This window comes from Algoriphagus litoralis (assembly GCF_003259255.1).
Classification (GTDB): domain Bacteria; phylum Bacteroidota; class Bacteroidia; order Cytophagales; family Cyclobacteriaceae; genus Algoriphagus; species Algoriphagus litoralis.
The window spans coordinates 1-57,671 of the sequence record NZ_QGOL01000021.1 but is presented as its reverse complement, the minus strand read 5'-3'; the positions used below and the strand labels follow the sequence as shown (position 1 = coordinate 57,671).

General features: G+C 43.0%; 50 protein-coding genes (1 of these 50 running past the window's edge). 22 read left to right on the top strand and 28 right to left on the bottom strand.

Annotated elements, in window-relative coordinates:
* From DK188_RS19850 to DK188_RS19840, 3 genes are all read right to left on the bottom strand, one after another.
* Nucleotides 1-243, bottom strand: the 5' portion of a protein-coding gene (locus tag DK188_RS19850) for a dipeptidase (RefSeq protein WP_111672598.1). It extends 921 nt beyond the left edge of the window; only the first 243 of its 1,164 coding nucleotides appear in the window; it begins with the start codon at nucleotides 241-243; its stop codon lies beyond the left edge, outside the window.
* A gap of 59 nt (nucleotides 244-302) precedes the next feature.
* Entirely contained in the window at nucleotides 303-701 is a 399-nt protein-coding gene (locus tag DK188_RS19845) for a DUF779 domain-containing protein (RefSeq protein WP_111672597.1), read from the bottom strand.
* Nucleotides 702-874: 173 nt separating this feature from the next.
* Nucleotides 875-2,401 carry an aldehyde dehydrogenase family protein gene (locus DK188_RS19840; protein ID WP_111672596.1) on the bottom strand — a complete coding sequence of 509 codons (1,527 nt, stop codon included), beginning with the start codon at nucleotides 2,399-2,401 and terminating at the stop codon, nucleotides 875-877.
* 172 nt (nucleotides 2,402-2,573) lie between these two features.
* Between DK188_RS19840 and DK188_RS19835 the strand changes: the two genes are divergently transcribed.
* Nucleotides 2,574-3,491, top strand: a complete 918-nt coding sequence (locus tag DK188_RS19835) for an AraC family transcriptional regulator (RefSeq protein WP_111672595.1) — start codon at nucleotides 2,574-2,576, stop codon at nucleotides 3,489-3,491.
* A 414-nt stretch (nucleotides 3,492-3,905) separates the two neighbouring features.
* Here the strand turns inward: DK188_RS19835 and DK188_RS19830 are convergent, their stop codons facing one another.
* The gene (locus DK188_RS19830; protein ID WP_111672594.1) at nucleotides 3,906-4,553 is read right to left on the bottom strand and encodes a peroxiredoxin; all 648 of its coding nucleotides are present in this window, start codon (nucleotides 4,551-4,553) and stop codon (nucleotides 3,906-3,908) included.
* Between the two features lie 91 nt (nucleotides 4,554-4,644).
* Here DK188_RS19830 and DK188_RS19825 point away from each other — a divergent pair, with 91 nt between their 5' ends.
* Complete coding sequence (locus DK188_RS19825; RefSeq protein WP_111672593.1) at nucleotides 4,645-5,088, top strand: cyclic nucleotide-binding domain-containing protein; 444 nt, start codon at nucleotides 4,645-4,647, stop codon at nucleotides 5,086-5,088.
* Nucleotides 5,089-5,592: 504 nt separating this feature from the next.
* On the top strand, nucleotides 5,593-8,511 hold the full coding sequence (locus DK188_RS19820; protein WP_198673055.1) for a PKD domain-containing protein: 2,919 nt from the start codon (nucleotides 5,593-5,595) through the stop codon (nucleotides 8,509-8,511).
* Between the two features lies 1 nt (nucleotide 8,512).
* Here the strand turns inward: DK188_RS19820 and DK188_RS19815 are convergent, their stop codons facing one another.
* The 12 genes from DK188_RS19815 to DK188_RS19765 form a co-directional block, all read right to left on the bottom strand.
* A complete protein-coding gene (locus DK188_RS19815) occupies nucleotides 8,513-9,352 on the bottom strand; it encodes an FkbM family methyltransferase (RefSeq protein WP_111672591.1) in 840 nt (279 codons plus the stop codon).
* Nucleotide 9,353: 1 nt separating this feature from the next.
* Nucleotides 9,354-10,403, bottom strand: a complete 1,050-nt coding sequence (locus DK188_RS19810; RefSeq protein ID WP_111672590.1) for a glycosyltransferase family 4 protein — start codon at nucleotides 10,401-10,403, stop codon at nucleotides 9,354-9,356.
* A gap of 222 nt (nucleotides 10,404-10,625) precedes the next feature.
* Nucleotides 10,626-11,468, bottom strand: coding sequence for a maleylpyruvate isomerase N-terminal domain-containing protein (locus tag DK188_RS19805; protein ID WP_111672589.1), 843 nt, complete (start codon nucleotides 11,466-11,468; stop codon nucleotides 10,626-10,628).
* Between the two features lie 18 nt (nucleotides 11,469-11,486).
* Nucleotides 11,487-11,822 carry a HopJ type III effector protein gene (locus DK188_RS19800; RefSeq protein WP_111672588.1) on the bottom strand — a complete coding sequence of 112 codons (336 nt, stop codon included), beginning with the start codon at nucleotides 11,820-11,822 and terminating at the stop codon, nucleotides 11,487-11,489.
* 150 nt (nucleotides 11,823-11,972) lie between these two features.
* A complete protein-coding gene (locus tag DK188_RS19795; protein ID WP_111672587.1) occupies nucleotides 11,973-12,602 on the bottom strand; it encodes a YdeI/OmpD-associated family protein in 630 nt (209 codons plus the stop codon).
* A 238-nt stretch (nucleotides 12,603-12,840) separates the two neighbouring features.
* Nucleotides 12,841-13,056 (bottom strand): helix-turn-helix domain-containing protein, encoded by a 216-nt coding sequence (locus DK188_RS19790; RefSeq protein ID WP_111672586.1) that lies wholly within the window; start codon nucleotides 13,054-13,056, stop codon nucleotides 12,841-12,843.
* Nucleotides 13,057-13,059: 3 nt separating this feature from the next.
* Nucleotides 13,060-13,815: a DUF2975 domain-containing protein gene (locus DK188_RS19785; RefSeq protein ID WP_157963293.1), complete on the bottom strand. Its 756-nt coding sequence runs from the start codon at nucleotides 13,813-13,815 to the stop codon at nucleotides 13,060-13,062.
* A 29-nt stretch (nucleotides 13,816-13,844) separates the two neighbouring features.
* Complete coding sequence (locus DK188_RS19780) at nucleotides 13,845-14,381, bottom strand: DUF2975 domain-containing protein (RefSeq protein ID WP_111672584.1); 537 nt, start codon at nucleotides 14,379-14,381, stop codon at nucleotides 13,845-13,847.
* An 11-nt stretch (nucleotides 14,382-14,392) separates the two neighbouring features.
* Nucleotides 14,393-14,956, bottom strand: a complete 564-nt coding sequence (locus DK188_RS19775) for a DUF2975 domain-containing protein (protein ID WP_111672583.1) — start codon at nucleotides 14,954-14,956, stop codon at nucleotides 14,393-14,395.
* Between the two features lie 255 nt (nucleotides 14,957-15,211).
* Nucleotides 15,212-15,370, bottom strand: a complete 159-nt coding sequence (locus DK188_RS21850; protein WP_394335858.1) for a nucleoside hydrolase-like domain-containing protein — start codon at nucleotides 15,368-15,370, stop codon at nucleotides 15,212-15,214.
* 157 nt (nucleotides 15,371-15,527) lie between these two features.
* Nucleotides 15,528-16,640, bottom strand: coding sequence for an FG-GAP repeat domain-containing protein (locus DK188_RS19770; RefSeq protein ID WP_111672582.1), 1,113 nt, complete (start codon nucleotides 16,638-16,640; stop codon nucleotides 15,528-15,530).
* Nucleotides 16,641-16,876: 236 nt separating this feature from the next.
* Nucleotides 16,877-20,032, bottom strand: a complete 3,156-nt coding sequence (locus DK188_RS19765) for a PVC-type heme-binding CxxCH protein (protein ID WP_111672581.1) — start codon at nucleotides 20,030-20,032, stop codon at nucleotides 16,877-16,879.
* 394 nt (nucleotides 20,033-20,426) lie between these two features.
* On the opposite strand from DK188_RS19765, the gene DK188_RS19760 reads away from it, so the two are divergent.
* The 12 genes from DK188_RS19760 (at nucleotide 20,427) to DK188_RS19705 (ending at nucleotide 36,818) form a co-directional block, all read left to right on the top strand.
* Complete coding sequence (locus DK188_RS19760; protein WP_232825781.1) at nucleotides 20,427-23,465, top strand: SusC/RagA family TonB-linked outer membrane protein; 3,039 nt, start codon at nucleotides 20,427-20,429, stop codon at nucleotides 23,463-23,465.
* A gap of 45 nt (nucleotides 23,466-23,510) precedes the next feature.
* The gene (locus DK188_RS19755) at nucleotides 23,511-25,022 is read left to right on the top strand and encodes a RagB/SusD family nutrient uptake outer membrane protein (RefSeq protein ID WP_111672579.1); all 1,512 of its coding nucleotides are present in this window, start codon (nucleotides 23,511-23,513) and stop codon (nucleotides 25,020-25,022) included.
* 216 nt (nucleotides 25,023-25,238) lie between these two features.
* Nucleotides 25,239-27,923: a c-type cytochrome gene (locus tag DK188_RS19750; RefSeq protein ID WP_111672578.1), complete on the top strand. Its 2,685-nt coding sequence runs from the start codon at nucleotides 25,239-25,241 to the stop codon at nucleotides 27,921-27,923.
* Nucleotides 27,920-28,681: a 3-keto-disaccharide hydrolase gene (locus DK188_RS19745; RefSeq protein ID WP_111672577.1), complete on the top strand. Its 762-nt coding sequence runs from the start codon at nucleotides 27,920-27,922 to the stop codon at nucleotides 28,679-28,681. The genes DK188_RS19750 and DK188_RS19745 overlap by 4 nt, the downstream gene beginning before the upstream one ends.
* Nucleotides 28,682-28,906: 225 nt before the next feature.
* Complete coding sequence (locus DK188_RS19740) at nucleotides 28,907-29,965, top strand: aldose 1-epimerase family protein (RefSeq protein ID WP_111672576.1); 1,059 nt, start codon at nucleotides 28,907-28,909, stop codon at nucleotides 29,963-29,965.
* Nucleotides 29,966-30,142: 177 nt separating this feature from the next.
* Nucleotides 30,143-31,351, top strand: a complete 1,209-nt coding sequence (locus tag DK188_RS19735; RefSeq protein ID WP_111672575.1) for a hypothetical protein — start codon at nucleotides 30,143-30,145, stop codon at nucleotides 31,349-31,351.
* A gap of 127 nt (nucleotides 31,352-31,478) precedes the next feature.
* Nucleotides 31,479-32,501, top strand: coding sequence for a sugar phosphate isomerase/epimerase family protein (locus DK188_RS19730; RefSeq protein WP_394335857.1), 1,023 nt, complete (start codon nucleotides 31,479-31,481; stop codon nucleotides 32,499-32,501).
* Between the two features lie 93 nt (nucleotides 32,502-32,594).
* Nucleotides 32,595-33,758, top strand: a complete 1,164-nt coding sequence (locus DK188_RS19725; protein WP_394335856.1) for a Gfo/Idh/MocA family protein — start codon at nucleotides 32,595-32,597, stop codon at nucleotides 33,756-33,758.
* A 139-nt stretch (nucleotides 33,759-33,897) separates the two neighbouring features.
* Nucleotides 33,898-34,158 carry a hypothetical protein gene (locus tag DK188_RS19720; RefSeq protein ID WP_157963291.1) on the top strand — a complete coding sequence of 87 codons (261 nt, stop codon included), beginning with the start codon at nucleotides 33,898-33,900 and terminating at the stop codon, nucleotides 34,156-34,158.
* Nucleotides 34,159-34,315: 157 nt separating this feature from the next.
* Nucleotides 34,316-35,344, top strand: a complete 1,029-nt coding sequence (locus DK188_RS19715; protein ID WP_111672571.1) for a proline iminopeptidase-family hydrolase — start codon at nucleotides 34,316-34,318, stop codon at nucleotides 35,342-35,344.
* A 219-nt stretch (nucleotides 35,345-35,563) separates the two neighbouring features.
* Entirely contained in the window at nucleotides 35,564-35,812 is a 249-nt protein-coding gene (locus DK188_RS19710; RefSeq protein ID WP_111672570.1) for a DUF7218 family protein, read from the top strand.
* 469 nt (nucleotides 35,813-36,281) lie between these two features.
* Nucleotides 36,282-36,818 (top strand): pyridoxamine 5'-phosphate oxidase family protein, encoded by a 537-nt coding sequence (locus DK188_RS19705; protein ID WP_111672569.1) that lies wholly within the window; start codon nucleotides 36,282-36,284, stop codon nucleotides 36,816-36,818.
* A gap of 114 nt (nucleotides 36,819-36,932) precedes the next feature.
* On the opposite strand, the gene DK188_RS19700 is transcribed toward DK188_RS19705, so the two are convergent.
* The 5 genes from DK188_RS19700 to DK188_RS19680 form a co-directional block, all read right to left on the bottom strand.
* Nucleotides 36,933-38,036, bottom strand: a complete 1,104-nt coding sequence (locus tag DK188_RS19700) for an acyltransferase family protein (protein ID WP_111672568.1) — start codon at nucleotides 38,034-38,036, stop codon at nucleotides 36,933-36,935.
* Between the two features lie 134 nt (nucleotides 38,037-38,170).
* The gene (gene trhA, locus DK188_RS19695; protein WP_111672567.1) at nucleotides 38,171-38,827 is read right to left on the bottom strand and encodes a PAQR family membrane homeostasis protein TrhA; all 657 of its coding nucleotides are present in this window, start codon (nucleotides 38,825-38,827) and stop codon (nucleotides 38,171-38,173) included.
* On the bottom strand, nucleotides 38,824-39,666 hold the full coding sequence (locus DK188_RS19690) for a sulfurtransferase (protein WP_111672619.1): 843 nt from the start codon (nucleotides 39,664-39,666) through the stop codon (nucleotides 38,824-38,826). The genes trhA and DK188_RS19690 overlap by 4 nt, the downstream gene beginning before the upstream one ends.
* A gap of 121 nt (nucleotides 39,667-39,787) precedes the next feature.
* Entirely contained in the window at nucleotides 39,788-40,384 is a 597-nt protein-coding gene (locus DK188_RS19685) for a DUF2911 domain-containing protein (protein WP_111672566.1), read from the bottom strand.
* A gap of 120 nt (nucleotides 40,385-40,504) precedes the next feature.
* On the bottom strand, nucleotides 40,505-41,332 hold the full coding sequence (locus DK188_RS19680) for a sugar phosphate isomerase/epimerase family protein (protein ID WP_111672565.1): 828 nt from the start codon (nucleotides 41,330-41,332) through the stop codon (nucleotides 40,505-40,507).
* Nucleotides 41,333-41,481: 149 nt separating this feature from the next.
* On the opposite strand from DK188_RS19680, the gene DK188_RS19675 reads away from it, so the two are divergent.
* From DK188_RS19675 to DK188_RS19665, 3 genes are all read left to right on the top strand, one after another.
* Nucleotides 41,482-42,522 carry a 6-bladed beta-propeller gene (locus tag DK188_RS19675; protein WP_111672618.1) on the top strand — a complete coding sequence of 347 codons (1,041 nt, stop codon included), beginning with the start codon at nucleotides 41,482-41,484 and terminating at the stop codon, nucleotides 42,520-42,522.
* 113 nt (nucleotides 42,523-42,635) lie between these two features.
* Nucleotides 42,636-43,016: a VOC family protein gene (locus tag DK188_RS19670; protein WP_111672617.1), complete on the top strand. Its 381-nt coding sequence runs from the start codon at nucleotides 42,636-42,638 to the stop codon at nucleotides 43,014-43,016.
* Nucleotides 43,017-43,120: 104 nt separating this feature from the next.
* Nucleotides 43,121-44,419: a sensor histidine kinase gene (locus DK188_RS19665; protein WP_111672564.1), complete on the top strand. Its 1,299-nt coding sequence runs from the start codon at nucleotides 43,121-43,123 to the stop codon at nucleotides 44,417-44,419.
* Here the strand turns inward: DK188_RS19665 and DK188_RS19660 are convergent.
* The 6 genes from DK188_RS19660 to DK188_RS19635 all read right to left on the bottom strand — a co-directional run bounded on the left by DK188_RS19660 (nucleotide 44,416) and on the right by DK188_RS19635 (nucleotide 51,776).
* Nucleotides 44,416-44,976, bottom strand: a complete 561-nt coding sequence (locus tag DK188_RS19660) for a LutC/YkgG family protein (protein ID WP_111672616.1) — start codon at nucleotides 44,974-44,976, stop codon at nucleotides 44,416-44,418. The two genes, DK188_RS19665 and DK188_RS19660, sit on opposite strands and share 4 nt — an antisense overlap.
* Nucleotides 44,973-46,331: a lactate utilization protein B gene (locus DK188_RS19655; RefSeq protein ID WP_111672563.1), complete on the bottom strand. Its 1,359-nt coding sequence runs from the start codon at nucleotides 46,329-46,331 to the stop codon at nucleotides 44,973-44,975. Before DK188_RS19655 ends, DK188_RS19660 begins: the two co-directional genes overlap by 4 nt.
* Nucleotides 46,328-47,086 carry a (Fe-S)-binding protein gene (locus tag DK188_RS19650; RefSeq protein ID WP_111672562.1) on the bottom strand — a complete coding sequence of 253 codons (759 nt, stop codon included), beginning with the start codon at nucleotides 47,084-47,086 and terminating at the stop codon, nucleotides 46,328-46,330. The genes DK188_RS19655 and DK188_RS19650 overlap by 4 nt, the downstream gene beginning before the upstream one ends.
* A 16-nt stretch (nucleotides 47,087-47,102) precedes the next feature.
* Nucleotides 47,103-48,431 carry an FGGY-family carbohydrate kinase gene (locus DK188_RS19645; protein ID WP_111672561.1) on the bottom strand — a complete coding sequence of 443 codons (1,329 nt, stop codon included), beginning with the start codon at nucleotides 48,429-48,431 and terminating at the stop codon, nucleotides 47,103-47,105.
* 137 nt (nucleotides 48,432-48,568) lie between these two features.
* Nucleotides 48,569-49,606, bottom strand: coding sequence for a GntR family transcriptional regulator (locus tag DK188_RS19640; RefSeq protein WP_111672560.1), 1,038 nt, complete (start codon nucleotides 49,604-49,606; stop codon nucleotides 48,569-48,571).
* Between the two features lie 49 nt (nucleotides 49,607-49,655).
* Nucleotides 49,656-51,776: a bifunctional aldolase/short-chain dehydrogenase gene (locus DK188_RS19635; protein WP_111672559.1), complete on the bottom strand. Its 2,121-nt coding sequence runs from the start codon at nucleotides 51,774-51,776 to the stop codon at nucleotides 49,656-49,658.
* 263 nt (nucleotides 51,777-52,039) lie between these two features.
* On the opposite strand from DK188_RS19635, the gene DK188_RS19630 reads away from it, so the two are divergent.
* The 4 genes from DK188_RS19630 (at nucleotide 52,040) to DK188_RS19615 (ending at nucleotide 56,112) form a co-directional block, all read left to right on the top strand.
* A complete protein-coding gene (locus DK188_RS19630) occupies nucleotides 52,040-53,443 on the top strand; it encodes a purine-cytosine permease family protein (RefSeq protein ID WP_111672558.1) in 1,404 nt (467 codons plus the stop codon).
* Entirely contained in the window at nucleotides 53,440-53,643 is a 204-nt protein-coding gene (locus DK188_RS19625) for a hypothetical protein (protein ID WP_111672557.1), read from the top strand. Before DK188_RS19630 ends, DK188_RS19625 begins: the two co-directional genes overlap by 4 nt.
* An 83-nt stretch (nucleotides 53,644-53,726) precedes the next feature.
* Entirely contained in the window at nucleotides 53,727-54,968 is a 1,242-nt protein-coding gene (locus DK188_RS19620; protein WP_111672556.1) for a TIM barrel protein, read from the top strand.
* Between the two features lie 76 nt (nucleotides 54,969-55,044).
* Nucleotides 55,045-56,112 carry an SMP-30/gluconolactonase/LRE family protein gene (locus tag DK188_RS19615; protein WP_198673054.1) on the top strand — a complete coding sequence of 356 codons (1,068 nt, stop codon included), beginning with the start codon at nucleotides 55,045-55,047 and terminating at the stop codon, nucleotides 56,110-56,112.
* A gap of 976 nt (nucleotides 56,113-57,088) precedes the next feature.
* Here DK188_RS19615 and DK188_RS19605 read toward each other — a convergent pair.
* Nucleotides 57,089-57,553 carry a hypothetical protein gene (locus DK188_RS19605; protein WP_111672554.1) on the bottom strand — a complete coding sequence of 155 codons (465 nt, stop codon included), beginning with the start codon at nucleotides 57,551-57,553 and terminating at the stop codon, nucleotides 57,089-57,091.
* Nucleotides 57,554-57,671: the final 118 nt, after the last annotated feature.

Here is a 57,671-nt window from a genome sequence, read left to right as displayed (position 1 = left end):
AGGGAAATCCACATGCCCCTGATTTCCTCGTTTGGTCAGGTTTCTGCCCCACAAGAGTGCATCGCAATGTAGATCAGAGATGAAGTCAAGCCGATCGTATAGTTGTTGCGCTTCTGGAGAAACCTGATAAGGAGCTTGGGTTTTGACCGGATTTCGCTGGGCTTCGATGTAAGAGGGGATGGTGTAGACTCCTATGAGGTAGATGACAAAAAGTACTAGAAAGAAAAGAATTAGTTTTTTCATCAGGCGTGGTTTTGCTGATGAAGATAGCTAAAAAAGGGAGGAATAAGCGTTGATTTTTCTCAGCTTTCCGACAAAAGTTCTTCTCCTGTTTTCACCGGTGGCAGGGATTCAAATTCCTCCAGGGTAAAAAGTCTGGAGCGAATCATAAATCGGATGCCCATCGGAATCTCGATAGAAAAGCTACTTCCACGTCCGGGTGTCACATCCAAGGTCAGCTCGGTGTGTTTCCAGTAGTCAAACTGATCCGCACTCATGAAAAAATCACAACCGTAGACCTCACCCATCCAGATGTCCTGACTTCCTACTTTGAAATCCCCTTTTTCGAAACACATCGGTGAGGAACCGTCGCAGCATCCGCCGCTTTGATGAAACATCAGTTCACTGCCAAACCGCTTTCTCAGGGTGTCAATGACTTCTTTTGCTGCTTGGGTGATCAGGACTCTTTTTGAGGATGACATAGGTATTTGTTTTGATAAAAATAAAAAAGAAAAGGCTGTCTCATAGCTGATGTTTGTCACATTGAGCGAAGTCGAAATGTGGCTTAACTCAAGGTAAATAGCCTTCGACTCCGCTCAGGCTGACACAACCAGTCATTTTGAGACAACCTCCTCATTTACAATAAACCCTGTTTTTAGAAAAATCCCAACTTCTTCTTGTCGTAAGAGATGAGCATATTTTTGGTCTGACGGTAGTGATCCAGCATCATGAGGTGGTTTTCTCTTCCGAAGCCAGACTTCTTATAACCTCCAAATGGTGCATGCGCAGGATAAGCATGATAGCAATTGACCCAAACTCGTCCAGCCTGAATTGCTCTCGGCACTTGATAGAGTTCGTGCGCATCTCTGGACCAGAATCCCGCACCCAGGCCGTACATCGTCTCGTTGGCGATTGCAATGGCTTCTTCGGTAGTTTTGAAGGTGGTCACAGAAAGGACCGGACCGAAGATTTCCTCTTGGAAAATTCGCATTTTGTTGTGTCCCTTGAAGATCGTTGGCTGAATGTAGTAGCCATTTTCAAGCCCTGAATTCAAAGAAGCTTTGTCGCCACCACAGAGTACTTCCGCACCTTCTTGCTTGCCAATATCCATGTAGGAAAGAATCTTTTCAAACTGGTCATTGGAAGCCTGGGCGCCCATCATGGTGTCTTCTGCGAGTGGATGGCCCATTTTTATGGCTTTGGTGCGCTCAATGACCCGCTCGATGAATTTCTCATAAATATCCTCGTGAACGAGCATCCTTGAAGGACAGGTACAGATTTCGCCCTGGTTCAAGGCAAACATTACTGCGCCTTCGACACATTTGTCAAAAAACTCATCATCTGCATCTGCGATGGATTTCATGAAGATATTTGGGGATTTTCCGCCCAGTTCCATGGTTACAGGGATCAGGTTTTCGGAAGCGTATTGCATGATCAATCGACCTGTAGTGGTCTCTCCGGTAAACGAAACCTTGGCGATTCGCGGGGAGGATGCGAGTGGCTTACCTGCTTCAGGACCAAATCCAGTGACCACGTTTAGTACGCCCGGAGGCAAGATGTCTCCGATCAATTCCATCAAGACCATGATGCTAGTAGGCGTCTGCTCGGCAGGCTTCACCACGGCACAGCAGCCTGCAGCCAAAGCAGGGGCGATTTTCCATGTGGCCATTAGTAGTGGGAAATTCCAAGGAATAATCTGACCCACCACACCAAGCGGCTCATGAAGCGCAATGCTCACGGTGTGCTCGTCATGCTCGGAGATGGTGCTTTCATCTGCTCTAATTACTGCGGCAAAATATCTAAAGTGATCGATGACAAGTGGTAAATCTGCAGCTCTGGTTTCCCTGAGGGCTTTTCCATTGTCTATCGTCTCGATTCGAGCGAGCATTTCCAGATTTGCCTCGATCACGTCAGCGATCTTGTTCAATAATTTGCTTCGGTGGGTTGCCGATGTTTTGGACCAGCTAGGGAATGCTGCATGAGCTGCATCAAGGGCTAGATCAATGTCTGCTTTGTTTCCTCGGGCAGCTTTGGAAAAGACTTTTCCGTCGATGGGGGAAGTGTTGTCAAAATACTCTCCAGAAGAAGGGGCTACCCATTTTCCACCGATAAAGTGGTCGTATTTGTCTTTGATGGTGGGTCGATCGACTGGCTTACTTTGGGATAATGTTAATGTTTCCATGGTTATCAGGTTATTTTATTTCCCAAAGTTTTTGATTTAATACCAGAAAAAATTCCACCAGAGTCGCATTCAATCCACCTGGATTGCTTTTCTCATTTTTTGATAAAGCTGAAAACCTGTTAAATAATCCCTTTGGTTTTTTTTAAATATTAAATAATTGGTATTTTTCTGTATGACCCAAAATAATTTCAGTTCCAATTTACCTTGGAGAAAAAGCGCAGACCTCAAAACCCTAGTAGAAAACAGGACCACATATACTTTAGATAATTGCGAGCTGAATATTTTTGAGACGCATCAGCAGGCGAAGGACATCAATTTGGTCTTTGGTGATCTGGTGCTGACGACAATGCTGAAGGGCAAAAAAGTCATGCATCTCTTTGACAAGCCCGGATTTGACTATTTGCCCGGTGAGTCGGTAATCGTGCCACCCAACGAGCTGATGAAGATAGACTTTCCTGAGGCAGAATTGGATAATCCGACGCAATGCATTGCGCTGTCGATCTCCAAGGAAATGATCGAAAACACATTCAATCTGCTCAATGAGACATTTTCAGACAAGGTACTGACACAAGAATGGGGCCTTGACCTCACTTACTTTCACTTGATAAATACACAAGACCTTTCGGAGATCATCAATCGATTTATCCGCATAGGAATTAAAGAGCGCTCCCGTGAGAAGGATTTGATTGCTTCGCTGGCGCTGAAAGAACTGCTGATTAGGTTGAGTCAAACCCAGGCGAGAGACATGCTGGAAAAGACCTATAAAGAACTTTCTGGCGGCAATAGGCTTGCGAGAGTGGTGCAGTATATCAAAGAAAACATTCGGGAAAATCTTCAACTGGAAGATCTAGCCGGTGAGGCTTGTCTTAGTAAGGCTCATTTTTTAAGAACATTCAAGCAGGAACTAGGGCTGACACCCATGGAGTATGTACTTAAGGAAAGACTTAAGCTTGCAAGCAAGTATTTGCAACAGGGGGATTTCCAGATTCAGGAAGTGAGTGCAATGTCGGGCTTCAATAACAACACGTACTTTATCCGTGCCTTCAAGCAAGAGTTTGGTTGTACGCCAAAGGTGTTTTCCAAAAGCTAAGCACATTCGACCTAGAAAAATATTTCAAAAATTTTCATCTGAAATTTTGATTGTTTGTTTGGTTTTAATACGTTTAAGAAACTTTAGCAAACAGAATAATTGCTCAACCCAGTGCTTTGCCAAAGTTTATATGGTTTTAATCCATTGACAATAAACCCTGATAGGGAGCCAATTTTCAAAAAGGCTCCCTTATTTTTTGCCTGTCGTATTTTGATTTTTGTCAAAAGTTGAAAAACTGGTTTAAAAAAGTTGTCTTTTTGTTAATAATTGTGTGAAAAATGGAAAAACAGGTTTCAAAGCTCAAATGAAATCGATTTCCAAAAGATTCTGAATTTGAGGTCAAAAACAAAAAAACCTTCCCGAAAATTTCGAAAAGGCTTTCCCATCTAATTAGCCCTTAATCCAAAATTTTTACTAAACGAGCTCTTTTTTAGCTAAATAGAAGTCAACCATCTCATAATCGCTGGCTTCGCGCGCGAGCATTTCTTCTACAGTTTTTGGTGGAGGCACGATCACTTTCTCTCCCGGTTTCCAGTTTAGCGGCATGGCCACTTTGTATTTATCGGCAGTTTGTAGTGCCAGCAATGCACGTTTGATTTCTTCCATATTCCGCCCCACATTCAGCGGGTAGTACATGATCAGTCTGATTTTGCCAGCCGGGTCGATGAAGAATACCGCACGCACAGCGGCAGTTTCACTTTCTCCAGGCTGCAGCATCCCGTACAGCTTGGATACTTTCATGTCGATGTCAGCGATGATCGGAAACTCAAACAGTACTCCAGTGTTTTTCTTCACATTATTCACCCAAGCGATGTGAGAGTGGATAGAGTCGATACTCAAGCCCACCAATTTGGTGTCATGTGCATCGAAGAAACTCTGATCTAAAGCAAAGCCACTCATCTCCGTAGTACACACTGGCGTAAAGTCCGCAGGGTGTGAAAAGAGAATTGTCCATTTCCCCTTGATGTATTCGGAAAACTGCATTTTTCCGGTGGTCGTCATTGCTGCAAAGTCAGGAGCCATGTCTCCGATTCTTGGCAATGGTACGTGTTGCTCTTCCATGCTATAGTTATTTATCTTTTTTGCAATCTGATAAACCAAAACTACCTACAGAAAAATCATTCACTGGTGACTTAACTCACATCCTAAGCTAATGTGCAGATTTAACCAATCTGAAGCCTCTGGCAACTCAAAAATCAAAGCCCAGCAAAAATCAAAAGTAATTATTGTTCCTATTTTGATCCTTGACCTATGGATTCCGAAGTATAAAGTTCGGTATAGCTTTGAAAAGGATACCCATCAAGTTCGATTCGAGGAATTGCTTAAAGTGGTGGACGGCATCGCTTTTCACCGGATGGATGAGCGAGTGATTGAATATCTGGAGAAAAATGCAGCAGTCAGCCACATCGCCATCGTGCACAAAACCCATCTGCAGATCGCTCAGGAGCTTAATTCGAGCCGGGAAGTGATCACCCAAATGCTCAAAAAACTAGAACATCAAATTGATCGCCTAAGCCAGCGCAAGCGCCGCCAGCAATTTTATTTTTCGCTGCTCAAAATTGAATTCGTGCTGGATTCTCAGCGAAGCAGCTGCTGAAAATTCACGGAATTTGGAAAGGTTAAAGCCCTGAATCATCACTTCTAAGTCCTTGATTTCTTTACGGCCCAAAATCAATCCTGTACTTTCAATGATTTCCGGGATGGCTCCGACAGCAGAACCAATTGGGATACAGCCGCTGGCATGGCTTCTCCAAGCGCATTTGGAAATCCCTCCGAAGTGAAAAGTTGGAGGTAGAATTGATAGGAGTTGTAAAGTGCAAGAAGGTTTTATTTATTTAACCATGGATTTTAAAACTAAAAAATTTAAACATAACCCTCTGTTAATGAGGGTTTTGAAAACTATCAAATAAATTTAAAAGGTTGAAAGCATTTTTTACTGACCAGATTGCGTGTGGTTCCACATTAAATAATAGCATATATAGTGACAAAAAAGATTTTTTAATATTACTACTTTTTTCTTGGATAAGTTTGATATTTGAAGAAGTTTAAGAGTGTGCTTATTATGACTTTGAATCCATACTATTTTTGCATTTCGAGGGCAATGCAACTTATTTTTTGCCTTCTGATTTTCTTTTTTTTCTCATCTGACCTTCTGGGTCAGGTTCGTGTTCCTTTTGTAGAACGAGCCTCTCAAAATAATCCCACCAGGAAAACTTATGATATTCAGGGTGATTTTGCATTGATTGGAAACACTAACCTAACTCTGGAGAATTATTCAGATTTTCTCATGAATGATAATATGCTCATCTATGTAGATGTAGATGGAGATCCAAATACCATCAATTCCTCATCCGCAACTTTGAATTTTTCTAAGGAAAATGGAGCTGATCCGAATTGTTCTCAAATTTTATTTGCTGGGTTATATTGGTCGGGAAGAGGGCCAGTTAGTGATGAGTTTGAGGTAACAACTAATGGTTTTACTAATAAAAAATTAAATAGGAAACAAGTTTTGTTGAAGGGACCATCAGGATCTTCCCAAGTTTTTACAGCAAATGAAAATGCAATTCGATACACTTACGGTTTAGATTTGCCCAATGATCTGGGCTTATTTGTTGGGTTTGTTGAAGTTACAGATTTTGTTAAAAATAATGGGCAGGGAGAATATACTGTTGCGGATCTGGCAGCAATAGAAGGAACAAACTATCATTATGGAGGCTGGTCAATGGTGGTCGTATATGAAAATCCAGCTATGCAGAATAGAAGTATAACTGTTTTTGATGGATACGCATTTGTAAGAGGAAGTGTTGTTGCAGACTATACTATCCCAATTTCAGGATTTGCTACAGTTGACTCGGGTCCAGTGAGGATGAAGTTGGGATTTTCAGCAGGAGAAGGGGATGTTGGAGCAACCGGAGATTATTTTGAGATCGAAAAGGGTGTTGGTTCTGGTGAGTTTGTTAGACTTTCTCACTTAAACAATTCAGAGGATAATTTTTTTAATTCTAGTATCTCCACAGGAGGAAATTCGAGAAACCCTGAGTTAAAAAATAATACAGGGATGGATATTTCGGTGTTTGATATTCCAAATGCCAACAACGAAATCTTAAAGAATGATCAAACAAGTACTTTGTTTAGATATGGTACAGATGGTGATGCCTATGTTATATATACTATTGTAACTGCAGTCGAAACAAATAGACCATTAGTTGAAGGTTTTCATTTTCCAGTCACTGATTCAGGTGCAGATCTTTCTGAAATTGAACCACTGGAAGAAATTGATTTGGTGGTTGAAATTCGAAACAAAGGTGATATTCCTATTGAAAATGCAATTCTTAAATTGGATATTCCAGATGGGCTGGAATTTATAAGTGAAGAAAGTGAATATTTTTTTTCTAACCCTAACGGACGAGCTCCAGTTTTCAATAATGGAATTTTAAGTTGGGAATTAGGAGATTTGCCCATTCCATCTTCAATTGATGAAGTCCTGGCCAAGATCACTTATAAAGTAAGAGTGACTGGCCAATGCGATATCTTGTTGTTTTCCTGTGGTGGTTCTTTTGTCCTGAATGGAAGTATTACAGGATTTAATAGTATATCAGGAAGCCCATTAACTACAGCTTCTTTGAAAATTGGAGAAAATGAAGGAGGGAATTGTTTAGATTCCCCAATTTTTGGACCGTTGGAATTATTGGTTTCAGCAGGTGAATATTTAAAGCAAGAATGTGGATACGATGAAACTAGTTCGCTACTAACTCTTTGTCACTTTGAACCCAATACAAATGTGGGGATCTCTGAACTTAATAATTGGTTTCCATCTGAAACTCGTTTTTTTAATAGTTTTCCAATTACTGAATCAACAATTGAGTATTTAGATGAACTTCCATATAGTCCAAACTTGTTATATTTTGCTATCCAACCTAATTACCCAAATTGTCCAAAGGAATTTAGACTTCAATCAGCAAATATTGAAATCAATGTGGAGGTTGAAGAGGCAGAATGTGGAACTGATTCTGGTCTACGATTGGTGAAATTTAATGCAATCGACCAAGGTGTTCAATTAAGTTTTGATTATTTGGATGGGAATGGCTTTGTTCAAGAATCAAGTCGAGAGTTTGCTGTTGGAAAGCATAAAGTAATTGTACTTAATGAACTTGGGTGTCAAAGAGAATTGGAATTTGAAGTTAACCCTTCGACGACTTTTAACATTGAAGTACAGAAAATGGGAGACGGAAGTAACTGTCTGCCTGTTTCTGATTTTAGTCTTTCCATTTTAATTGAATCCGATCTTGATGACACTTTCAGTCTTATCATCGAAGGAACAACTGCTGATGGGTTGTCGTTCAATTTGACTAAACAAGGCCTAGCCGCCGGACTATTTGAATTTGACGAGGTTGGTGCAGGAGAATATCAAGTTAGTGTCCAAAATAATTCCGGCTGTATTCAGACCTCGGATTTAACAATTGATTCCTCAGAGTTATCCTTTTTGGAGGGAAAATTTGATTGGGAGAGTACCTCGACTCCATTTGGCGAACCCGTTTTAATTGGAGAGCTAATTAGTTTTAAAAATTTTTCAAAAGGAAGCGGATTGTTGGATTTTGTTTGGGATTTTGGAGACGGCGGAGTTAGTTCCGAGTTTGAACCACAATACGTCTACGATAAACCAGGCACCTATGTTGTTTTACTTACCGTTAGTTCCAGCGACGGTTGTATTCAGGAATATAGACATACTATTGAAGTAGGAGGGGCTGCTTTGAGAGTTCCTGATGCATTTACACCTGACCAAAATGGAGAGAACGATTATTTTTTTCCAGTTTTAAGACAGGTGGATTCCCTTAGGTTTTGGATTTTTGATCGCTGGGGAGAGTTGGTGTATTATACGGATTCTCCATCGGATCAAGGTTGGGATGGTAGTTATAGAGGAATTAAAGCATCTGGAGGAACTTATATATATCGAGTTGAGTACTGGACAAGCCCAACTCAATCAGTAGTTGAAACTGGCTCTTTCATATTGTTTAGGTAATTTAAATTTTCACTGCTAAAATATTACAAAACTCAGGTAAATGGGTAATGGGACTTAGTTTACCTCTGAGCCCAATTTTATAAAAAGTATAACCAAACTGAGTAAGAAAGTTTAGAATATCCTCAGCTTCATACCCTCCAGATTTACATGCATCCTTATTTATTTCTATAAGTAATTTTGGCTTGAATTTTTTTAAAGTTTCTTCGCCACCTTTAAGAACTTGGAGTTCCGCACCCTCCACATCAATTTTCATCATATTGAGTTTTTGGATGCCAAGATGATTCACTTGAGAATCTAGGGTTTCTAATTTTATTTTTCCAAGGGGAATTGTGAATTCATCTGAGCCGAAAATTGTATTGGTACCTTCATTTAGCCCAGGTTTTGTGTAGAGAACTAATTCTCCTGATTCATTACTAAGGCCGATTTGAACAGGAGTAAATACTTTTTTAAGATTCTGGTTTAAATCAAAATTTTCTTTGAGTTGAGTGAATAAATCTTTCATCGGTTCAAAGGAAATGACCCTTCCTGAATTTCCAACTTTTCTTCCTGCCCAAAGGGAGTATTCACCTTGATTAGCTCCTACATCAATGAAAGTGTCTCCAGATTTAAGGTTCTTTTCCAATGTGAAAATTGGTGCCCAATCATGCGCCCCTCTCCAATAAATCGCCTTACCCATTTGTTTAGAAATATCCACCTTCATTCTGATTCCACGGAAGGTAATTGTTCTCCAGGGGTCTATATTGGAGTTTGATGGAAAAAAAATTCGGAGAAATTTGGAGATGAAATACCCGCCGGGTACGATATATAAATTCCGAGAAATTCGGCTTAAAAACTTTTCCATGTCAGAGGAGATTCGATATTACTGAAATCAAGTGCTTCTCTCTGATTTCTAAACTATAATTATTAATAATTTGGGTTCTAGCTTTTTTAGCCAAAATTTGTTTTTGCTCAATCAATAGCAAGCTTTTAAGGAGAGAAGTAGCCAAGTTTATGTCTTTTTTTTGCAATATAAACCCAGAATCTCCAATTATTGACGGGATGTGATTGGATGAAGATCCTATTGGGATACAGCCGCAAAGCATAGCTTCTGCCAAAGCACATCCAAAGCCTTCAAAACTTGATAGTTGGAAATAAAATTCTGATTGTTGGTATTTTTCAAGAAGCTGCTTTGGATTTAGCTTTCCTAAAAAATGAACATTTGGTGGGACACTTTCTTCAACATCGATGGAATTAATTCCAGCAAAATAAAACTGGCAAAATGGAAATATTCTTGCAAGATCAACAATTAAATCCCCTCCCTTTAATTTAAATTGTGATTCTGACATTACGCTGAGGAAGCTGTTTTTTTCTTTCTCTATTGAATTGGAATCTTTCCAGAAATTTTCATCTAGACCGTTATAAATTACCTTGAATGAAGAATTTAAATTAGGGTAATGTTCCTTAATTCCTTGTTTGGAATTGATGATTTCGGGATCAAATTTTAATTCGATTTTGATTAGGGAATCGCTTACCGGAAGGATTAAATCGGTTTTGGAATAGGCCCATCCGCAGATTTTTTTTAAAGTAGGAATTCTCAAACTCCCATAATTTATTTCAGGGATAGCAGCGCAATCCGTTCCATGAACGATAATTGCAGATTTTTTTTGGAAAAGTTTAGCAAAGAAAATTGGCCAAAATGCCCAATAACCCCCAAAATTAACAATTACAAAGTTGGATTTGTAGACTTTAGGAAGGAGTGTCAAGAATTGTAAAATAAAAAAAAGAGGAGCTAAACTCTTATGTTGCCAAGGGTAATGGTTTAATTTCAATTCGAAATACTTTTGCAAAATATTCAAATCAGTTTTCACAAATGATTGAAAAGATGGTGTGATATACAAAAGCTTTTTTTTCATCTTGAATATTAATGATCTATAATTATTATAAATTCAGTTTTTTTCCTACTTATTTTAAAAATCTAAGCTTGCGTATAATCTGAAAAGGGGTCTGAGATAGAAATTATTTTTCAAGAATGAAAGATATAAGTCAGAAAATCTCCGTAAAGAAATACAATCCGCTTCATTATATTTTTCTAATTTTATATAGGTTGTTTTCAAATATTTAAGTTTTTTCAAGTATTAGTTCAAAACCATAAAACTGGTGATTTCAAGGACCTTCATGCCTAGGTTCGGATCTCCTGAAATGGTTATCAAATTCTTGACATCTTCTGGTTTCCAACTTTTGGAGATGAGCTTCCAAGCTGTATTTGGATCCATGCTCACCTTCGCCGAGGGATTAGAACTTGGATTTTTGATCAGTTTCCAAGAATCTTCAGCTTGAATAATGCTCCAAATTCCTCCGATTTCTGTGGTAATTTCAAGGGAAACTACGGTTCCATTTTTAGCTTCCATTTTTTGGAAAGTGTAAGGAAAAGCCTGGATAACTACTTCCATAAATGTACCGAAGAGCTCAGATGTCATGATTCCGGGTTTATTTACTGCATCCCGGATCTGTTGTTGATGTAGAAATTTCTCGGTGTATTCTCTAGCGATGTGAAACCAGTTGGGAGAGGTCTGCTGACCCGCCCAGGCTACTGAAAAGAGCGCATTTTCAAAAGGAGGTAATGTTTCAAGATGTGAAATGTATTCCTTTCCGCTGGATTCCAAAAGATCAATTAGTACTGTTGGGCTTACTCGCTTCATGGCCTGAACCCAACTTCGATTGAGCTCATTGAGATAGCAAATTAGGTCATCATAGGATTGTACGTTATCGGCTTTTTCACCAAAATACCGATCACGAGACATGGAGAGCGTTCTGAGGTTTCCATCCAGCAGATGTGCCGCCACATCTTTTACCTTCCAAAGTTTTGCCACAGTCTGCGATTCCCATTCGGCTGGACTTAAGGATTTTAGCAATTCCAAAAGTTTTTGATCCAAAACCTGAAAAAGGTGAAGCGTGGGAATTGGGATGGGAGCATTCATATGGAATGGATAGTAAATTTATTTCCTGCTCAAGGCCGAACCTTCAAAAACTATTCCTGCCCGACCCGACTGCATAAAGTTGCGGATATTCTGATGGTCAGATCCGGTAGGATTACCGAGCACATCGACTCGATAATAGTCGCCAAATAGCGCCAAGGTTTGGTTTTCATTAAGATTATTAAGTTGCGCAAAAGCGAAAATTTTGCAGCTGCCATTGTTCTGTCCGGCTTCGTTGACCGCAGCTCCATTGACAAATCGGGTAGGAGTGAAGTCGAAATTCGCATCGATATAGGCAATGACTTCCGAGAAGGAAATTGATTCGGGAGACTGGTGGATTTTATCCAAAAGGGTCATGTTTCTTTAAATTTTGTGCAAGATAGAACAGTAGTAATGATCAATGGTCAAACTCAATTATCAATTTTCAAGGATACCCATCAAAGACCTTTGTCCATTGCTCATTGTCCATTGTAAATTGGTCATTGTCCATTGATAATTGGTTATTGATCAGTCCATTATCCCTTTCCCTACCATAATTTTCGCTACGCATTTTTCAATTCTACTTAGTCGGGTGGCTGCTTGCTTGGCTCCGGTGAAATGGATCAGGTATCCACGCTGCCTGCCGGGGGTGAGGGTGAAAAATGCTTTTTCAAGACCTTCATGCTCTTCAAATTTTTGGGTAAGTTCTTCGGGTATTTCCATTCCACCCCGTATCGGAACTTCCGATTTTTTACCGGATTTTTCGATTTCTATCGCTTCTTGGATATACTGAGGGAGGAGTGCTTCCACCTTTTCCAGATCCTCTATTTTCGTAAATCGAATAATCCTTCCCTCATGGGAATTAGGTCCGGGAAGCTCAAGAATACCTTCCGGGTCTTTCATCAGACTTCCTTTGATAAAACTCATCACGCAGGAATCGTTGAAGACACCCAGTAGGATTACATTTTTTCCTGAAAGGGTGTATACGGGCACTCCCCACTTACGATCTTCTGCCAGGTTGGACCTTAGGAGGTGCTGCCTTAGCTTTTCCAGAATCGCAGTCCATCGGTGGACCTTGCAGTCTGGGGTGGCTCCTTTGGAACAACGCATGCATCCTTCGAGGAGAAATCGGTCGACTTGGGGATTGGTTGGGTTCATTATTCGAAATTCGATGTTTAATCTTCTGAGTTAAAAAGTTAAGGGTTAATGATCAACTAGTTAAAGGTTTAGTCTTACTTTCTTCATTATTCGATGTTCGACATTCGAAATTTAATAATGTCGAATATCGAACGCCGAATGTTGAATATCGAAGTTCGCGATAGGGGAGCTGCATGTCAGCCTGAGCACTGGAGCTACGAGAGTAGCGTATATCGAAAGCGTTTGGCTTCGACGCCGCTCAGCCTGACACCTCCTCCCTAAACTCCAAAATATCCCCCGGCTGACAATCCAAAGCTTTGCAGATGGATTCCAGCGTGCTAAACCTCATCGCTTTTGCTTTTCCAGTCTTCAGGATAGATAGATTGGAAAGCGTGATGTCCACCTTCTCGGAGAGTTCATTGAGGGACATTTTCCGCTTGGCCATCATGACATCTAAATTGACTATTATGGGCATGATTTAGATGGTTAAGGATTGTTCCTCTTTTAGTTTTATACCTTCAGAAAAGGCCTGGATGATTAATAATAAAAAAAGAGAAGCGATTAGGTACGTCCAATTGAAGTCCAAGGCAGAGTCAATATTGATTGGAAATTCGCTAAAGCTATTGTTTAATCTTTTAAAGACTAGCCATTGAGCTGCATAGTCGATTAGGCTGAATCCAATAGCGAGATAAGCTATGATTCTGATATAGGTGACATTAGCTTTGACAAAGAACATTCCTTTATCGCAGTTTTGCAGAAATCTGATTGTTATAAAAAATGCTAATACTATAGTTAATACTGCCAAAAAGATGTAAATCTTTCCAATTGTTAGTGCTGCCTTGATACTTGAATAGGGAATTGAAAAATACCAATAACTGTCTGCGTCTGGTATTTTATAAAGATTACCTGCTACCAAAACCGGATAATCTTCATCCCTCTCCGAGACGCCGACTAATTCTGAATCAGTTAGGAATTTCTTCTGAATTTTTAAAAAATAGCTGTCTACCAATAATTCACCTTCTTTGATTCGAAAATAGTATTCTACATTTAGGTTCATAGGTAGTTCAAACTTACTCGTTGTACTTTTAGAAACTACACCTTCTAGATTTTGGCTCTCGTCTTCTTGTGAAGGGAATCCCGTTCGAGAAAAAAATGCGCCTAAAATGCCTAAGGCAATGATTGTTAAACCAAAACTGAGGTAAGTAATCCAAAGCAATATCTTTGTAGTTTTCATCATTATTATTTTATAAATGCAGCGATTGATTAGACTGTTAGATCATTCTCAGACTGTATCTCCAAACCTTTTTTGAAAACCTGAGCGATCACAAAAATGACTGCAGCCATCATCAGAAATGCAGCATAATCATTCCAATATTCCCAGGTGTTTTCTACAGGATAGCCCTGTTTAGCCAATTCCTTATTAATTCCATTTGCGATCGCCCCTAGGATACCGATAGCAAAAATGTAGAGGCTGATCTTGGAAATCAGGTTGGAAATCTCCTCACTGAAGGGCTTGTGTAAGTTCAAATACTCAAAAATCTTAGTGATTAAATAGAAGGAGTAGGCTTTCAAGGCAGTCAATCCAATGGCTAAGCTGAATAAGAGGCCAAAGAGAAACTCATTTTGAACAAAAAGCTCGGAAAGATCCAAAATCAGGTACAGGTTTTCTACCGGAAACACACGAAACTGCATGAAAGCATAGTTGAACATCAAAGCCCCTGCTTGATAGCACAGTGCGATAAAGATGATCCAAGTAATGACATGGAGGAAATTGAGGACGAGTTTGGTTTTAGGAGACATGGGCAGGAAGATTATACCGTCAATTCACTTTCAGCTTGCAATTCTACTCCTCTCTTGAAGACTTGGCTGATTGCCACCAGTATGGCTGCCATCAGGAGATACTCTGATCCACCGCCCATCAGGCTGTAAATTTGGTCCAGATCGTATTCTCTTTTTTCCATCCACCTAAACCAAGCAGTAGCGAAAATAATCCCAACCCCTACTTGGAATGCAGTAAAGCTGATTGCTGAGATTAGTTTGGAGATCTCTTGGCTGAATGGATGCACCAAATTGATTTTGAGAAAAATCCGGATCATCAGGTAAAAAAGATAGATTTCCATACCTAGGATATATAAAACCGCAGAAATCACCCCACAATAGTACCAAGTGTTTTGCTCACGCAATGCAGAGAGATTGAGTCCTTCGAAGAGATCCTGGGATACAATTGGATTAAATAAGCTGTAGATAAACGTGAATAATAGCGCGCCTGCCTGGATGCAGAGACCAATAAAGATTGCCCAGATGACTATAGTAATCAGCATGAGTGCGGGTTGATTTACCCATTTTTCTTTCCAATGAGATTTCAAAATATTCATAGTGTTTGAATTTGATGTCTCAAACCTCGGTAAATATTTATTGAAAAACAATAAAAAAGTATTGAAAAAAAATATTTGAATTTTTTTCTTTCCCTGAAATTGGACTGTCTAGCAACTTGGGTAACCCAAAGTCATTTATTCCAAATGGAAGAAGTCTTTAATCGGTATTGAAAAAATGTGTTTCTGGGTTCTTTCCAAACCCTCGAATTCCAAAAAATCAATCTTCCGCAAAATCTCAGCGGTACTTCCGCTTCCCTAGGAAGGGGCGGAAATCCATCCCTCGATGTCAAACCAATCGCTGAACATCAGCAGATGCGCCATACCCTGATTGTCATCTGGATCAGTGCCTCCGATGTCGGTGCTGATGAGGATGCGGGGTTTGTAAGGATAATATTGCTGGGTGGACCCAATCAAGGGAACAATTAGAATTTAAAGAAAACCTATGGCTTGAAAAATCACATTCAATTAGTATAAGCATGAATTAAGCCTTTAAATTAATAATGTCCATCCTGCAGGCTGTGGGTTTGAATGGCAAAGGCGCCACTCCTATCCCAGAATTATAATTATCAGCTTACTTCTGATAAAATACCGCCAAGCCATCTTTCCCTGCAACCGCGATATCGATTTTGCCATCTCCATTTAAATCTCCCGTGGAAAAATAGAGACCTGTTCCCTTACCCTCTCCAAAAGGTCCATAGCTGATGACATTTTTCACAAAGGATTCTCCGTCCCACTCGAAATAATATAATCCGATTTCATCATTCCCTCCGGGGTCTTTGCCGTTGTGTGCACGGTAGCGCTTGCCTGTGATCAGTTCATTTTTGCCATCTCCGTCGAGGTCTATCCACTCCAGCACATGGTATTGGGCTTGGTAGGGGTCGATATTGTGCTTCAAAAAAGTGATTTTACCATCGACATCGCGATGCTGCTCCATCCAAAAGAGACCATAACCATGACCATTACCGACAATGAGGTCATTCATTTCGTCCCCGTTCAAATCTGTGACGATAATCGGAATACTCACGTCGCCCAATTCGAACGTCGGGTGAAAAATCCACTCTCCATAGCGCAAATCCGGTGGTGCCTCGTACCAGCCAAAGGAACTGATCAAGTCACCCCAGCCATCGCCATTGATATCCCCAAAGCCCAAACCATGACCTTGGGTTTCAAAAACCTCATACTTTTCAAATTGATTTGGGGCTACCCATTTGTAGAAAGCCAAGGGTTTTCTCGGGTTATTGGGGACGATTTCCAAGGTTCCATCTCCATCGATGTCCCAGGCTCGGATGGTTTCGATATTGCCTGTTTCGGCGATGCTATGCGAAGTCCATTCCTTGCCATTTCCCGGATTTTCTTTCCAAATAAGCTGTCCTTCAAACCAACCCCCAGTGATGAAATCCATTTTTCCATCTCCATTCACATCCATGGGGATAGTTGCAAAATCCTCAAAATACTCCCCATAACGCTTCACTTGACCGATCAAAAACCTATCGAGGAATTTGGGTCCTTTGTACCAATAGCTGCCTGAGACCAAATCCGGGATTCCGTCTTTGTCTACATCCATGATTCCCACCGATTCATAGCTTTCGTAGGCAATTAGCTGCTTTTCGAAGTTGATGTTTTTCGATTGAGAAAAGGAAATCGCAGGAAAGGCAAATGCTAGGAAAAAAAGGGGGAATTTCATTTGGATTCTTTAATTACGAAGTACGATTTACGAATTACGAGGTCGAAATGAACCTCAATCATGTGAACAAGGAGTAAGCTTTTTTTAAGCTGATTACGCTGCAAACAAATGACCTAACATCCAAATCTGAACGGTGAACATGAGTTTTCCTTGCGCTCCCTTACCATTAACTTAATAACCAATAACTTTTTAATATCGAACATCGAATGATGAAGTTTCCGTAAAATCCGACATCGTCACTTCTCCATCGGATGCGCCTTCAATAATTCCTCAGGACTCCAGAAACCGGTTTTGTCTTTTACCTCTTCTCGCACTTGTCTGACCAATTCAGGAGAAATGGGACTTGCCTGGTTGCCAAATGAATTTCTAACATAAGTCAGGACGGCAGCAATTTCGGAATCGTTGAGCATTCCTTCGTAAGGAGTCATTGGAACCTGTCCGGGATATTCACGTCCGGCTACTTCGATTGGCCCCATGATTCCTTTCAGCACAATTTTGATCAGCCGCTCTGGACTTCCAGTCACCCAGGGAGTTCCTCGAAGTGGAGGGAATTGGGAAGCAGTCAATCCTCCCCCGTCTGCCTGATGACACGTGCTACAGAATCCTTCCCGTGCATAAATTTCCTTACCCAAGACAAAAAGCTCCCGGTCCGAACCGGTGAGTGATGATTTGATGTCCTCTTCTTTTTTCTGCGTGACAGATAGTCCATTCAAGTGGGCAACTGCAGTTTCCAGAGTTCCAGGGAGCCATGTCTTGTCCATAGGCTGCTTTTCAGCTTCGGCTAAAATAGGAAGTCCGATTTCTCTTGGTAGCCAGGACGCAGCAGCAATGGCTTCCATTCGTACTCTTCCATGAGGATCTTTGGCAGCGGCCATCAGTAAGTCTGACTGATCGGTGACTTGATGGCCGGTATAGCGTAATACACGCGTGGCGGCCGCTCGAACGCGATAATCAGCGGATTTTAAAAGTTCTTTGAGTAGAGATTGATTGACCTGATTGGCTCCCCAGGTTACCCAAAGTGCTTCTAATCGGTGATGCTCGTAGTTTGGGTCATTCTTATCTAAGGTAGAAATCCAATTTTCTACCGCTGCGGTTACTTCTTTGCTATCACGACCTCTCAGTTCCCGACGTGTTCTGTATCTGCTCCGGTACTCGGGGAGCTTCAGGTTTTCCAATAATTCTGTGATGCCAGCTCCATCTATTTTGGCAGGCGTGACCAAAGGTCGAGAAGGGTAGGTCACTCGATACACTCTACCGTGCACATGATCACGAAGTGGATCTCGGGCATTGTGCTGCATGTGGCCGATGAGAATGTTGTGCCAATCCACGATATATAGTGATCCATCCGGCGCAATCTCCATGTCTACCGGGCGGAAGTTTCTGTCTGTAGATACGACCAGATCCTGTCTCCATTTGGTAACAAAACCCACAGTGTCCTCTATCACTTGGTGTTGCTTGGTTCCCAGAAATCCGATGGTATTGTTGATGATCAGATCTCCCTGAACATCTCCAGGGAAATGACGGCTGGAGATGAATTCCAAACCAGAAGTTGGACGCACCATATGGGCTTTTTCAATCAGGTTTGGACCTTTGAAATTCCCATTTCCATAGCGTGGAAGGGTAGATCCGGGAAGCATCCAGTTTACATTTGGACCGGACGTTTCAGCATAGAAATTTTGTCCCCAATCGTCAAAGGCAATGCCCCAAGGGTTGGGAATATTCACTTGGTTCACCCGCTCCAGCTTGTGACGCTTGGGTTCGAAGCGGTAAAAGCCTCCGTTCGAAGCTCTGACCGGACCATAGGAAGTTTCCACATTGGTGTGCAAAAATACTCCCTCAGCCATATAGATGGCACCGGATTCGTCAGTAGTGAATGCCGAAATAGCATGGTGTGTGTCATGATCATCAAATCCACTGAGCAGGATTTCCTTTCGGTCCGCTCTATCATCGCCATTGTCATCGATCAATAAAACCAAGTTGTTTCCTTGGGAGACATATACTCCTTCAGGGGCGATTTCAAATCCTACCGGGATATGAAGATTATCCGAAAATGTGGTCTGTTTGTCTGCCTTTCCATCATTATCTGTATCCTCTAGAATAATCAGCTTGTCCTGTGGCCGTGGATCTCCGGGCTTGTAGTGCGGATAGCTCGGCATAGTAGCTACCCATAGTCGTCCTTTGTTGTCAAAAGAAAGTTGTACTGGATTGGCTAAGTCAGGAAACTGATCTTCTGAGGCAAAAAGCTCAATTTTGTATCCATCAGGTACCTTGATCGTTTTCAATGCCTCTTCATTATACTTGTATTCCAGGCTGCCGTTTGCTTGCGGATTGTAGTTGGTCTCTACCTCTGGCAAGGCTCTCGTTTTCGCGTCAGCTGCCATCAGATCTTTGATTTTTCCAGTGGTGGCTTCCCAGATTGCTGTATCCCTGATCGCAGTCATCTGGCGGATTTTTTCCAGTTCAAAAGGATAATTATCCGGCCCGAAAGGATCATATCTCCGACCAAAAACATGGACTCCATTTGGGATTTTATAATCGTTGGTCCAAAGCCAGTTTTTTTCCATGACAGCTTGGTGAATCAGGTCGTAATTGCCTGCTGCTTTTCTCGACTCTTCCCCAAAAAGTTTATCAGCCAAAAGAACGGCAAGTTTGGAGTAGCCTGCCTCATTCAGTTGAGATCCATCAATGGTCAGTGGCTCATCAGATTGCTCATACCAGCGCTGGCTTTCTGTAAATGCATCCACAAATACAAGTTCATGCTTTGCTGCGGTTTCCCTGATTGCGTCTGTGTAGCGTTTAAGGTTCTCATTTTCTTTTTTTCCGTTGGGAACATCTTTGATAGCGGTGATGTCTTCAAAGGCGATTGGGGAAACTAGGGCGATTTGTGGAGCAGACTTACCGTTGTATTGTTGGCTTTTGCTATGTCGAATCCAGGCATCTAGTTCAGCTTTGAAATTTTCCAGACCTTCGGGTCCTTGGAAGGACTCATTGAATCCAAAAAATCCAATGACGATGTCTGCTTGCAGTCTACTGAGCCATTGATCGGGTTTTTCGAGAAATCCTTCACTTCCTGACTTGGTGGCGTATTCGGTCTGAAATTCCTCCGCGCCTGGGAATGCCCAAGGATCGTTGGTGCCGGATCTGGGGCGAAATCCAGGGGTGTCTCCAGGGTCACTGAGATTTCGGATAAATAGCGTACTATCCGGGTAGCGGAGGTGCAATTCTGTCTCGAACAATCCGTAGTCCATCATCCTCGAGCCAAGGTTATTTCCGACTAAGGTTATGTGAGCGTTTTTTCTTAGCTCAAGCGTTTTTTCTTTGGTACAGGCTGAAAATATGAACAGCGAAACAATAAAAAATGAGAGATAATGGCGAGTTTGGAATAGGGTCATAGGATGGGTTGCATTTTGGAATAAGTATAGGGAGAAAGCAGGAGTAATTCAATACTTGTATATATTCTATGGGACTGTTTAATTAAATATGACAATTTTATATTGAATTTTATTTCATTACAAAACACTATCCTGTAGTATCCTTTTTTTTAATTGTTTTACACGAATGGGGTATTTAACCATTTTAATAACGTGTGATTTTCTACAGGACTATCCTGCTCTATCCTGCAATAAATGCCTGATTTAGAGAACTTTTTACAGGATTGGGCAGGATAGGGTCTTTTATGAATATGGTGTAATTGGATGGAATTATTTTCAATACAATAAAACCCGTCTTATGAATAACTACTATCTATCTAAAATGAAAATTCGGCTTTTCGGATTTTTGTTGCTTATGTTTTGCATAAGCGTAACGAGTTATGGGCAGTCCCAATCTGTCCAGGGTGTGGTCACATCCGAAGGTGAGCCTATACCGGGAGCACTGGTATTGGTGAAAGGCACCCAGCGCGGTACAGTCACTGATATTGATGGGTCTTTTTCCATAGAAGCAGCAGCCGGTGAAACGTTGGTTGTAAGTTTTGTGGGCTATACCACCACCGAAGTTGCCGTGGTAGGAGGCAAGACTACCTACGATATAACTTTGGCTCTATCTACTTCTGATCTTTCTGAAGTGGTGGTGGTGGGCTATGGTAGTCAGATCAAAAAAGAAGTAACAGGATCTATCCAATCAGTGAATGGAAAAGAATTGGCTGACCTGCCTGTTTCGTCAGTGGCACAAAAGCTTCAAGGTAGACTCGCTGGAGTTCAGATCAATCAGACTACTGGCCGTCCGGGTCAGGGGATGAATGTGCGGATCCGAGGTCAACTGTCTGTTTCCGGTGGTAGCCAGCCACTTTACGTGGTGGATGGATTCCCCATTACTGGCGATATCAACTCCATCAACCCAGACGAAATTGAAGATATATCAGTTCTAAAAGATGCTGCATCGACTTCACTTTATGGATCTCGAGCTGCAAATGGAGTTGTGTTGATTACTACTAAGAAAGGTAAGGCGGGAGTGACAAATGTGAACCTCAATGTATTTACAGGTTTTCAACAAGTGCCTGAGCAGGGAAGGTTGGAAATGATGAATGCTGAGGAATTTGCGCAGTTTAAGAAAGAGTACTATGAAGATGCCGGTCAGGTCGTGCCTGAGGTATTTCAGAATCCCGCTCAGTACAGAGGTGAAACCAATGATTGGTATGGAGCCATGCTGGAGACTGCACCGATTACCAGCTATAACTTAACAGTTACTTCAAACAAGGAAAAAGTCAATACGGCAGTGATTGCCGGGGTGTTTGATCAGAAAGGTGTCGTTAGAAATACAGATTACCAGCGATTCTCCCTTAGAATGAATACCGATTATGCGGTTTCCGACAAAGTAAACATTGGGGTCAATGTGGCACCAAACTATGTGAAAGACAATACCCCCCGAACCGATGGTTCTAGAGGTACTGGGATTTTGTTCAATGCACTGCATACTTGGCCGGTGATGCCCATCTATGATGAGGACGGAGAGTTGACGTTTTTCAACCGCTTTCCTGCAAATACAGGTAATATCTTTGCCTATCCAAACTGGCTGAGATCGGCGGATGAAATTATCAATGAGACTCTGGTAGTCAGTGTTTTGGCAAATACTTATGCGGAATGGAAGCCAATTAAGGGTTTATCGGTAAAGTCTACATTTAATGCCGAAATCCGGAATTCACGATTTTTCTCTTTCAATCCATCCACAGCGACTTCATCCATCAACGTTGCAATTCCTACAGTAGCAGCTTCAATTCGGGATGATAACGAAGATTTTTCATGGTTGAATGAAAATATTGTGACCTACGATAAAGGATTTGGGGATCATAACTTCCAAATATTGGGAGGATTTTCCAATCAGCAATTCAGAAGAGACCGGACTAGAGTTCAGGCCGACACTTACGCTGACGATCGACTCCCTACTATCCAGGGCGCACTTAATATCAACCGTGGTGGTACCATAAGTGGGGTGGAAGAATGGACTTTGACTTCTGTGTTTTCCCGATTGACTTACAATTACAAAGGGAAATACCTCTTTACTGCTTCTGTCAGAGGTGATGGATCATCCAGATTTGGTGCAGATAATAGATGGGGTGTCTTTCCTTCTGCCTCAGCAGGATGGGTCCTGTCCGATGAAGGATTCCTGTCAGACAATTCCGCGATTTCATTTACCAAAATAAGAGCCAGCTACGGGATAACCGGTAACAACAACATCGGTAACTATACCTCTTACGCGTTGGTTAACAATACGATAAATGCAGCTTTTGGAAATACCCTAGTGCCGGGAGCAGGTGTTACCTCACTTCAAAACAATAACTTGGGCTGGGAGACAACAGCTCAGTTTGATATTGGGTTGGACTTGGGGCTTTGGGATGATCGTGTCTCACTTGTCTATGATTTTTACACCAAAAACACCACAAACCTACTCTACGCAGTTCAGATTCCACAGGAATCGGGCTTTACTAATTTCAATGACAACATTGGAGAGATAAAGTTTTGGGGTCATGAATTTGCCGTCAATGCAATAGCTGTGAATACCGCAAACTTCCGTTGGAACATCAATGCCAACATTTCATTCAATAGAAATGAGGTGCTCGAATTGGCAGATGGAATTGACAGAGTCTATGGTCAGTTTCATATCACTCAAGTCGGTCAGCCTTTCGGTCAGTTTTATGGGTTGAATAAATTAGGAAATTATGCCAATGCCGAGGATTTAGCCAATTCTCCAAAGATTCCAGGAAGGTCTACTGTTGGAAGTATCAAATTGGAAGATGTGAATGGGGATGGGGTGATCACTTTTGGAGGAGATAACGATGATCGAACAATTATCGGTAATCCTTTCCCCGATTTTGTATACGGAATTGTCAATAATTTCACCTTTAAAAATTGGGACGCAAGTATCACCGCTTCGGGCTCAGAGGGAAATGAACTTTACATGCGGCATCTCTTCAGTACAGCAAATTTGGATGGAGTATTCAACATGGTCAGAAGAGCTAAAGACCGATTCAGATCTCCAGAGAATCCGGGTGAAGGTATTTTTGGCACCACCGTGGGTGGAGGTAATGTCACTGGGGTAGAGCGCGATTGGCCAAACAGTAATTTTGTGTGGGATGCCTCCTACTTTACCATTCGAAATATAACCATTGGTTATACCTTCAAAAAACTCCCTAAATCAGTAAAGTCTGCCCGAATTTATGCTTCTGGACAAAATCTTTGGGTATTCACCCCCTATTGGGGAGGATCCAATCCTGAAGTGAGTATGCAGGATAATGGACAGGGTGATGGAGGAAACTTAAGCCCTGGTATCGACCTGGCAGGATATCCAGTTCCACGCACGATCACTTTCGGTGTGAATGTGAACTTTTAATCTCCTGATACCAGACAGTTTACTTTAACTTCAAAAGACATCAACATGAAAAAATATATCATAGGATTACTTTCGGCCAGTTTATTCCTGACCAGCTGTGAAGACTTTCTGACTGTAGTGCCTGAGACGCAATTGAGCTCAGCCACCTTCTTTAAAAATCAGAATGACTTTGAGCAGGCTGTCAATGCGGCCTATGCCCCTTTGCGGACGATTACCAACGACCGCTCTTGGCTATTGTCAGAGATGCATTCTGACAACACCTACTATGCGCGAAATGTGCTCTTCGGGGCAGTAGACAACCAGGAGGATTTGGCGGATTTTTCCGTGCCAGAGTCAAACGGGACTACTGCAAACGTCCACGTACTGAATCAATGGCGTCAGGATTACCTGATCATTGCCAGGACGAATCAAATTTTGGCTCTGATCGATGACGTCGATTTTGATGCGACCGTCAAGGGTAATTTGAAAGGTCAGGCCCTATTTCTTAGAGCCTATGCCTACTTTGAACTCGCCCGTTATTTCGGAAGTGTTCCTCTTCACCTAAAGCCGGTCGCAGTGAGAGCGGAGGCTGCCTTGGAATTATCTCCAGAGGCTGAAGTCTATGCTCAAATTGAATCTGATCTTGTGGCTGCGATTCCACTCCTACTGGATAAGGCGACACAACAGCCTGGACGTGTCACTTCCGGAGCTGCGCGTACTCTATTGGCAAATGTGTATATCAATCAAAAAAAATGGTCTGAAGCTGAGCAAGTGCTAGCGCCGATAATTTCAGGCGGGCAGTATATGCTGATGCCTTCCTATGACATGGCCTTCTCAGAAAACGTGGCAAATAAAAACAATGCGGAATCTGTGTTTGAGGTTCAGTTTATTGAAGGAGCCGCAGGCCTACAGGGCAATTTTATGTACCAATTCATGCCAAGACCAATATCAGCAGCCGAACTTCAGCCCATTATGGGTACCAGCAATCCTCAGCCGATTGATGGTGAAGGAAATAATATTCCTACTCCGGATATCATCGAGGCTTATGAAGAAGGCGATCTGCGAGAAGACGTATCCATTGGGTATGTCTTTCTGTCCGGAGCTTTCCAAGACCCAAAAACTTTACCGTATATCAAGAAGTTTGAAAGTCCACATTCCCAACACAACAATCACGGGATGAACTTTCCGATCTACAGGTATGCTGAAGTTTTGTTGTTCATGGCCGAGGTATTAAATGAGCAGGGAAAAACAGCAGAGGCTATTCCACTTCTCAATCAAGTCAGAAGCAGAGCAGGATTGGCTGCAACGACGGCATCTGGTCAAGCTGATGTTCGAGAAGCGATTTTCAAAGAAAGAAGGGTAGAATTAGCCTTTGAAAACAAACGATGGTTTGATATTCAGCGAACAGACCGCATCCAGGAAATCATAGTACCTTTTGGACAGCGGGTAGTAGCTAACCCCAGAGCTTATTATTATCCGCCTATTGCAGGAGCGGTACCTAGAAACAACGTTTTTACAAATCTCAATAAGTTCTATGCTTATCCAGCAGCTGAATCTGATTTGAGTCCTTATTTCTAAGTTGGTTTTCTTCAATTCAAATAGCCCGACAACCGGTAAGATTTCCAAAGTCTGAAAGTTGTTGGGTTATTTTCTTCCTACCCCGAGATGGCAGGACAGTTTATTACTTGACAGAAAGTAAATAGCCTTCATGAATGGTTTTCTCCCGTAGAAAATAATCCTGAACTTGAATTGTAAGAAATTTCCGTAACCTGAAATCCAATAATCCCAAAAAATATGTTCCACAAAAGCACACTTAATTACCTTTTCCTAGTTGTCGGGGTAGTGGCAATTTCTTTTGCCTGCTCTAAAAAGGAAGAAACAGGCCGGCAGCTTACCGGCAATCCTAAAATAGATAAACTCAAGCTTCCCGACGGTTTCGTAGCGGAATTGATCTATAGTCCCGGAGTCAATGATCAAGGCTCTTGGGTAGCGATGACCTTCGATGACAAAGGGCGGATGATTACCTCCGATCAATACGGCTTCTTGTATCGCTTGGAGCTGCCACCAGTCGGTTCGGACAGCTCCGTCAAGCCAAAAGTGGAAAAACTTATTGTCGGAAATGTGGCAGAGCCCCAGGTGGGAATGGGCTATGCTCAAGGCTTACTTTACGCCTTTAACTCCCTCTATGTGATGGTCAATCACAACCCCAATGAGACTTTTAGCCAGCCCACGGGACTTTATCGAATTCAGGATCTAGACGGGGACGATCAGTTTGAGACAGTGACCCAGATCCGTGAATTGAAGGGACAGCAGGGTGAGCATGGTCCTCACAGTATGAAAGTGACGCCTGATGGCAAAGGCATTTACCTGATTGCCGGAAACCATGTGGATGTACCTGAAATGAATGCATACCGACTTCCGAATGTCTGGCAGGAGGACAATCTGTTTCCCCTGATCAAGGATCCAAGAGGACATGCCAATAGCAGAATGGCTCCAGGTGGGTGGATTGCCAGAATCGACCCTGAGGGAAAAGATTGGGAATTGATCGGAGCAGGTTTTAGAAACGCATTTGATTTCGATTACAATGAAGTGGGTGACATCTTTGCCTATGACGCAGATATGGAGTGGGATTTTGGCATGCCTTGGTATCGGCCTACTCGAATCAACCATGTGACCAGTGGATCGGAATTTGGATGGAGAACCGGAAACTCCAAGTGGTCTCCAAACTACCCTGACAATCTGCCTGCAGTGCTAAATATCGGACAGGGGTCTCCCACCAATGCCATGTTTGGCTTTGGCGCCAATTTCCCAAGTAAATACAAGAAAGCACTATATGCTTTTGACTGGAGTTTCGGCATCATCTATGCCATTCACCTCACTCCCAATGGTGCTACATACGATGCTACCGCTGAGGAATTTATTTCAGGTTCGCCGCTTCCATTGACGGATGGAATCATTGGTCCTGATGGCGCTTTTTATTTTGCTACTGGGGGTAGAAGACTGGACTCAGATCTATATCGTGTGACTTATACGGGTGAGTTGGATACCTATTCGCCTCTGACCGAAGCGGATCTGCCTCAGGAGGCAAAAACGAGAAGAGACTTAGAGCAATATCATAAAGCGGGTGCACCGGCAGATGGCTTGGACAAAGCATGGGCACAATTGGGACACGAGGATCGCTATGTCCAATATGCAGCAAGGATCGTTCTGGAGCATCAGCCGGTATCCTCTTGGAAGGATAAGGCGCTCGCTGAGTCAGATCCTACCAAGAAGATTCAGGCAATCTTGGCTATGGCTCACCACGCGACCGATGCGGATGCAGCACCAATGCTGAACAGTCTGATGCAAATCGATTACAATGGACTAAGCGCAAAGGATAAACAAGATTTGCTGAGGACCATTGAGGTTATTCTATATCGCTATGATGCTGGATCTCAATCTGTCAAGTCACAATTGATTGCGTACTTAGATCCTCACTTTCCGGCCAATGACAACCACCTAGACCGATCTCTGAGTATCCTAATGACGCATCTGGATGCTCCAAATGCCGTAGAAAAAACTTTGGCACTGTTGAAAAATGCGAAGGATGATCCTGACTACCAAAAGACTTTCACAGCATCTTCAGACCTGATCTTCAGAAATCCTCAGTACGGTATGGATATCGCCAATATGTTGGCTAATGTTCCTCCAGCTCAGGCAACCTTTTATGCCACAGTCTTGGGCGGTGCAGATAAAGGCTGGACTGAGGCCCAGCGAGACGAGTATTTCTCCTGGATAAATAATGCGCTTACTGCCTATAAAGGTGGTAGAAGCTATGTAGGCTTCATTGATAGGGCTCGAAAAATGGCTTTAGCAAGTGTAGATAAAGCTGATTTTGAAAAGTATGATGAGATGTCTGGAGGTAAGCTCTTGACAGAAAGCGGTAATGATATCGTCAATACCGGAGTGCAGCCAGAGGGGCCTGGCAGAAGATGGACAGTCGAAGAAGCTGAGCCCCTTGTGGCCAATCTTTCAGGTAGAGATTTGGTAAAAGGCAAAGCCATGTATGCTGCCGTGCTATGTCAATCTTGTCACACCATGCAAGGTGAGGGCGGAGCCATTGGTCCTGACCTGACTCAACTCGGAACCAGATTTTCTCCTAAGGATATTCTCGTAGCTACGATCAATCCAAGTGAGACGATTTCAGATCAATACCATGCTACTGTTTTGGAGTTGAAAGAAGGTGGTTCCGTCGTGGGCAAATTGAATGACGAAGATGAGGCTAACTATTACCTTTCTCAAAATCCATTCGCTCCCAACGACATCAAAACCATTCCAAAGAGCACCGTTGTGCTGAAGAAAAACGCCGAAGTTTCCATCATGATGCCCGGTTTGATCAATAGATTGAATGAAGAGGAGCTCAAAGATCTGATGGCTTACTTAGTTTCTGGGGGTAACGCAGATCATGCTGTTTACAAACAACCAACTGCACAAAGATGATCCGCCCTACTTCCTATAGACTAAAAATGTTCTTCATCCTAGCGGCAATTATTTCTGTCGGGTGTATCTCTTCAACGATCGAACAGGCTGATTTTGAGCCGATTTTTGATGGAAAGTCGCTGGATGGCTGGGAATATGACCCGGTATATTGGTCAGTGAAAGATGGAGCTATAGTCGGTGAAATCACCCCGGAAACTGTGCTGAAAGCCAATACATTTATCATCTGGAAAGGTGGAGAACTGGCGGATTTTGAACTGAAACTGGACTATTGGATCTCCGAAACTGGGAATTCAGGAGTGCAATATCGCAGCGATCGATTCACAGAGGTGCCTTTTGCTCTTCGCGGCTACCAGGCTGATATTGATGGTGCTAATCGATACACCGGACAAAATTACGAGGAGCGAAAGCGAACCACTCTAGCTTATCGAGGCCAAAAGACCCGAATTATGGCTCAGCCTGATTCCATCACTGAGGTGAGGGGATATGTAGAGCGGAATGCCTGGAAAGGGCTCAACCTTGTAGAAGATCTCGGAGATCGAGCCGAGCTCGGTAATCTGATCAAGAAAGGCGAGTGGAATACGATTCACTTGGTGATCAAAGGCAATGTACTCAAGCATTATGTGAATGGCACACTGATGAGCGAGGTACATGATGAGGATCAAAAAAACCGGATGATGAAAGGTCTGATGGGAATGCAGGTTCATGTGGGACCTCCGATGAAAGTAATGTTTAAAAATATTGAACTGAAAAAACTCTAGGAGATTCATTTACAAAGTCAAAGAGGCGCAGCGAAATCTGCGCCTTTTTTAATTCACTTTTTAGCAGCCTATCCTTCAATTTGCTTTTTTATTTTTTGACCAATGGCAAAATTTCCTTTTCCATTTCCGCTATCTTATGCCAAGCTTTCTCCTGTTACCCATATACAGCAGGATAGTCTCGGAAGGCCTTTTTTATAGGTTTAAATCTAGTCCTCTTAGCCCAAAATGAACCTGGAAAACCACAGCACTTGGAAGTATAAACTTTCCAATTCCCAACAAATCGGCGGAATAGAAACCTCGGTTCTCGATAATGGACCAGGCCGTGGTGTCCGAATTGCTTGGGTCAATACCGGTACAGGTCTCCGTTACAAGTTGGTTTTGGATCGTGGGATGGATATTTTGGATGCGTTCTTCAATGAGCATAGTCTTGCTTGGATCTCCCACCTAGGATTGATTGCTCCACAGCCTTTTTCCAATCAGGGGATCGACTGGCTTCGCACCTTTGGTGGAGGTTTGCTTACCACCTGTGGACTTTCCAATGCCGGCCCGCCAAACACGGATGAAAACGGTTCCAGAGGTTTACATGGGAACTATTCCAATCTTCCGGCTGAATTGATTTCGATCAAGCAGCCGGATATTTTCTCAGGAGATTTGAGTTTTGAGATTGTTGCCAAAGTTCGTGAGACGACTACGTTTGGACCAAGTTTGGAGATGCTGAGAAGTATCTCTGGAACACTGGGTTCAGCAGAAATTCGCATCAAAGACACCATCACCAACAGAGGAAATTCTCCTGCACCCCACATGATTTTGTATCATATCAATTGTGGTTGGCCGCTGATTGATGAAGGGACTCGAATTGTTTGGCAAGGTGAGAAAAAGCCCAAAGCCACTGATGCAAATAATACAGATTTCAACCGAAAGCACGAATTTACCCGCTGCGCCCCGCCGATGGATGCGCATTCAGGATTTGGTGAAGATGTGGCTTTTATTGATCCAAAAACTGATTCGGAAAATGTGGTCACCTGTGGATATGCCAATGATCAGCTGGAACTGGCCCTAAAAATTTCCTTTTCAAAAATCCAAATGCCATGGCTGATCAACTGGCAGCATTGGGGGAAAAATGAGTACGTCACCGCTTTAGAGCCGGCAACTCATCCTCCGATTGGTCAGGCTGCGGCAAGAGAGAATGGAACCTTGATTCTGCTTGATCCCGGAGAAAGCAGGACCTATGATTTGAGGTTGGAAGTGCTGACAGGGGAGAAAGCGAAAGGATTTAAAGTTTGAGATTTGAAATTTGAGATTGACGACTTTGAATATTGAACTCTGAACAATTTCTATAATCGAAGGATGGTACACTAATATCTTAATAACCAATAACTAATAACCAAATACTGAATATCGAATGTTGAATATCGAACATCGAAGAAAGGTAACCCAATAACTAATAACCAAACCCACACCATGACCCTAGCAAAAAAAGCCCTTGAACAAGGCGAAGGAATACTGAGATTAACCCCGACTTGGGTGCCTCGATCGTTTTGCGTACCCGGCCGAAGAATCAAACTTCATCCCGACGATTATTATTCCTTTGGAGGAATGCGCGGAGGGATCGACGAGCGTTGGTTTTCATCTACCACACCTGCGGAGAATGGTCCGCTTACTTCCAAAAATGAAGGCTTAAGTCATATCGCTTTCGAAGACGGTGGCAAAACCCATCAGTTTCTCCTAAAAGATGCAATAGATGAATTGGGAGCGCAGATCATCGGTTCGCGACTTTGGAACCAGTACAAGTCATGGCCGATGTACTCTAAATTTTTTGACAACATGGGCCCGCTTCCGCATCACATTCATCCATCCGATGAATTCGGGAAGCTGACCAATCAAAACGGAAAACCTGAAGCCTATTACTTTCCACCCCAAGTGAACAACCATGGAGGCGATTTTCCTTACACTTTCTTTGGCATTGCTCCAGGGACGAGTAAGGAAACCATCTTGGACTGCTTGAGAAACTTCACCAAAGGCGATAATAAAATCACGAACTACAGCCAAGCCTTCCGCCTGCAGCCAGGTACTGGCTGGGATGTTCCTCCGGGAATGCTGCATGCTCCAGGTTCGCTTTGTACCTACGAGCCACAGAAAGCGTCTGACATTTTCGCCATGTATCAGTCATTGGTAAATGAGGCGATAATCCCTGAAGAATTGCTTTGGAATGCTACGCCTAAGGACCGATGGGGTGACTATGACTTGCTGGTGGAAATGATCGATTGGGACCTCAATGTGAATCCCAACCTGATGGATAATCACTACATGGAGCCAAGGCCTGTTTCTTCGGTGAGCGAAATGCATGCCGCTGGGTACCATGAAAACTGGATTTGCTACCGGTCTCATGACTACAGCGCCAAAGAACTGACTGTAATGCCTGGACAGACTGTGATGATCAAAGATGCAGCAGCATATGGCATGATCATGATGCAGGGTTATGGTAAAATGGGCGCTTGGGACATCGAGACACCTGCGTTGATCCGCTTTGGTCAATTGACTCATGATGAGTATTTTGTATCCGAGGATGCAGCTAAAGCTGGGGTGAAGATTACCAACCTTTCTAAAACAGACCCGATCGTGATGCTGAAGCACTTCGGTCCAAGAAATCCTGATTTGGAGATCAAATAGAAAGACTTAAGACGCTAGTTTTTAGACAAAAGACAAAATCTGGCATTCTTCGGTCTCCAATCATCAGTCATTGGACATCCAACAAGTAACAAATTCCCAATAACTAATAACCATTAACCCCATAACCATGAACAACTTCCCAAAACTCCACAACGCCACCTGGCCGGGATTGGTGGGCAAAGGCCCGGATTCCGAACCAGTCATTCCTTTTGATACACTTCTGTCCATGACCGCTGCCGCGGAAGTAAACGGGGTGAAATTTGACGGAATTGATGTGGGTTTGCTCGAACCGCACTTTGACCTGAACAATCCTGACGAGGCGAAAAAACTTGCCGATAAAGTTTCCAAATACAACTTGAACGTGGGTTCCTTGGTTGCTCCGATCTGGGCAGGATCTGCCATGGGTACAGCTGATCAGCGCAAGACTTTTGTGGAAATGGTCCGTAAATCCTGTGAATTTGGCCAACAGCTGAAATCACTGGGAGTAAGACATTATGGAGTTGTCCGGATCGACTCTGCTGCAGGAGTTTCCGATTGGGCAAAAGACCCTGTTGCAAATACGAAGCAAATAGCTGAGACATTCCGTGAGGCTTGCGATGTGGCGGCTGGATTTGGTGAGAAATTAGCTGCTGAGGGAGAAATCTGCTGGGGTGCGATGCATAGCTGGAAGCACATGGTAGAGCTACTGGAAATGGTCGATCGTCCAAACATCGGTTTCCAGGCAGATATGTCCCATACTTTCCTTTATACCATGGGTTATAATGCTCCAGAAAATCGGATTTTACCAATAGATGCGGATCTGAAAGACCGAGAAACGATCAAAGCGGCTTTGAAAACGGTGACTGATGCTTTACGTCCTTGGACGATTGACTTTCACGTCGCACAAAATGACGGTTCTGTTTTCGGTTCAGGTTCTCACGATAAAACAGGCCGCCATTGCCAGGCCACTGATCCAAACGGACTTCTGGATATTGCGCACGATGCGGGATATTGGCTTCGGGATGGAAAAGGCGAGCTAACCAAAGCATTCCAACACATCTGCTGGGATGGTTGCATGTTCCCAAATGCAGTGATGGAAAATCAGCAAACCTGGAATGATATCCTAACTGCGATGGTGAAGGTGCGAGAAGCACATGGCTGGAATGGTTGATTCGATATTTGAGATTCAAAATTCGAGATTCACTTAACTCTAAGGCTTGACAATTTCAAATTTCAAACCTTTCAAATTTCAAATTCAATTATTATGTCAAAAAAACAAATACGAATCGGACTGATCGGCACAGGGCTGATGGGCCGAATACATACCAATGGTTACAAACGTTTAGCTGACTTTTTCCCGGAATACGAATACGTTCCCGTGCTTCAAGCTTGCTGCTCCAGGAAGGCAGAGCGTGCGCAAGCATTTGCTGATCAGTGGGGCTATGCGTCTATCGAGACGGACTGGCGAAAGATCATCGCGCGTGACGATATCGATGCTGTGGACATTTGTACCCCAAATGATTCCCATGCCGAAATCGCCATCGCAGCGGCTAAAGCAGGAAAGATGATCCTTTGCGAAAAGCCTTTGGCTCGAACTGTAGCTGAAGCTGAAGAAATGGTGAAAGCGGTGGAAGCAGCCGGAGTGAAAAATACCGTCTGGTACAATTACCGAAGGGTTCCGGCTGTAACCTTGGCCAAAAACATTGTCGCCTCAGGCAAGCTTGGGAAAATTTTCCATTATCGAGCCAACTTCTTGCAGGATTGGACCATCAATCCCGAATTGCCGCAAGGAGGTGACGGTCTCTGGAGACTGGATGTGGATGCCGCGGGGTCGGGAGTGACGGGAGACCTTTTGGCGCACTGCATCGATACGGCGATGTGGCTTAATGGTGGAATAAAAGATGTCTCGGCCATGACAGAAACGTTTGTAAAAGAGAGAGTTCATGTGGGTTCAGGGGAAAAGCAAAAAGTCGGAATTGACGATGCCTGTATTTTCCATTGTCACTTTGACAACGGTTCCTTGGGACTCTTCGAGGCCACACGCTATGCTCGTGGGCACAAGGCACTTTATACTTTTGAAATAAATGGGGAGCATGCTTCGATCCGCTGGGATCTACATGATTTGACCCGATTAGAATATTTCGATCACAGTGACGAAGGAATTGTGCGGGGATGGCGTTCCATTCACGTGACCGACGGGGACCATCCGTACATGAAGCGCTGGTGGATTCCGGGCACTTCCATCGGCTATGAGCATTCCTTTATCCATCAGGTTTCTGATTTCTTCCTAAGTTTGCAGACTGGGGAACCTTGTCATCCGACTTTCCGGGACGCATTTGAAACTCAGAAAGTCTGCGAAGCAGTCATCGAATCTGCCAACTCTCGATCTTGGAAAGATACCGGTGTAGAGTGGGTTGAAAAAGTCTGAATTAAAAAGTCAGAAGTCTAAAAACTCCAAGTCGAAAGGCTTGGAGTTTCCTATATGAGTTATATGAAGAAAATAGCTGTTTTTATTTTTGGTTTTAACTCTTGGGAGTTGTGGTAGGCTACAAAAGTGTGAGTTGGCTGTGAGCAAATTTGATTTGGGTAAGCCATATTCTGAAAAACTGGATTTTAACTTTTGTGGCTTCCATCCAAATTATTATAGGCTAGAGATTTCTGGAAATATGGAAGGTGAGATCCTGTTACAAGAATATTTTAAGTTTAAAGGAAATGGGAAAATTGATACTTTAATCGAAGGAGATTATTATGCCCAGGAATTTTTGTTTAACTATAGTCCTTTGGGTAAAGTAGAGGGCGATTTAGAAGTAAGAATTTCTCTCAGATAAATTGAAGTTCAAAAATTCCAACTCGAATATCTTCGAGTTTTTGCTCTTAACATTACTGGATTTTTTTCTCATTTACCTCCAAATCTCCCATAGCATGTTTGGTGTTGAATCCTTGAGATCTTTGGATTAACTTGTTTTGGAACAATTCACATCACACATGAAAAATCCTTGGTTTCTACTTCTTTTTGCAGCAATTGCTCTTTTCTCCTGTCAACCTTCCACCCAGACTGAAACAATTCAGGCTGATTCGACAGCAGTAGCATTGGAAGCTGGAGTTCAACTGATCCCGATCCAAACGCCTAAAGGTGAATTTAAAGTGTGGACCAAGCGGGTAGGTGACAATCCGACCATGAAAGTGCTTTTGCTACATGGGGGACCGGGCATGACGCATGAGCAATATGCGAACTTCACCGATTTCCTCCCTCAGGAAAACATCGAGTTTATCTGGTATGATCAGTTGGGCTCGGCGCACTCGGATCAGCCGGAGGATTCTACTTTGTGGACGATTGAGCGATTTGTAGATGAAGTGGAGCAGGTGAGAATTGCGTTGGGGCTGGACAAGAATAACTTTTACCTCTACGGGCAGTCTTGGGGAGGAATGCTCGGGATGGAATATGCTTTTAAGCACCAAGATAAACTCAAAGGCCTGATCATTTCCAACATGATGGCGAGCTTGGATGACTATGAGAAATACGCGAAGGAAGTTCTCGGTCCTCAGATGCCGCCGGCTGTGTTTGCCGAACTGATGGAAATCGAAAAGAACAATGACTTCGAAAATCCCCGCTACATGGAATTGCTCGGGGAGCATCACTATCCGCAGCACGTCCTTCGCATGCCCCCTAATGAATGGCCTGAAGAGATCAACCGCATGATGGGACAGGTTAATCCCAACGTCTATGTGTACATGCAGGGCTACAGCGAATTTGGGATTACTTCAGGAGCAAGTCTGGAAGGTTGGGATGTGAAGGATCAATTGAAAAATATCACCGTTCCAACTTTGGTCATCGGCGGGACACACGACACGATGGATCCCAAACACATGGAATGGATGGCTGGAGAAGTTCAAAACGGCAGATTCTTACTTTGTCCGAACGGTAGTCACCTGAGTCAATATGATGATCCGGAGCACTTTTTTCCCGGTTTGATACAGTTTATAAAAGACGTGGATACGGGGAATTTCCAATAGTACTTCTACTTTACCTTTGCGATTTTGAATTAGATTTTCCGATGTACTTGCCGAAGTAAAATACCACATTGAACAAAGGTTTATCCTTTTCTACAATCAAAATGAAGCTCACTCGGCTTCATATTTGATTTATATTTCCGGAATCACTTTGACTTTGGAGATTTAGTCGGAGTCGTTTCCTGATAAATCAAAGGTATAAACCCATAAAACAGACTAATCATGGCAAAGGATCACGGCCCAAGCATAAAGGATGATGCGAAATACGAAGCGCTAAGAGAAAAGGGCATGAGCGCGCAAAAAGCTGCAAGAATAGCCAATACCCCTGATTCTGGAAAAAAGGGCGGAAAAGCTGAAAAATACGAAGACCGATCTAAGCAGGACCTCTATGAAAAAGCAAAGCAAGTCGGAATCTCGGGTAGAAGCAAGATGACCAAGAAGGAATTGATAGAGGCATTAAGAAACAGCTAATTTTAACCAAATGAATTGACTACAATTCGAGGATTCGGATCCAGGGCAAGGCAATGTTTATCTCCTGTATTAAAGGGGGAATTAAAACCGGCAGTAGTGCAGAGCACTCAGTCAAAATCTTGGAATGTCCGAAAGTGGTTCGAAAAATACACAGTTTGTGGAATTTGAAACTCTCTTTGAAGCATCGGGAAAAGAAGTTTACCTACTTTTTGACAATTCAATTTTTTAAATCCTTGGCCTATTGTGGAACCATTCGAATAGTCCTTTGGTCAAAACCATGTCAATCGTTCTCTTAACTGCTAATCGCTGCGCAATTTAATTTTTAAGAGAAGCGATTAATTTTTGAACGCATTATTCTATAAATGACAAAGTGTTCTTGGATGAACTTTTGATTGATTACTATTCAACTGCCTCCATACTGATTAGCAAGAGGCAATCTTAAACTTAAAATCACTAAACCATCTTAACTATGGACTCAATTAACGAAAGGCAAGAAGAACAAAACAGAAAAAATTTGTCGGGGATGGAGGCTGTGGAGAAAATTCGCTCCCTTATCGACAAATCCGGTTCCTGCTTTTTTGTGACTCAGGCTCAGCTAAACGGCTCTCATAAATCTCGGCCAATGGCAGTACAAAAAACAGACGAGGCAGGAAATGTCTGGTTTCTCAGCGCGAAAGACAGCATGAAAAATATGGAATTGGAGCAGAATAAGAATGTCACATTATATTTTCAGGGTTCTTCTTACTCCGATTTTCTGGAACTCAACGGACATGCAGTACTGAGTTACGATAAAGAAAAGATCAAGGAACTTTGGGATCCAACCGTAAAGGCTTGGTTTACCGAAGGAATCGATGATCCGAGGATTTCAGTTATCCAGTTTATTCCTGATTCTGGTTATTACTGGGACAACAAGCACGGAAATGCGATAGCTGGGATCAAGGTCCTTTTTAGCGCTATTTCTGGAAAGACAATGGATGATTCGATTGAAGGTGATTTGATCCTCTAAGGTTAAAACTCTTTCATAGAGAAGTGTAGCGCTTGAAGTGTTACACTTTTTTTATGTCTCTAAATCAATTTTTTCTGTAGCGAAACTTGGCGATAGATCCTCTATTTTCTCAAATCAAATCCTCAAAAAAATTCCTTTTCGATAGAGGAAATAGCACAATCCCCAAAGTGCAGTCAAGGTGATCAAAGCTGTAATCAGCGCCAATCCATGTTCTCCTATTCCTGTCCAACCAAGAAAACCCGTACTGAAAATTCCAATGGTCCGAAATAGCCATCTTCCCAAAATCTCTGCAAATAGGTAAATGAAAATTGAGTTCATCCCAACGATCAAAAAGGGGAAAACCCATCCTTTTCGCTTTTTGATATCTACCAGCCAGTAAAATAAAGCTAAAGCAAGCACTGCAAATCCTCCGGACGCAAATACAAAAGCAGTGGTACTGATTCGCTTGATGATGGGTGTAATTTCAGCCAAATCAAGGCCAAATCCAATTACTAATCCTACCAATCCTGCAATCACAAATGTTCTGACTTTCTCGGAATCCGGTTTTTTGGAAAGAAGTAAATTTCCACAAATAGCACCCCAAATGGTGTGGGCAGCAGTTGGGATTGCATTGATTGCCACCCAGCCTCCATTATTGATTTTGCCCATTAGGAGTTGATCAATGTAATTCCCAAAATTGCTTCCGTGCTCAAAGGAAACCTCGGGATTGTAAACTCGGTAGAGTACCTCTGTCAGTACCAAAAGTCCCAAAGACACACCCAGCTGAACTTTCCAACCTTTGGTAAGTAGGAAGTAGGTAACCAAAATAGTGAAGGAAAGTTGGGTCAAGACATTCCATAATTCAAAAACCAATTCCCCCGAATAGATGCAATGCAGGCCTGTGCCGAAAAGGAAAAGAAACAAACAACGCTTGAGAATGTGAAGCGTGACTTTACCTTGATCCTCAGAAATAGCCAACCTTTTATTGAGGGAAAATGGCATCGCCACCCCCACAATAAACATGAAAAATGGCTGGATCAGGTCCCAAAAGCGTAATCCATTCCATTCATGATGAGTGAATTGTAAGAAAAACGAATGCAAAACATGGCCTTCTGGAAAAAGCTCCAATAAAGAATCATAGACCAAGGCAGCTTCTGCTACCAGCAAAAACATGGTCAAACCTCGATACACATCCAGGGAAACTAATCGCTGGGTTGGGTTAGGTGAAAGTGAAGCCATACTGCAGGATTTGGGTTAAGATCAAGTTAAAAAATCTACGTGATTTGCAGGTCGAAATTTGATGACTGGGCTTGTTTTTAGCCTAAATGGGGGAAAGCAAAATCCAGATGATTTGAGGGCTGTAAAAGGGGAGTTTACACAATCTGAAATACCGCAACATAGTGCGCAGCAGTTCCTGCCAATACAAATAGATGCCAAATGGCGTGATAGTATTGTTTTTGGCTCTTTACATAAAAAAAGACTCCTACGGTATAACTCAGCCCTCCCGCTCCGATCCAAAAAAGGGTTTCAAAAGCTAATTTTTCTATTAATTCGCTAAAGAAAAATACTGCGAGCCAGCCCATAGTGAGGTAAATGATCAAGGAAAGGGTTTTAAATTTTTTAGTAAAAAAGAGTTTGAAGAAAGTGCCAATCAAAACTGAACCCCAGATGATGGAAAGGAAAATTATCGCTTTTTCAGGTTTAAGAATTGCCAAGACCATTGGTGTGTAAGATCCGGCTATCAAGAAGTAAATGGAAACATGATCCAAGACTTGAAGCCTTGCCTTTTTGGATGCGGTTTTGGCGGCATGATAAAGCGTAGAAAAGCCGTAAACCAATAAAATTCCAAGGCTGAAAGCCAAAGCTCCAATGATGGCTTCGGTTTCGTTTTGGGATAAAGCTTTGCTCAAAAGAAAAGGGATTCCCACTAGCCCAAGGATTAAACCAATCCCATGAGACCAAGCATTGGCCCGTTCCTCCTCAGGGGTTTGAATCCTTTTCTCCAACTGGATCTTCCCAGTCCGGCTCATAGACTTTTGCCGATTGGTTTTTCATTTCGACTCCACTCACTCCAGGATCCCACGTACAGTTTGGGGATACCCAACCCCGCATAATCTAGGGCTAAAAGCGTATGACAGGCAGATACTCCCGAACCGCAATGGACAATGATGTTTTTATTAGAGAAGTCACCGAGTAGTTCTCCATACTTTTCTCTTAATTTTTCCGGAGAAAGAAAATTCCCTCTTCCGTCCATATTTTCTGTAAGCGGAATGTTTTCAGCACCGGGAATATGTCCGGCAATCAAATCGATAGGTTCATGATCGCCTCGATATCGTTCCTCCGATCGGACATCAACGATTAGCTTTTCTTTGTCCCAAGCCGCTTTTTCAACTTCTTCCATGGTGGCAATTCCTAATTTCCAACTTCTCGCAGGATAAGATGAGACCTCACGCACTTCTCCAGCAACAATGGTCATTGGGATCCCGGCTTTTTGTCCGGCTTGAATACCTCCCTCCAACACTTGGACCTTTTCATGTCCCAATGCACGAAGCATCCACCACATACGTGCAGCTGCATTGGCACCATTTTGATCATCATAGACGACCACATGGCTTTCAGGAGTAATTCCCAACTTTCCTAAAACTTTACAAAAATCCTGTACTTCCGGAAGCGGATGCCGACCGCCATTCGCAAGATTTTCCTTGATATCGGCTAGGCCCTTATTGGGATCGACGAACCGGGCATTTTCCAGGTGACCTTGCTCAAAAGTTCCTTTGGGATTAGGGCTGGTTCTTGCGTCTACCAAGATCAGTTCGGGTTGACTAAGTAGGGAAAGAAGATGCTGGGCTGAGATGATCGGTGGGGTCATAAGTTGAATATTTCGAAAAGAGGGGGAATTTAAAGAATATTGACCGAAAAAGGCATGAAAAAACCTGTCCCCTCTGGGAGACAGGTCTTTACTTATCGATTGAATAGTTTCTAAGCCAAACTTAAAACTGGCTTTTGAATTGTTCCATTTTTTGAGCAACCTGGGTATCCACAGGGAAAGACACTTTTACACCTTCCCAAGCCATGGTGATTGTCGCAGTCTGGTTATCTCCTGCGGAAATATGATACTGAAGTCGCTCTGTATTGCCGCCTCTTTCGGTGGTAGCTTTGAAAGAGACTGCATCGTCCGCAGCAACCGCGGCCTCGTCGATCTTGCCATCTTTCATGTAGCTAAATACAGATGCAGCTTTGCTGTTCAAGTGAACCGTCCAGTCGCCTGATTCGGTCGGTGTCATGAAGATGGAGTACTTTCCGGCACGGATGTTTTTTCCGCCGATGCTTACGCCTGTACTGAATTCAATCACGGTCTGCGCATTAGCGCCAGCTCTCCAAGTGACCCCGTATTTCTCGATTTCTCCGAAGATTTTTCTTCCTTTTACAGCTGGTGAAGAATAGTCAATGCTGATTTTAGTAAAGCCGACTACCTGCGAAACCGTCGCTGCTGGACTTAGGGATGGGGTTTGCAATTGCGCATTTGCAGAGAAGGAAGCAACGAAAACTAGGGCGATTGCCAGTAAAAAGAATTTTGTGTTTTTCATGGGGTTAATTTGAATTTGGATTTAAGTTTGAAAGCTAACAAAAAATCAGGACGGATGTTCATACAAAAAAACCTTCCGAGATGAATCTCCGGAAGGTTTGCTGTCAAGGGCTATCCTTAATCATTTTTTCAATTCACTTTTGATAAAGGCTACGCTTTGCGGGATTTGAGTCACAGATCTGGAGCTTTCATCCTCAATTACGAGATAGCTGGTTCCTTGCTTTTTTGCTTCTTGAATCAGTCCCGCAATATCAATATCTCCTGTTCCCAAAACGACATTTGTTTCCACGTCTCCCCGTCCATCAGGGGAGCCCGGAGTTCCTTTTTTTCGATCCTTGAGGTGAAGTTGCGGGAATTTGCCCGGATGAGCTTTCATGATGGCAAGTGGGTCTCCTCCGCCCATTTTCACCCAGAAAACATCCATATTAAACTTGAAGTTTTTGGCATTTGCAAGCATGTAATCCATTGGGGTACCCGAACCTGAATTCTGAAATTCGTAACCATGGGGATGGTAAGTAAGTGTGATCCCTTCTTTGGCTAGCATTTCCCCGGCAGTGTTGAATAGCTCCGTTGCAGCCTTGATTTCTTCTAGACTTATGGGACCTTCTGCGTGAGGGATCCAATAGCAGGTGGCGTATTTAGCACCGTATTTTTTTGCATCGGCGATGATACCTGCGGGATCTGTTTTCAGCCGATTATAGTCTGCACCGACACCTACTATTTTCAGTTTATTATCAGCGAGCAATTTTTGGTATTCTGCATCTGACATTCCATATCCACCACCACCTTCAAGCGCAGAAATGCCCCATTCGGAAATCATCTGATGGTATTTGACAGGATCTTCTTTCATCTCATTTCTGAGTGAGTAGAGTTGAAGCGCTATTTCCTGAGCACTCAGTCCAAGGGGACCAAGTAATAGGAGGGCTAGGAATAGGTGTTTGATTTGCATGACAGGTTGATTTTGAGTTGATCCAATTTAGGCATTTCCTTTTTTTTTCAATCTTTTTAAAGACCGAGGACCCAAATTTTTCAATTTTCCAACCTTTCGATTTTTCAATCTTTCCAGAATAGATTACCTTGATGATAGTCAATTCGCACATGAACTCCAGAAGAAAATTCATTCAAACCTCCTCCTTTTTAGGACTCGCTATGAGTATTAATCCATACATTCCGCTACTTGCGAAGCAAGAAACGATCCTAGGTCACGGTGATTTCAAGTATAAAATTGACTCCGCATGGGGTAACCTAGACCCTGCCAAGGTGCCTGTGGTCAATTGCCATGAGATGGTGATGGATCGAAAAGGTCGCATGATTATGCTGACCGATGAAGTGAAAAATAACGTAATCATCTACGATCAGTCTGGGAAATTGCTTTCTACCTGGACTTTGGGGCTGGATCGGGCTCATGGACTTTCCCTGGTAGATGAAGGGGACGCGGAATACCTCTGGGTGGTAGATAACGGGGGAAAAGTAGTGAAAACCACGCTTGATGGTAGAATTATTGCCGAAATTAAATCTCCCCTAGCTTCAGGAATTTATACTGAAAAAATGTCTTGGGTTCCTACAGAGACGGCTGTTGCTCCAAATGGAGATTTGTATATCGCTGATGGCTATGGATCCCAGTATTTTCTTCAGTTCGACAAAGACGGGAATTTCATTCGGAAATTTGGAGGCAGAGGCAATCAGGACGCTGAGTTTAGTACTGCACATGGGATCGCGATCGATCAGCGTGGCGGGAAGGCGCCTACTTTACTTTGTACCTCACGAGGTCATAATTCCTTCAAGCGGTTCAGTATGGACGGGAACTATATGGAGACCATTTTCCTCCCGGGAGCATTTGTATGCCGTCCGGTCATTCATGGTGAAAATCTCTATGCCGGGGTTTGCTGGTCAAGATTGAGGTATTTGGAGCAAACCGATAATTCCGGATTTGTCACCATCTTGGACAAAGAAAACAAAGTAGTATCCAATCCCGGTGGAACTGCACCAGAATACCGAAATGGAGAACTTCAGCTAATGGTACAGAAAGAAGCCGTATTCAAACATTGTCATGATGTGTGCATCGATCAGGATGAAAATATCTATGTATGCCAGTGGAATGCGGGGAAAAGCTATCCGATTAAACTTACCAGAGTATAGACTTCAGTATTCATTATCCAGAATTCGATGTTCAATATTTCAATATTGAAATTCGAATTTTGAATTTCGAACACCGAACTTTAAATAACCCAAAACTAATTATCCCAGACGCTTTGAAATCAGTAACAGTAGGTTGGTTTGAGATCCCGGTGCAAGATATGGACCGAGCGATCGATTTTTATCAAAAAGTATTTGACTGCTCTTTGAAAAAGCAGGATTTGGGTGATTTTCAGATGGCCTGGTTTCCTTGGGATGAAAGTAAGGGAGGAGCGGGAGGCAGCTTAGTCTTTCACAAGGATTTTTACCAGACTTCCGGCTTTGCAGGTTCGCTGATTTATTTTTCGTCTGAAAATTGCGAGATGGAGTTGAATCGTGTGAATGAAGCTGGAGGAGAGGTACAGATCCCCAAGCGGCTTATTGCTCCAGACATTGGGTATATGGGGGTTTTTATTGATTCGGAGGGAAACAGGATCGCCATTCACTCCCAGTTTTAAATGCAAAAAATGATAGATTAGATGCAATTTTATTTAATTGCTAAGCTATTTATCGTTTGTATTATCTAATTATAGCTATTTTTAGTTCTCGAAAATAGCGCCAAATGAATTTCAAATTTTTTGGTTCGATAGAACAACCCGGTAATCTACAACAGTTACAACATCGCATTTCAGAAGCTTTTGCGCTTTTGACGGGGTTTCTGATGATTTTTTTGGGAGTGAGTGATTTTTTTGTGGGGCTAAGTTTTTTCATAGTCGTTGCAAAATTGTCCTTTTCCATTCCTTTTTTGGTTGGGTATTGGGTGATGAAGCGATATAAGTCCTTTGATCCTGTCATTCATTGGATGTTGGCTTTTGGATTCTTTGCGATTAGCGTCAATTTTTTCAACAACGAAGGATACAAAGGACCGACTACCTATACGATTTTTATTTTTATCGTTGCGATCACCATGCTTACCCGGGGGAAAATGATGTATTTCTGGCTGGTAATCGCGTATTTGATTTTTAGCCTTTTATTTTATGGGGAGGTAAAAGGCTGGTATACTATAGAACAGCAGTACATTAATTCTGAAAATTTGTTTTGGGATCACTGGGTTACACTATTATGGACAGGCTTGTTCGTCTTTTTTAGTATTTACATTTTTGTCAACCAAAACCGGATCCAAAATGAGGCGCTCAATCAAATCCAGCAGGAAAAAGATATTGCCTTAGCTGAGTTGGAATCTTTGAATGTTAAAAAAAATCAGCTTTTGGCTGTCCTTTCCCATGATTTAAAAAGTCCCATTGGCACCTTGAGCCAAACATTGGAGTTGGCTGAGAAGGATTCTTTTGAAAAGAACGAATTGGAATTAATCTTCTCTGACCTCAAATCCCAAAGCTTTCATTTAAATAAAGTACTCAACAATACCTTGGAATGGGTGCTCGCTGAATTGGAAGACCGTCAGCCTGAAGTCACTGCGGTCAAACCAAGCGACCTACTTCTCGAAATGAAGAAGATCATGCAAGTGCAGGCATCCCGAAAGCTCCAAGAAATAATTACGATCGAGCATGGGCCGGACAGTCCGGTGGAATTGGAGCTGAACGAAATCAGAATTATCCTCAAAAATCTTCTGGACAATGCGATCAAATTTTCTCCAATAGGATCAAAGATTGATCTCATTTCGACTCGGACTGGAAATGACCTCCGCTGGGAAGTGAAAAATGAATGGCAAGAGACTGAAGAGTTGATCAGTCATGATCTTTTTGAATTCAAGGTGAAAACCACCTTTGGAACCGAGCGGGAAAAGGGTACAGGCTTGGGGCTGCCACTTTGCAAAAAAATAGCGGATAAATTAGAAATGAAAATGGGTTTTGAGACAATCAATGGTCACATTGTATTTTTTCTCACCCGCAAAATCAGCTAGATCAACACCACCCTGAGACTTTTGGCCCCATGTGCACCAATGACTAAGGATTGCTCAATATCGGCGGTTTTGGAGGGGCCGGCGATGAAAAGACCAAAGCCAGAACTGGCATTCCCGATCAAGTCATAGCCTTGGTGCATGGTCTCTACCAATTTGTTCCGATCCAGCACTATCGCCAGATGTTCGGTGATAAAGGGCAAAGCTCGAAGTCCTAGATTGGAATCCTCCATCCAAATCGCTCCATTTTCCGCCACACCCAACTGTCCCTCCAAAATCGCCAAACCAAGATCCTCCAACTCATGTGGATCTTCTGGAAGTTCATGAGTTGAATGAGTTTTGAAATGATTGGAAAGAGAAATCACCTTAGAAAAATGCATGGTAGGAAGCCATTTTTCAAATTCTTCTTTGGAGAGTACTTCCCCTTTATTTCCCATAATAGCTGTTGCAAATAGCTCTTCCAAATCGCCAGCAAGTCGGAAAGCTGGAATTTCGGGCAATTTTTTACTTTCGCTTGGGACGCCGGCAATTGCTGATAAAATTCTTTCCCGGCTGCTCATGATCTGTTCTTTTGATACCATTGCTGAAAAGTCTCTTTTGGGGTTTCAGGCAGGTTTCTGCTTTTTCCCCATGTATTCAAAGGATGATAAATCAGGCTATCGGGTAAGGTTTTAAGTGCCGAGCGCATCAAGCTGCCGGAAATTTTATACGCTAGGGGGCTTTTGAAAATGCCGCTAGCCAATTTCATAGAAAGCCCTTTGCCAAATTCGCCATGGGTTTTGGTGATTTCCTGCCGCCATTCATAGAGTTGCTCATGAATGTTGATTTTCACGGGACAGACATCCGAGCAGCTTCCACATAGCGTGGAGGCAAATGGAAGTGTGCTGTGTTTTTTCATATCCAACCCTGGAGATAAAATTGACCCAATCGGGCCGGGAACAGTACTTCCATAGCTGAATCCACCGCTTCTCCGGTAAATCGGACAGGTGTTCATGCAAGCTCCGCATCGGATGCATTTCAGCGAATTTTTGAATTTTTCTCGAGCTAGCTGAGCCGTGCGGCCGTTATCGACTAGAATAATATGGATTTCTTTGCCTCGGGCTGGGCTTCTAAAATGCGAATTGTAATTTGTAATAGGCTGACCAGTGGCCGAGCGAGCTAGAAGACGAAGGAATACCCCGAGATCTTTTCTCCTCGGAAGGATCTTTTCTATGCCCATACAGGCGATGTGTACATCAGCCAAGTGAACGCCCATATCTGCATTTCCTTCGTTCGTGCAAACGACAAACTCTCCGGTCTCAGCTATTCCAAAGTTGACTCCGGTAATAGCTACTTTTGCTCCTAGGAATTTCTCCCTAAGGTGAATTCTGGCTGCTTGAGTCAGATAGGTTGGGTCATGATTACCCTTTTCGGTTTGGAGCTTTTCATGGAAAAGATCAGAAATTTCACCTTTTTTCAAATGGATCGCCGGAAGAACAATATGGCTCGGTGGCTGATTCAGAAACTGGACGATCCGCTCTCCGAGATCAGTGTCTACGACCTCTATCCCATGTTTTTCGAGATAGGGGTTTAGGTGACATTCTTCAGTGAGGATAGATTTACTTTTGACGATGGCTTTACAATTTTTCTCTTGGAGAATGCGCAATACGTGTTGATTATGCTCTTCAGCATCCGTTGCCCAATGAATATGAATCCCGTTTTTAAGTGCATTTCGCTCGAAATCCTCCAAGTAGGAACCCAAATTGGCCAAGACATGGTCTTTGATCTGAGAGGCCAATTCCCGGAGTGTCTCCCATTCAGGGATGGTTTTGCTGATCCGATCCCGCTTGTCCCTGACAAACCAAAGCGTTTCATCATGCCATTTTGCTTTGGCTTGGTCTTTCAAAAACTCAGTAGCATTTGCAGGATGGCTCATGAGATTGCTTGGTTTAAGATTTCTGCAACATGCATAAACTTCATTTTTTGCCCATTGCGAGTAGCAATTCCCTCCAGATGCATGATGCAGGACATGTCGCCACCGGTGATGATCTCAGTCTGATGCGCTTGGTGATCCTCCAGCCGATCTTTTCCCATACGGATCGAAAGCGCTTCCTCAGTGACTGCAAAAGTTCCCCCAAATCCACAGCATTCGTCTGTCCTTCCCAACTCCACCCAATCCAAACCTTCCAGGTTTTCCAAAAGTTTGCGTGCCTTATTGAAGGGTGTTTGATTGAGTTCGGAACTGGAAGCGAGCCGTAAGCCCCGCTGCCCGTGGCAGGAAGCATGGTACCCTACCCGATGGGGAAATTTACCTACAAGTTGGTCGACTTGAAGAATGTCGGTGATGAATTCGGTCAATTCGAATATTTTGCCGTGTAGCGCGGCTTGTTCTTTTTCTAAGCCCGGGACTGTTGGCGAATGTTCTTTCACATGAAGTACGCAACTCCCTGATGGAGCAACTACATAATCATATCCGCTAAAAAGTTGGATGAAATGTCTGGTGGCTCCCATAGTATCCCGCTCGTATCCTGCATTTGCCAAAGGTTGCCCACAGCAGGTTTGGCCAGAGGGATAGCACACCTTGCAGCCCAGTTTTTCCAATAATTCCAAGGTGGCAACGCCAACATTTGGGTAGAACTGATCTACATAGCAGGGGATAAAAAGAGCAACTGTAAGGGAAGGGGATTTCATAATCGTCAAGTTAAACTCATGCGTCCATATTCACCAGCATTGCAGCTCCCAATGCTGACCCATTTGGAAAATCACTGGGAATAACTTCAATACCTGGAAGTTTTTTGCGGAGCATCTCCAAGAAAATCACATTGGCATTGAATCCCCCGTCCACAAACAGGCGGGAAACGGGAGCGCCACGAAGCACAAGTTGGATCGAGGCCACCTGAATATCGGTGAGCTCATGGAGAAAGGTGTAATAGGCCTCAGTGAACTCCGAAAAGCTACTCCAGTCGGTGGAATCGGCCTTTGCCAACCCGTAATCCTGAGGTTTCAGGTAGTGAAATGCGATTCGTTTTTTGGATTTTTCAGCCACTTTTTGATAAAGAGAGGCATCGAATTTCAATTTTTTATAGGTCCCGAGTGGCAGCTGCCAATGTGCATACATTTCTTCTACCTGAATTTTATGCTCTTCGCCGATGAATAAGCGGGAGATCTTGATCGGCTGACCTGAGATACTCAGAAATTGAAGGCAATCTTGGTAAAGCTCTGATTCGGTGAGCGAAGTCTTGTTAAACGGGTTAATTGTAATCGCCCAAGTGCCGGTTGAAAGCAGTGCAAAAGGTTCTTTTTCTTGCTTCAAGTACGGCAAAAGTGCTCCTGAGGAGTCATGGATGCCAATTCCGCAGGGAATGTTTCCAAGCTCCGGTTTGGTTTTCAGCAGGAAGTTCCCCGGAAGGATTTGTGGAAGAAGTGCTTCGATGCCTTCTCTTTTCACCCAGTCGTGATAATCCATCTTGGCAAAATCCCAAAGGCCGGTATGACAACCGATGCTGGTGTAGTCAGAGACCATTTCGCCAGTGAAAATCAGACTAAGGTATTGAGGAAGATGCAGGCAATGCTTTACATTTTTAAAAAAATCGGGCTTGGCATATTTCAGAAAATAAAGTTGTAGCCCTGAATTCAGCATGGCCAATGGAGGGGAAGAGGTCTGTTGGCAAAAGACTGCTTTTCCTCCATTTTCGGAATAGAACCGATCCAGCAATTCTTCAGGATAGGGCTTAAGATAATCGTAGAGTGGGGTGACCGGTTCTCCAGCATCATCCGTCTGAACAAACGAAGCTCCGTGTCCGGAGAAGTTTAATTTTTTGATTTCAAAAGTCGGTGAATTCAATGCCTCTGTGAAGGTCTTTAGCATCCATTCCCGAAGTGGAAGAATGGGTTCGCTGGGAAAGCCATCTTCGTCGGGAATAGCTTCCAGGCGAGTGTAGGTATTGAAGACTTCTTTTAGATTTTCATCGAAAAGGAAGAATTTTTTATTTGTTTTTCCAATGTCAAAGACGGCAGTGACGGGAGTTTTGGACATTTATTCAGATACGATTTACGAAGTACGAAATTCGAGGCCCTGAGCCGTGTTTAGGCTTTTTGCTATCGGAAATCTTGCAACTTTTCCCCTCGGGAACTTTACCACTTTCCAGCCCAAACTTTCAATTATTCAATCCATCAAAGTGATTTTCGAAGGGTCATCCGAAATTGGTTTTTGATCGGGATCCGGTCTTCTTTGCCCAAAATCTGCTCTGCAATGATTTTACCCATCTGTTGAAAATCTGTCGAGATGGTGGTGATACCATCTGCCAGGATTTCTTTGAGAGGGGTATCGTTGTACGAAATGACTCCAATATCCCTGCCCAGTTTGAGCATTTGTTCCCGTGACTTTTTCACGATGTTTACCAAATCTGACTCAGCCAACACGATGTGACAATCGCCTGCATCCAGGGGCTCGTCATCGTCTACCCCATCCACGATTAGATTTTTGAAATCATGGAAAAAGCAAAACCGCTTAAATCCGTCCATGATTTCTACTGGATACATATCTCCCTTCGGAAAAACCAAAATCAGACGCTCGTATTTTTTCAAGTGAGAAATCCCTGATTCCAGTACTTCAAAGATGTCTTTGGAAAAGTCCTGGTAAACTCCCGGAAACTCATTTTCATGATCTTTGACAGCTCTGTCAATGATCAACAATTTGTCCTTTGGAATTCTTTTGATCAGATCGTAGGCGGTTTCGGGCCGACTGGACTGATCAAAGAAGTGGGGTGCCAGGACATAATAGTTGTATTGACCGATGTTTGTCTCGAGTAGATCTTCAAGCAAGTTTCGATTGTAATGATGGATCTGCAGGTCAACTGTTGCGTTTGCACCTAGGGTCTCAATGATGGAATAGTAGATTATTTTTTTGTAAGAGCTAAGCTTGTTGAAAAGCAAAAGCACTTTCACTTTATGCCCCATGTTGGTAGAGGAAATGTAAAAACCCTTACCTCGAACCGAAGTGATGATTCCTCTGTCTCTGAGTTCGTTGTAGGCTTTTTCCACAGTATCTCTGGAGAGCAGAAAGTCAAAACTGGTTTCGTTGATAGAGGGAATTCTGTCCCCGATTTTTAGTTTTCCTTTTTCGATGTCCTCTAGGATCAAATTGACTACCTGGAGGTATTTCGGCGTGCGCGAATCCACGGCGATTTTTTCGGATTTGTCAAGAAGCATGGGCTATTGGGTTATTGGGTTGGGTTTATTGGGTAATTGAAAATCGAATCTATCGAGGGAATGCGGCTGCCAATCCGCCGTCCACATTGAGCATGTTTCCAGTGGTTTTACTTAGCAAGCCTCCCACAAAAGCAAAAGCTGCATCAGCAATGTCACTTACTTTTACACTTTCCTTGAGCAAAGTCCTATTAGCATAGTACTGAGGCAGATCCTTTACATCGATGCCGTAAGCTTTGGCGCGATTTTCAGCCCATCCACCTTCCCAGATGTTTGAATTCTCAATGACTGCATCTGGATTGACGACATTGACGCGGATTTTGTCTTCGGCGAGTTCTGCTGCCATCAGTCTGGACATGTGAAGTTGAGCTGCTTTGGCTGTGCCATAAGCGACATTTTTCGGTCCTGCGACTAGGGCGTTCTTACTTACAATATTGATGATATCACCGCCCAGTCCTTGTTGTTTCATCAGAGTTACTCCAGCTTTTGAGACTGAATATTGTCCCATGACCAGAATATCATTGAGTCTTGCCCAGTCCTGATCGGTGTGGTCCTCGAAGGCTTTGGAGATTGAGATTCCTGCATTATTGACGACGATGTCGATTCCTCCAAATTTCAAACATATCGCTTGGATTGCCTCCGCCAGACTGGCCGAATTGGTTACGTCAAGTTCGGCACCGAGTACCACATCTTTTCCATACTTTTTCTGGAATTCGGATACTGCTTCGTTTAATCGCTCTGGATCAATGTCGGTCAATACTACACAGGCGCCTTCTTGGACATATTTCTCAGCGATTCCTTTGCCGATTCCTCCGGCACTACCAGTGACGAGTGCAATTTTCCGTGACAGTGGTTTTTCTTTTGGCATTCTGGAGAGTTTGGCCTCTTCCAGTAGCCAATATTCAATATCAAACGCTTCCTGAAGTGGCAAGGAAACATATTCGGAAACCGCTTCTGCTCCCCGCATCACATTGATCGCATTGATGTAGAATTCACTGGCTACACGGCTGGTTTGCTTGTCTTTTGCGTAGCTGAAAAGCCCGACTCCAGGCCATAGAATCACCACAGGATTAGGATCACGCATCGCAGGACTATTTGGATGCTTATGCTTTTGATAGTAATCCGCATACATTTCACGGTATGCTTGGAATGCAGCTCCGATTTTTTCCTTTAGCCCATTTGAATCACTCAAATCTGCATCTGCTGCCAAATCTAGAACTAGCGGGCTGATCTTGGTTCTCAAGAAGTGATCCGGGCAACTAGTTCCCATAGGTGCTAGTTTGGTCAAATCGTGACTATTGACAAACTGAAGGACCACCTCAGCATCGCTAAAGGTTCCGACCATGCGCTTTTCGGAGGATGCAAGTCCCCTTAAGATTGGCGCCAACTTTGCCGCTTGGGATTTTCGCTCATCGGGACTCAGTGACTTTACTTTTTCACCACCGAAGACAGGTCTTTTCTTTCCATAATTCGCCTCCAAATAAGCGGATGCCATCTCTATGACTTCTAGACTGTTCATATAGCATTCGTAGGCAGTATCACCCCAAGTAAACAGTCCATGTCCGCCTAGCATGATGCCTCGGATTCCGGGATTACTGTCAAGAGCCTCCTTCAATTGGAGTCCTAGATCAAATCCAGGTCGCTGCCAAGGAACCCATGCAATAGCACCTTTCCAAAGTTCTTGGGTAATCTTTTCACCATCCTTAGAGGCTGCTATTGCAATCGCAGCGTCTGGGTGTAAATGGTCAATATGTTTGAAAGGTAAAAATCCGTGAAGCGGTGTATCAATTGATGGGGCTTTGGAGTCCAAATCGTAGATGCAATGATTGAATAGGCCGACCATTTCGTCTTCAAATTCAATCCCTCTGTAGATTCCTTTCAGCGATCGTAATTTGTCCACGTACAGTCCAGCCAAGCCTGACCGTGTCATGGTGCCAATATCACCGCCTGAACCTTTGATCCACATCACTTCGACCGGCTCTTTGGTCAGCGGATCAAGTTCCATCGTCTTGCAGGAAGTGTTGCCACCTCCATAGTTGGTGATTCTCAGGTCAGACCCAAGTATGTTTGAGCGATAAATTAAAAGATCTACCTCATTTCCATTCAGTGTAGCGGCTTTTGCCTCGTCCCAAAGGTAGCTTACATGCTTAAAACTCATAATCGGTGTATTCATTGTAACAGGTCTACTGGTGATAGGATGAATTTCTCAGAAAACGACTCAATAGGTGTCCTGTAGTGTCTTGAGTAGAGATAGGATTGATGCGGTTTTCATGATTTTATAAAGGAAGTTTTTACTTTCCTCAGTTATATTCTATAAAAATTACCTTTTAATTAACTTTTTACAAATTGATCTTTCAATACCTGTAGCAAAAGTTTTGGACAGGGCAGGATAGGTCAGGTTAGTCATTTTGTTTTATTGAATCAAAATAATTTTCGATGAGCAACCGATTTTTCAAAAAGATAGTTGGTGGAACCAATGAATATGAACGGACGCCAGTACCAGCCGAAAGTCTGAAGAGCGGGAAAAGCTTTCTTGGCATGTATGCCGGTGAACATACTGCAGGAACTGAGTTTGTCATCGGGCCACTTTTTGTAGCTCATGGAGTCACCGCCAGTGATCTGATTTTGGGACTAATAATTGGGAATTTGCTTGCTGTCCTCAGTTGGGGATTGATTACAGGGCCGATTGCCACTTCAAAGCGACTCACGCTTTATTATCAGCTGGAGCGGATTGCCGGGAAATATGTCGTCCGCTGGTACAATCTGGTCAATGCTCTGATGTTTTGCTTTTTGGCGGGATCGATGATTGCAGTGTCAGCCACTGCGGTGGGGATTCCATTTGATTTGGAAATGCCCACGTTGACAGACTGGCTTCCTCGTACTCCGGGATGGATAGTTACTGTTTTAGTAATGGGGGCAGTGATCACTTTGGTGGCCATTCAAGGCTACAATCAGGTTTCCAAGTTTGCTAATATCATGTCACCTTGGATGATTTTGATATTTTTCGCCGCAGCGATTGTAGGTTTGGCACAGTTAGGAGTTGGGTCTTTGGAAAGCTTGGTCACCATAGCACAGGAAGTGATTTGGAACGGGGTCCCAATGGCAGGCATGTCCAAGTTTACCATCTGGCATATCATCTTTTTTGCTTGGTTTTGCAACATGGCTATGCATATCGGAATGTCAGACTTGACCATTCTCAGGTATGCAAAATCCTGGAAATATGGTTTCTATACATTTGTTGGAGTGTATTTGGGACATTTTGTTGCTTGGATCGCCTCTGGGATTTTGTATGCTGTTTTTCTACAGGCAAATACCGGTTCGCAGGAATTTGCGCCTGGACAAATTGCCTATCAAACACTGGGGATTGCTGGAGCTGTCTGTGTGGTGATTGCGGGCTGGACTACTGCCAATCCGACGATTTATCGCGCAGGATTGGCTTTGCAGGGGATTTTTCTAAAAGTTCCCACTTGGAAAATCACGGCAATTGTAGGTGGAATTACGAGTTTGGCGGCTTGTTTTCCAGCCTTGGTGATGAAATTGCTCGACTTTGTGGCTCTTTATGGACTGTTATTGATGCCCATGGGAGCGGTGATTTTTGCGGATTTCTATTTTTCAAAAAAGATGGGTTTCCAATCCGAAGGTGCTCTAAGTTCTAATTCAAATTTTAGCATTCCGGCTTTCTTGAGTTGGGTTTTGACTTTGGCCTTTTGTCTTGGCTTGAATTTCATTTATGGAGTAGAAATCTTCTTTCTTGGACTTCCTGGTTGGTTTGTGGCTGTCGCCATATTTGTAGCGTTATCGAGAATCAACTATCCACTTGTTAAATCGCCTGCTCTATGAAAATTCTTTTGAAACTTAATTCAGTAATCGGATTAGTGCTGTCAATTGTGCCTCCTGTGCTTTTCTTTTTTGGTAAAATGGAAATGAGTCCCATGAAGCTTTGGATGGGAATAGGGATGTTGGCTTGGATGGTGACTGCGCCGTTTTGGATTAATAAGAAGGGAAATAATGAACAATCATCAATGGACAATTTTCAATGACCAATGAAATGGATATCCTTGAAAAATGTCCCGATATCGGGATTAATTTGATTATTGCTCATTTAACCAATAACCAATAACCCATGCTTACCGACTTCCACCAAAAATCTTTAGTTCTCCTTTCCGAACAATTGAATTCGAAAGGATTGGATATCCACTCTTTGATCTCCAAAATCGCGGCTTTCCAGATAGCAGTTCCCTCTTGGGCATTGGGTGCTGGCGGGACGCGATTTGGGCGATTTTCGATCGGTGGCGAACCTAGAAACTTGGAAGAAAAGCTGGAAGACATCGGGCTTTTGGCCAAGTTGACCAAACGAACTGATGCGGTTTCATTGCATATTCCTTGGGATATTCCGCAGGATGTGAATGCGATCCAACAAAAAGCCGCGAGTTTGGGAATCAGGTTTGACGCCATGAATTCGAATACGTTTCAGGATTATGGCCAAGCTTTGACCTATAAAATGGGTTCGCTGAGCAATGCCGATGCAGCTGTCCGATCACAAGCAGTAGAGCATAACCTTCAGGTAATTGAAATTGGAAAAAGCCTGGGAAGCAAAGGTCTGACGGTATGGTTGGCGGATGGAAGTAATTTCCCTGGACAGGCGCATTTCCGAAATGCGTTGAAGTGGACAATAGAATCTTTGCAGGAAATCTATGCGGAGATGCCCGATGATTGGAAGCTATTGCTGGAATATAAGCCTTATGAGCCTAATTTTTACCATACCGTGATTCCGGATTGGGGGACTTCGGCTTTGATTTGCAGACAACTAGGAGACCGGGCAAAAGTACTGGTTGACTTGGGTCATCATTTGCCCAATACCAATATTGAGCAAATCGTGGCTACGCTCATGCACCAGAATCTGCTTGCAGGATTCCATTTTAATGACAGCAAATACGGAGACGATGACCTCAGTACGGGGAGTATCAAACCGTACCAACTGTTTTTGGTTTTTTGCGAATTAATCGGTGGAGCGGCTGAAGGCGCACAAGCTTGGGAGTCAATTTCTTGGATGATCGATGCCAGTCACAATACCAAAGATCCTTTGGAAGATTTGATTCAGGCTTTGGAGGCTATTTCTCAGGCGTATGCAAAAGCACTTTTGGTAGACCGGGAAAAGTTGGCTCAGTGCCAAAATGTAGGAGATGTCGTCGGTGCGCAGGAAGTCCTGCAGGATGCATTTTTGACAGATGTTAGGTCCTTGGTCCGAGAGGCCCGAATCCAAAGTGGTGGAGAAGCCGATCCTTTGGCTTTTTACAGAAGTGAAAAAATCAGGGAAAAACTGATCGCTCAGCGTGGGGTAAACGCACAGGCGAGTGGCTTGTAACACTAATTGCTTCCCCTCACCATTACAAATTTCAAGGAATTTAAAACGTTGGGACTTTTGGCATGAATGAAAAATTGTGCTTCGGACTTTTCAGGAGAATGAATTAACTTCCTTTTACCTAACCCGAAAGACCATGCGGAATGCTATTTTCTTGGCTGTATTGTCACTTGCAGCCTGTTCAAATCCTAAGAATCCAGTGCAAAGTGAGATATCCAACTTTCAGACTACCGGTTCTGTCGAACGGCTTGATTCCGCAATAAATGCGCTGATTCCGGCCAATGCCAAGATCGAAGTCTTAGCTTCGGGCTTCGAATGGGCCGAAGGTCCACTTTGGCTGGAGGAGCAGCGGGCCTTGATTTTTACCGACGTACCCACCAATAAAATCTGGAAATGGACGGAGCAAGACAGTCTGAGTTTGTATCTGGAACCATCAGGATACCTAGGAGACCGAACAGACAAGAACGAACCCGGAGCGAATGGTTTGGCTTTGGATGCAGTTGGAAATCTGATTTTGTGTCAACATGGGGAGCGGCAAATCGGTAAAATGCTAGCGAGCCTTGAATCGCCAAAATCTGAGTTTCTTGCCTTGGCCTCCGAATACGAAGGCAAGCGCTTCAACAGTCCAAATGACTTGGTCTTTAATTCTAAGGGACAACTCTTTTTCACGGATCCGCCGTACGGAATGGATCCTTGGGATGAAAAGCAGTTGGATTTTCAGGGCGTGTATCGATTGGATTCTGATGGAAAAGTGAATCTGTTAATCGATTCACTCAGTCGTCCAAATGGGGTTGCGTTGAGTCCTGATCAAAGAACACTGTACATTGCCCAATCCGATCCAGAAAAGGCGAGATACTATGCGTTTGATTTGGATGAAATTGGGAACGTAGTTTCTGGTAAAGTGCTTTTTGATGCGACTTCACTTCAGGGTGAAAGCCGAAAAGGACTTCCTGACGGACTGAAAGTTCATTCCAGCGGCACGCTCTTCGCAACGGGACCTGGAGGGGTTTTGGTGATTAGTGCGGAAGGAAAACATCTCGGGACGATTCTGACGGAAAACGGAACAGCAAACTGTGCCTTTGATTCCGAGGAAAAGTATTTGTATATGACAGCGGATGCTTTTCTTTTGAGGATTTCGTTGAAATAGAAATAGCAAAGGAGATTTATCTGATTGATTTATATTTTCTAAAAATAGATTCCGAAAAATGTTGATAACCCAGTATAAAAAGGTGGATATCTTGTGTTTTTAATCGGTTTTATTTGGTAAAAATTGTGGAGAAAAAACAGTAAAAAAAATTGGAATCAGTTATTTATTCAGCCAACTTTAAATCATCAAGTAAGAGAAAAAAAGGCCGAAAGTAAGATTTCGGACCGCTGTTTGAAAGGTTGAGATCGGGCGCAAAGGGGAGTTTTTCTTAGGAAAAATTTCTGAGACGGGAAACTGCAGAAGTGCCAAAAACGATGAGCTGAGTTTGAGTTTCTCTTCGGAGTAATTCAAATTTCCGTGCATGAAGGAAAGGACAAGCAATTGACCTTTTGAGAGAGGCAACTCCAGAAATGCAGCAAACGGATTAATCAGTGCTAAAATCCTTCGGGATGATGGCGCATATCATCGGGCACAAAGGAACGGCTGCTTAATTGCAGAAGTTTGAGACGGACCACCGCAGAAGTGCATTTAAGATCGGCCCAAGATTCTGTCTTCGGACAAAGTCAGGATACTGGGTGTGAAGGAGCTTTTCGCAAGGAAAGTTTGAGACGGGCAACCGCAGAAATGCAACAAGGTATCTGAAAACTGGGACATGCTCTTCGGAGCTACTTCGGACAATCGGTTTTGACTCGGGCAACTGGGAATAGCCACAATAACTGTAGCTTGAAGTGAATTGAAGACTATGGTTTTCAACTCATTAAACGGGAAGATTTTCGCAAGAATTTCTTCCCGTTTCTGTTTTTAGGCAAGCTGATTTTTATCGGGGATCACATTCTCTTCCCCACTGAAACCATTCCTCCGGCGCCTTTGCTACAAATTTCCCTTGGGTAAATTCTATGCGATCAGGGGCATTGGGTTCACTTGAACTTTTAGATGAAAGAAAAAACTCCAGTTCAAATACTCCGTGGATTTCTTTTTAATTAGAATCATAATGCGTTAACTGGAAATAGCTTTCCCTTAATTCAGAATCCAACTTATAATACGTACTCCCTGCATCATAACCTATAGAAGTGGCGTAGTATGGTCGTCCATATTGTCCCACAGTATTTGCGGAATTTGGATCATTTTGAGATGTATTTTTGAGTAATTCTTGAGCTGACTGGATTTCAGTGGTGGGAAGAATAAAACCCAAATCTAACATTCGTTGAAAGTAACCACTCTCGTCATAAGCAGTAAAGCCGAATCCAAGCGGAATAATTGAATTATCAGGTGAACAGGTAATTTGTTTTTGCAAATAAAACCTTATTGGAGACTTCCATTCTTCTCCGTTGAAAAGCACGGTCATTTCTCCATTAAAGTTCCCCTTATCGGGTTCACCATCTTCTTGATTACAGGAAAGAAAGGCACCAGCTATAATCAGTATAATAATTAACTTTTGCATAGTTAGTTTTTAATAAATCGCAGGTGAATAATTTCATTTAAGGAGTTTTGATAGCTAAATAAATATACTCCTGATTTTAATTTATCTATAGAAAGGGTTATTTGTCGTTCATTTTGTG

Coding starts and splice junctions, on each gene's coding strand:
- DK188_RS19845 (WP_111672597.1), bottom strand. CDS start 701: ATGTCATCCTCAAAAAGAGTCCTGATCACCCAAGCAGCAAAAGAAGTC.
- DK188_RS19840 (WP_111672596.1), bottom strand. CDS start 2,401: ATGGAAACATTAACATTATCCCAAAGTAAGCCAGTCGATCGACCCACC.
- DK188_RS19835 (WP_111672595.1), top strand. CDS start 2,574: ATGACCCAAAATAATTTCAGTTCCAATTTACCTTGGAGAAAAAGCGCA.
- DK188_RS19830 (WP_111672594.1), bottom strand. CDS start 4,553: ATGGAAGAGCAACACGTACCATTGCCAAGAATCGGAGACATGGCTCCT.
- DK188_RS19825 (WP_111672593.1), top strand. CDS start 4,645: ATGTGCAGATTTAACCAATCTGAAGCCTCTGGCAACTCAAAAATCAAA.
- DK188_RS19820 (WP_198673055.1), top strand. CDS start 5,593: ATGCAACTTATTTTTTGCCTTCTGATTTTCTTTTTTTTCTCATCTGAC.
- DK188_RS19815 (WP_111672591.1), bottom strand. CDS start 9,352: ATGGAAAAGTTTTTAAGCCGAATTTCTCGGAATTTATATATCGTACCC.
- DK188_RS19810 (WP_111672590.1), bottom strand. CDS start 10,403: ATGAAAAAAAAGCTTTTGTATATCACACCATCTTTTCAATCATTTGTG.
- DK188_RS19805 (WP_111672589.1), bottom strand. CDS start 11,468: ATGAATGCTCCCATCCCAATTCCCACGCTTCACCTTTTTCAGGTTTTG.
- DK188_RS19800 (WP_111672588.1), bottom strand. CDS start 11,822: ATGACCCTTTTGGATAAAATCCACCAGTCTCCCGAATCAATTTCCTTC.
- DK188_RS19795 (WP_111672587.1), bottom strand. CDS start 12,602: ATGAACCCAACCAATCCCCAAGTCGACCGATTTCTCCTCGAAGGATGC.
- DK188_RS19790 (WP_111672586.1), bottom strand. CDS start 13,056: ATGCCCATAATAGTCAATTTAGATGTCATGATGGCCAAGCGGAAAATG.
- DK188_RS19785 (WP_157963293.1), bottom strand. CDS start 13,815: ATGAAAACTACAAAGATATTGCTTTGGATTACTTACCTCAGTTTTGGT.
- DK188_RS19780 (WP_111672584.1), bottom strand. CDS start 14,381: ATGTCTCCTAAAACCAAACTCGTCCTCAATTTCCTCCATGTCATTACT.
- DK188_RS19775 (WP_111672583.1), bottom strand. CDS start 14,956: ATGAATATTTTGAAATCTCATTGGAAAGAAAAATGGGTAAATCAACCC.
- DK188_RS19770 (WP_111672582.1), bottom strand. CDS start 16,640: ATGAAATTCCCCCTTTTTTTCCTAGCATTTGCCTTTCCTGCGATTTCC.
- DK188_RS19765 (WP_111672581.1), bottom strand. CDS start 20,032: ATGACCCTATTCCAAACTCGCCATTATCTCTCATTTTTTATTGTTTCG.
- DK188_RS19760 (WP_232825781.1), top strand. CDS start 20,427: ATGTTTTGCATAAGCGTAACGAGTTATGGGCAGTCCCAATCTGTCCAG.
- DK188_RS19755 (WP_111672579.1), top strand. CDS start 23,511: ATGAAAAAATATATCATAGGATTACTTTCGGCCAGTTTATTCCTGACC.
- DK188_RS19750 (WP_111672578.1), top strand. CDS start 25,239: ATGTTCCACAAAAGCACACTTAATTACCTTTTCCTAGTTGTCGGGGTA.
- DK188_RS19745 (WP_111672577.1), top strand. CDS start 27,920: ATGATCCGCCCTACTTCCTATAGACTAAAAATGTTCTTCATCCTAGCG.
- DK188_RS19740 (WP_111672576.1), top strand. CDS start 28,907: ATGAACCTGGAAAACCACAGCACTTGGAAGTATAAACTTTCCAATTCC.
- DK188_RS19735 (WP_111672575.1), top strand. CDS start 30,143: ATGACCCTAGCAAAAAAAGCCCTTGAACAAGGCGAAGGAATACTGAGA.
- DK188_RS19730 (WP_394335857.1), top strand. CDS start 31,479: ATGAACAACTTCCCAAAACTCCACAACGCCACCTGGCCGGGATTGGTG.
- DK188_RS19725 (WP_394335856.1), top strand. CDS start 32,595: ATGTCAAAAAAACAAATACGAATCGGACTGATCGGCACAGGGCTGATG.
- DK188_RS19715 (WP_111672571.1), top strand. CDS start 34,316: ATGAAAAATCCTTGGTTTCTACTTCTTTTTGCAGCAATTGCTCTTTTC.
- DK188_RS19710 (WP_111672570.1), top strand. CDS start 35,564: ATGGCAAAGGATCACGGCCCAAGCATAAAGGATGATGCGAAATACGAA.
- DK188_RS19705 (WP_111672569.1), top strand. CDS start 36,282: ATGGACTCAATTAACGAAAGGCAAGAAGAACAAAACAGAAAAAATTTG.
- DK188_RS19700 (WP_111672568.1), bottom strand. CDS start 38,036: ATGGCTTCACTTTCACCTAACCCAACCCAGCGATTAGTTTCCCTGGAT.
- trhA (WP_111672567.1), bottom strand. CDS start 38,827: ATGAGCCGGACTGGGAAGATCCAGTTGGAGAAAAGGATTCAAACCCCT.
- DK188_RS19690 (WP_111672619.1), bottom strand. CDS start 39,666: ATGACCCCACCGATCATCTCAGCCCAGCATCTTCTTTCCCTACTTAGT.
- DK188_RS19685 (WP_111672566.1), bottom strand. CDS start 40,384: ATGAAAAACACAAAATTCTTTTTACTGGCAATCGCCCTAGTTTTCGTT.
- DK188_RS19680 (WP_111672565.1), bottom strand. CDS start 41,332: ATGCAAATCAAACACCTATTCCTAGCCCTCCTATTACTTGGTCCCCTT.
- DK188_RS19675 (WP_111672618.1), top strand. CDS start 41,482: ATGAACTCCAGAAGAAAATTCATTCAAACCTCCTCCTTTTTAGGACTC.
- DK188_RS19665 (WP_111672564.1), top strand. CDS start 43,121: ATGAATTTCAAATTTTTTGGTTCGATAGAACAACCCGGTAATCTACAA.
- DK188_RS19660 (WP_111672616.1), bottom strand. CDS start 44,976: ATGAGCAGCCGGGAAAGAATTTTATCAGCAATTGCCGGCGTCCCAAGC.
- DK188_RS19655 (WP_111672563.1), bottom strand. CDS start 46,331: ATGAGCCATCCTGCAAATGCTACTGAGTTTTTGAAAGACCAAGCCAAA.
- DK188_RS19650 (WP_111672562.1), bottom strand. CDS start 47,086: ATGAAATCCCCTTCCCTTACAGTTGCTCTTTTTATCCCCTGCTATGTA.
- DK188_RS19645 (WP_111672561.1), bottom strand. CDS start 48,431: ATGTCCAAAACTCCCGTCACTGCCGTCTTTGACATTGGAAAAACAAAT.
- DK188_RS19640 (WP_111672560.1), bottom strand. CDS start 49,606: ATGCTTCTTGACAAATCCGAAAAAATCGCCGTGGATTCGCGCACGCCG.
- DK188_RS19635 (WP_111672559.1), bottom strand. CDS start 51,776: ATGAATACACCGATTATGAGTTTTAAGCATGTAAGCTACCTTTGGGAC.
- DK188_RS19630 (WP_111672558.1), top strand. CDS start 52,040: ATGAGCAACCGATTTTTCAAAAAGATAGTTGGTGGAACCAATGAATAT.
- DK188_RS19625 (WP_111672557.1), top strand. CDS start 53,440: ATGAAAATTCTTTTGAAACTTAATTCAGTAATCGGATTAGTGCTGTCA.
- DK188_RS19620 (WP_111672556.1), top strand. CDS start 53,727: ATGCTTACCGACTTCCACCAAAAATCTTTAGTTCTCCTTTCCGAACAA.
- DK188_RS19605 (WP_111672554.1), bottom strand. CDS start 57,553: ATGCAAAAGTTAATTATTATACTGATTATAGCTGGTGCCTTTCTTTCC.